At 65.9% G+C, this 57671-nt stretch carries 41 protein-coding genes and 1 pseudogene (1 of these 42 cut by a window edge); 17 read left to right on the top strand and 25 right to left on the bottom strand.

Annotation, left to right across the window (positions count from 1 at the left end):
- The 3 genes from CXQ88_RS04365 to sufU all read left to right on the top strand — a co-directional run.
- Positions 1–2559 carry the 3' portion of a LuxR C-terminal-related transcriptional regulator gene (locus tag CXQ88_RS04365; protein WP_373637698.1) on the top strand. 45 nt of this gene lie to the left of the window's left edge, so 2559 of the gene's 2604 nt are visible here — the last part of the coding sequence; the start codon falls outside the window, past its left edge; it ends in the stop codon at positions 2557–2559.
- A gap of 479 nt (positions 2560–3038) precedes the next feature.
- Positions 3039–4364, top strand: coding sequence for a SufS family cysteine desulfurase (locus CXQ88_RS04360; RefSeq protein WP_104042936.1), 1326 nt, complete (start codon positions 3039–3041; stop codon positions 4362–4364).
- 25 nt (positions 4365–4389) lie between these two features.
- The gene (sufU, locus tag CXQ88_RS04355; protein ID WP_104042935.1) at positions 4390–4839 is read left to right on the top strand and encodes a Fe-S cluster assembly sulfur transfer protein SufU; all 450 of its coding nucleotides are present in this window, start codon (positions 4390–4392) and stop codon (positions 4837–4839) included.
- Between the two features lie 65 nt (positions 4840–4904).
- On the opposite strand, the gene CXQ88_RS04350 is transcribed toward sufU, so the two are convergent.
- From CXQ88_RS04350 to CXQ88_RS04340, 3 genes are read right to left on the bottom strand one after another with little or no spacing between them, the layout of a single operon-like run.
- The gene (locus tag CXQ88_RS04350) at positions 4905–5123 is read right to left on the bottom strand and encodes an SCO4848 family membrane protein (protein WP_104042934.1); all 219 of its coding nucleotides are present in this window, start codon (positions 5121–5123) and stop codon (positions 4905–4907) included.
- Positions 5124–5126: 3 nt separating this feature from the next.
- Positions 5127–5624 carry a DUF2505 domain-containing protein gene (locus CXQ88_RS04345; RefSeq protein WP_104042933.1) on the bottom strand — a complete coding sequence of 166 codons (498 nt, stop codon included), beginning with the start codon at positions 5622–5624 and terminating at the stop codon, positions 5127–5129.
- Positions 5625–5667: 43 nt separating this feature from the next.
- The gene (locus CXQ88_RS04340) at positions 5668–7176 is read right to left on the bottom strand and encodes an SDR family oxidoreductase (protein ID WP_104042932.1); all 1509 of its coding nucleotides are present in this window, start codon (positions 7174–7176) and stop codon (positions 5668–5670) included.
- Positions 7177–7383: 207 nt separating this feature from the next.
- Between CXQ88_RS04340 and mfd the strand changes: the two genes are divergently transcribed.
- Together mfd and CXQ88_RS04330 are read left to right on the top strand one after the other, a co-directional pair.
- The gene (gene mfd / locus CXQ88_RS04335; protein WP_104042931.1) at positions 7384–11067 is read left to right on the top strand and encodes a transcription-repair coupling factor; all 3684 of its coding nucleotides are present in this window, start codon (positions 7384–7386) and stop codon (positions 11065–11067) included.
- A gap of 6 nt (positions 11068–11073) precedes the next feature.
- Complete coding sequence (locus CXQ88_RS04330) at positions 11074–11886, top strand: metal-dependent hydrolase (protein WP_104042930.1); 813 nt, start codon at positions 11074–11076, stop codon at positions 11884–11886.
- Between the two features lie 170 nt (positions 11887–12056).
- On the opposite strand, the gene CXQ88_RS04325 is transcribed toward CXQ88_RS04330, so the two are convergent.
- The 6 genes from CXQ88_RS04325 to nirB form a co-directional block, all read right to left on the bottom strand.
- A complete protein-coding gene (locus CXQ88_RS04325; protein ID WP_104042929.1) occupies positions 12057–12320 on the bottom strand; it encodes a hypothetical protein in 264 nt (87 codons plus the stop codon).
- Positions 12321–12370: 50 nt separating this feature from the next.
- Positions 12371–13087: a deoxyribose-phosphate aldolase gene (deoC, locus tag CXQ88_RS04320; protein ID WP_104042928.1), complete on the bottom strand. Its 717-nt coding sequence runs from the start codon at positions 13085–13087 to the stop codon at positions 12371–12373.
- Positions 13088–13198: 111 nt separating this feature from the next.
- Positions 13199–14056: an FAD-dependent oxidoreductase gene (locus tag CXQ88_RS04315; RefSeq protein ID WP_104043065.1), complete on the bottom strand. Its 858-nt coding sequence runs from the start codon at positions 14054–14056 to the stop codon at positions 13199–13201.
- 201 nt (positions 14057–14257) lie between these two features.
- On the bottom strand, positions 14258–15406 hold the full coding sequence (locus CXQ88_RS04310) for a uroporphyrinogen-III synthase (RefSeq protein WP_104042927.1): 1149 nt from the start codon (positions 15404–15406) through the stop codon (positions 14258–14260).
- Between the two features lie 14 nt (positions 15407–15420).
- A complete protein-coding gene (gene cobA, locus CXQ88_RS04305; protein ID WP_104042926.1) occupies positions 15421–16455 on the bottom strand; it encodes a uroporphyrinogen-III C-methyltransferase in 1035 nt (344 codons plus the stop codon).
- A 2-nt stretch (positions 16456–16457) separates the two neighbouring features.
- A complete protein-coding gene (gene nirB / locus CXQ88_RS04300; protein ID WP_104042925.1) occupies positions 16458–19103 on the bottom strand; it encodes a nitrite reductase large subunit NirB in 2646 nt (881 codons plus the stop codon).
- 271 nt (positions 19104–19374) lie between these two features.
- On the opposite strand from nirB, the gene nirD reads away from it, so the two are divergent.
- On the top strand, positions 19375–19761 hold the full coding sequence (gene nirD, locus CXQ88_RS04295) for a nitrite reductase small subunit NirD (protein ID WP_104042924.1): 387 nt from the start codon (positions 19375–19377) through the stop codon (positions 19759–19761).
- A gap of 26 nt (positions 19762–19787) precedes the next feature.
- Here the strand turns inward: nirD and CXQ88_RS04290 are convergent, their stop codons facing one another.
- Together CXQ88_RS04290 and CXQ88_RS04285 are read right to left on the bottom strand one after the other, a co-directional pair.
- Positions 19788–21539 (bottom strand): phospho-sugar mutase, encoded by a 1752-nt coding sequence (locus CXQ88_RS04290; RefSeq protein ID WP_104042923.1) that lies wholly within the window; start codon positions 21537–21539, stop codon positions 19788–19790.
- An 81-nt stretch (positions 21540–21620) separates the two neighbouring features.
- Positions 21621–22439 (bottom strand): purine-nucleoside phosphorylase, encoded by an 819-nt coding sequence (locus CXQ88_RS04285; RefSeq protein ID WP_104042922.1) that lies wholly within the window; start codon positions 22437–22439, stop codon positions 21621–21623.
- A gap of 105 nt (positions 22440–22544) precedes the next feature.
- Here CXQ88_RS04285 and CXQ88_RS04280 point away from each other — a divergent pair, with 105 nt between their 5' ends.
- The gene (locus tag CXQ88_RS04280) at positions 22545–23960 is read left to right on the top strand and encodes an NAD(P)H-quinone dehydrogenase (protein ID WP_104043064.1); all 1416 of its coding nucleotides are present in this window, start codon (positions 22545–22547) and stop codon (positions 23958–23960) included.
- Between the two features lie 81 nt (positions 23961–24041).
- On the top strand, positions 24042–24227 hold the full coding sequence (locus CXQ88_RS04275) for a PspC domain-containing protein (RefSeq protein WP_104042921.1): 186 nt from the start codon (positions 24042–24044) through the stop codon (positions 24225–24227).
- A 32-nt stretch (positions 24228–24259) separates the two neighbouring features.
- Here CXQ88_RS04275 and CXQ88_RS04270 read toward each other — a convergent pair whose 3' ends face one another.
- From CXQ88_RS04270 to CXQ88_RS04260, 3 genes are read right to left on the bottom strand one after another with little or no spacing between them, the layout of a single operon-like run.
- Positions 24260–25822 carry an FAD-dependent oxidoreductase gene (locus CXQ88_RS04270; protein WP_104042920.1) on the bottom strand — a complete coding sequence of 521 codons (1563 nt, stop codon included), beginning with the start codon at positions 25820–25822 and terminating at the stop codon, positions 24260–24262.
- Positions 25819–28071, bottom strand: a complete 2253-nt coding sequence (locus CXQ88_RS04265; RefSeq protein WP_104042919.1) for a molybdopterin oxidoreductase family protein — start codon at positions 28069–28071, stop codon at positions 25819–25821. Before CXQ88_RS04265 ends, CXQ88_RS04270 begins: the two co-directional genes overlap by 4 nt.
- Position 28072: 1 nt before the next feature.
- Entirely contained in the window at positions 28073–29545 is a 1473-nt protein-coding gene (locus CXQ88_RS04260) for an MFS transporter (protein ID WP_104042918.1), read from the bottom strand.
- Between the two features lie 277 nt (positions 29546–29822).
- Here CXQ88_RS04260 and CXQ88_RS04255 point away from each other — a divergent pair, with 277 nt between their 5' ends.
- Positions 29823–31235 (top strand): MFS transporter, encoded by a 1413-nt coding sequence (locus CXQ88_RS04255; protein WP_104042917.1) that lies wholly within the window; start codon positions 29823–29825, stop codon positions 31233–31235.
- Positions 31236–31295: 60 nt separating this feature from the next.
- On the opposite strand, the gene CXQ88_RS04250 is transcribed toward CXQ88_RS04255, so the two are convergent.
- The 6 genes from CXQ88_RS04250 to CXQ88_RS04225 form a co-directional block, all read right to left on the bottom strand.
- Entirely contained in the window at positions 31296–32033 is a 738-nt protein-coding gene (locus CXQ88_RS04250; protein ID WP_104042916.1) for a glutamine amidotransferase, read from the bottom strand.
- A gap of 48 nt (positions 32034–32081) precedes the next feature.
- Positions 32082–32522 (bottom strand): YybH family protein, encoded by a 441-nt coding sequence (locus CXQ88_RS04245; protein ID WP_104042915.1) that lies wholly within the window; start codon positions 32520–32522, stop codon positions 32082–32084.
- Positions 32523–32540: 18 nt separating this feature from the next.
- Positions 32541–34355 (bottom strand): acetyl/propionyl/methylcrotonyl-CoA carboxylase subunit alpha, encoded by a 1815-nt coding sequence (locus CXQ88_RS04240; protein ID WP_104042914.1) that lies wholly within the window; start codon positions 34353–34355, stop codon positions 32541–32543.
- Between the two features lie 130 nt (positions 34356–34485).
- Positions 34486–35130, bottom strand: a complete 645-nt coding sequence (locus CXQ88_RS04235) for a Maf family protein (RefSeq protein WP_104042913.1) — start codon at positions 35128–35130, stop codon at positions 34486–34488.
- Between the two features lie 28 nt (positions 35131–35158).
- On the bottom strand, positions 35159–37681 hold the full coding sequence (locus CXQ88_RS04230) for an MMPL family transporter (protein ID WP_104042912.1): 2523 nt from the start codon (positions 37679–37681) through the stop codon (positions 35159–35161).
- A 17-nt stretch (positions 37682–37698) separates the two neighbouring features.
- Positions 37699–38388 (bottom strand): TetR/AcrR family transcriptional regulator, encoded by a 690-nt coding sequence (locus tag CXQ88_RS04225; protein WP_104042911.1) that lies wholly within the window; start codon positions 38386–38388, stop codon positions 37699–37701.
- 174 nt (positions 38389–38562) lie between these two features.
- Here CXQ88_RS04225 and CXQ88_RS04220 point away from each other — a divergent pair, with 174 nt between their 5' ends.
- Entirely contained in the window at positions 38563–39117 is a 555-nt protein-coding gene (locus tag CXQ88_RS04220; protein ID WP_104042910.1) for a hypothetical protein, read from the top strand.
- A gap of 79 nt (positions 39118–39196) precedes the next feature.
- Here the strand turns inward: CXQ88_RS04220 and CXQ88_RS04215 are convergent, their stop codons facing one another.
- A complete protein-coding gene (locus tag CXQ88_RS04215; protein WP_104042909.1) occupies positions 39197–40636 on the bottom strand; it encodes a dicarboxylate/amino acid:cation symporter in 1440 nt (479 codons plus the stop codon).
- 172 nt (positions 40637–40808) lie between these two features.
- On the bottom strand, positions 40809–41393 hold the full coding sequence (locus CXQ88_RS04210) for a helix-turn-helix domain-containing protein (RefSeq protein ID WP_104043063.1): 585 nt from the start codon (positions 41391–41393) through the stop codon (positions 40809–40811).
- A 120-nt stretch (positions 41394–41513) separates the two neighbouring features.
- Here CXQ88_RS04210 and CXQ88_RS04205 point away from each other — a divergent pair, with 120 nt between their 5' ends.
- Positions 41514–42578 (top strand): NAD(P)/FAD-dependent oxidoreductase, encoded by a 1065-nt coding sequence (locus tag CXQ88_RS04205; RefSeq protein ID WP_104042908.1) that lies wholly within the window; start codon positions 41514–41516, stop codon positions 42576–42578.
- Positions 42579–42637: 59 nt separating this feature from the next.
- Here the strand turns inward: CXQ88_RS04205 and CXQ88_RS04200 are convergent, their stop codons facing one another.
- Genes CXQ88_RS04200 through CXQ88_RS04190 form a run of 3 tightly spaced genes read right to left on the bottom strand, consistent with a single transcriptional unit; the run spans position 42638 to position 46173 of the window.
- Positions 42638–44326: a DUF885 domain-containing protein gene (locus CXQ88_RS04200; RefSeq protein ID WP_104042907.1), complete on the bottom strand. Its 1689-nt coding sequence runs from the start codon at positions 44324–44326 to the stop codon at positions 42638–42640.
- A gap of 39 nt (positions 44327–44365) precedes the next feature.
- Entirely contained in the window at positions 44366–44593 is a 228-nt protein-coding gene (locus CXQ88_RS04195; RefSeq protein ID WP_258061679.1) for an acyl-CoA carboxylase subunit epsilon, read from the bottom strand.
- A complete protein-coding gene (locus CXQ88_RS04190) occupies positions 44590–46173 on the bottom strand; it encodes an acyl-CoA carboxylase subunit beta (protein ID WP_104042906.1) in 1584 nt (527 codons plus the stop codon). Before CXQ88_RS04190 ends, CXQ88_RS04195 begins: the two co-directional genes overlap by 4 nt.
- Positions 46174–46395: 222 nt before the next feature.
- Here CXQ88_RS04190 and CXQ88_RS04185 point away from each other — a divergent pair, with 222 nt between their 5' ends.
- From CXQ88_RS04185 to CXQ88_RS04160, 6 genes and pseudogenes are all read left to right on the top strand, one after another.
- A complete protein-coding gene (locus tag CXQ88_RS04185; protein ID WP_104042905.1) occupies positions 46396–47283 on the top strand; it encodes an SDR family oxidoreductase in 888 nt (295 codons plus the stop codon).
- 35 nt (positions 47284–47318) lie between these two features.
- Positions 47319–48227 (top strand): biotin--[acetyl-CoA-carboxylase] ligase, encoded by a 909-nt coding sequence (locus tag CXQ88_RS04180; protein WP_104042904.1) that lies wholly within the window; start codon positions 47319–47321, stop codon positions 48225–48227.
- On the top strand, positions 48220–48819 hold the full coding sequence (locus tag CXQ88_RS04175; RefSeq protein WP_104042903.1) for a PH domain-containing protein: 600 nt from the start codon (positions 48220–48222) through the stop codon (positions 48817–48819). The genes CXQ88_RS04180 and CXQ88_RS04175 overlap by 8 nt, the downstream gene beginning before the upstream one ends.
- A complete protein-coding gene (locus CXQ88_RS04170; protein WP_104042902.1) occupies positions 48809–49936 on the top strand; it encodes an adenylate/guanylate cyclase domain-containing protein in 1128 nt (375 codons plus the stop codon). Before CXQ88_RS04175 ends, CXQ88_RS04170 begins: the two co-directional genes overlap by 11 nt.
- 307 nt (positions 49937–50243) lie before the next feature.
- Entirely contained in the window at positions 50244–56396 is a 6153-nt protein-coding gene (locus CXQ88_RS04165) for an Ig-like domain-containing protein (protein ID WP_104043061.1), read from the top strand.
- Positions 56397–56553: 157 nt separating this feature from the next.
- Positions 56554–57671 (top strand): annotated as a pseudogene (locus CXQ88_RS04160) (Ig-like domain-containing protein); the annotation flags it as partial.

Below are 57671 nucleotides of genomic sequence, written 5' to 3'. Positions count from 1 at the left end.
GTATTTGTGATGGCCGGACCCGGAATCGGCAAGACGTCCCTGACAGAGGCGATCGCAGAGCGGCTTTCCGGGGATCTGAACATCCTGCAGATTCATGGGAGCTCGGCATTGGCCGCTGTGCCTTTCGGCGTCCTGACTCCCTATACCGGTGAGCTGACCGCCGAAGAGTCGGTTTCGCCCGTGGCGGTATTGCGTTCCATGTGGACGTACTTCGAGAAGCTGAAGGCAGTCCGGGGCGCCCCTGTCCTTCTGGTAGTGGATGATGCCCACCACTTGGACGACGCCTCGGCCGGGGTCGTGGCGGACCTGATCTCCGCAGGTTGGGCAACAGTGGTGGCCGCTGCCAGGCCACGGCCGGGACTGCCGCAGCCGCTGGACCAGCTCTGGTACGACGGCCTTGCCGAGCGGGTGGACCTTCGGCCCCTCAACCGGGAACAGATTGAAGAAGTTCTGGCCCATGTCCTCGATGGAACGGTGCCGGCCGCCACAGTCGATTCGGTCTGGATTGCGTCAGGCGGTAATCCCCGCATTCTCGACGCCCTGCTGCACGACGCAGCCGAAAGCGGTGTCCTGGCCAAGCGGAACGGCATCTGGATGTTGCTCGGGCCCGTGCCCGCCGATGGCGCCCAGCTCACGGCAGTGGTGACCAAGGACCACATCCGGCGCGGGCCGGAGGAGCAGGAAGCCCTGAAGCTCATCGCGCTTGCCGGTCCGGTGGGCCGCAAGGTGATCGAGGACATCAGCGGAGCCGCCGTGGTCCGGTCGCTCCTTGACCAACAGATGATTATCGAGACTTCCGGAGTCCCGGCCGAACTTTCCATGTGGAATGCCCTCTTCGCCAACGCCATCCGAAGCACGATCTCCGTGTCGCGCAGCCTGCAGCTGCTGGAGAAGATCCGGGCCCGCCAGAACGGCACGGTGTTGCGTGGGGATGGCATGCTTCGGTCAGTGGAGTGGGCTTTTGAGTGTGGACTGCGTGTATCGGACCCGGAAATGCTCGACGCCGCCCGGGAGGCCCTGAGGCGGTTCCGCAACTTAAGCGCCCGCACCATAGCCGCCAAGATCCAGGATCCTGCGCTGCTGCCATTGGCCCAAGCCGTCCAGGCACGGGCCCTTTACAACGAGGGCGCCTACAGCGAGGCTGCCCACCTGCTTGATAGCTGTTGGCTTCAGCTTTCCGATGACCCCGACGGTCCTGCAGTCCTCCTGCTCCGGGCGGCAGCCCACCAGGCCACCGGCCAGTCGTTAAATGCCTTGGCCGAGGGCACGCGGAAACGTCTCCAGGATCATGCCGGAGGGGGGTATCAACCCCAGAACCAGCTCCTGCGGGTCATGCGCTTCCTGCAACTCGGTGCAGCTGTGGATGCCGGGGCGCTCGCCACTGAGGTCCACGAGATCCGGAGCAGTGCCTCAGCAGAGCCCGGAGGCGAATCGGTCAGGGTGCTTGGTGAAGCATTGCTGGCCCATGCCCTTGCTGCCGCCGGCCGCGCCGGCGAGGGACTGGATTCGGCCCTCCTGGCCGCCTCGGACCTGCCGCCGCTGGAGGACAGCCTGTTCTTCTTCACCGAGTTCGTGCTGGGACGGCTCGTAACCGACTACCTGGCGATGGGTGAATGGGAATCTGCAGAGCGGGAACTAAACAACTACGCTGCGGGTCATACGCCGGGAGCTGCCACGTTCAACGGAAGCCTGGAGGTGCTCCGGGGCTACTCGCTTCTTCGGCAAGGCCGCATGGAACGGGCGTACCAGGTGCTCCTGCCGGCTGTTGAGGCGTTGAGGTTGAATGATCCGCTGCAGCTGTTCCGCTTCGGGTCCTCCCTGGGCTTTTATGTGGCCGCCAGGCTGGGGGATGCAGCGCAGGCAAAACGGCTTGAACAGGACTTCACCGACGCAATGGCGGGAGGCCCAGCCCACGAGCTGCTGGCCGCAGCATACGGTGCCGCGGCCTCCGAGTATCTGTCCCGGGACGGCAAGGGGCTGGCGACGCTCCATACTCTGGCCACCACGCAGGACGCCACCGCCAGGGCCGGAACCCTGCTCGAAATCCTGGCCATCTGCTGGGACCTGGGTGATCCTTCCGTTATCCCCATGGTGCAGTCAGTCGCGAAGACGGTGGAAGGCCGATGGGCCCAGGCGATGCTGACACTGGCTGCCGGCTGGGAAGCCGCTGACGGGGATGCCCTGATGGGCACGGCGGCCTCACTGGAGGAAGCTGGGCTCGTGAATCTCGCGCGCGAGGCCTATGCACGTGCCAGTACCGTCCTGGAGCAGGCCGGAGAACGCCGGCGGTCCAGGCAGGCGGTGGCGCTCCGTGAGAAGTGCGACCACGAGCTGGGGGAGCGGTTTAGGGAAGGCCGTTTTATTGCTGCCGCTCCCGCCGTCCACCTCACCCGCCGGGAGCAGGACATCGTGGGGCTGGCTGTGCAGGGCCTCACGGACCGCGAAATCGCCCAACGGCTGATGGTCTCTGTACGTACCGTGGAGGGGCATCTGTACCGCACGTACGTAAAGCTGGGTGTGCGCAGCCGCGATGAGCTGGAGTCAGCCCTCCCGAAATAAGTCTTAATTCCCTGTCCAACAAGCCACCGCTGTTGGCTGCCCTTTTAGCCTGCCCAAAAGGGCAGCGCGGGCCCGCGGCCCCTTGGCCCGATTGCCCGTTGGGGCGATGCGGGTACTGCAGGCAGTCCGGGTAGTGCGTCGACGCTGAATTCGAGTACACCCTACTCGTGTGCAGAGTGGTTCCGAAGTATTTACTTAAGGAGGCAAAAGGAACTGGCCGAAAGAAGCCGCAAGAGTTGCCTGCAGCAGAACAACGCTTTTCCGTCCTGACAAATCTTCCGGTCCTTTGGGGCCGGGTTGGACAGGGCCGGCAACGTCAGAGTCTTCTGAGACCGAGGCTCTCCCCCCAGCCGTTGCCGGCCCTCCATTCCGCGGGGCTGAAGCCCGGAGCGGTTGTGGCGGCTGCCCCTCCGGGCGGCCGCCACAACCGTGCTGTGGGACAATTGAGTGTCATCCGTTGGCATCTCAAGGAGTTAGTTTTGGCCGTAGTATCAACGCCAGCCACACTGGAACGCGCCCTGCCGGTTATGGATAACGCCGAAGTGCAGCGCATCCGGAACGACTTCCCGATCCTGGACCAACTGGTCAACGGACGCCCGCTGGTCTATCTGGACTCCGGAGCCACGTCCCAGAATCCGCTGAGTGTCATCGAAGCCGAGCAGGAATTCTATGAGCAGCGCAATGCTGCCGTGCACCGCGGCGCCCACCACCTGGCGGTCGAAGCTACCGAAGCGTTTGAGGACGCCCGGCAGACAGTGGCCGACTTCATCAGCGCCGACTACTCCGAGATCATTTGGACCTCCAACGCAACGGAGGGCCTCAACCTGCTCAGCTATGCGCTGTCCAATGCCGGCCTATGGGCGGCCCATGGACGGGGCGACGCCCGGCTGAAGGACCTGGCATTGAACCCGGGTGATGAGATCGTGGTGACGGAGATGGAGCACCACGCGAACCTCATTCCGTGGCAGGAACTTGCGTTCCGCACCGGGGCAAGCCTTCGCTACATACCCGTTGATGACGCCGGAGGCCTCCGCATGGACGTGGCCGGCGACATCGTCAACGCCCGAACGAGGGTGCTGGCCTTTACCCACGCCTCCAACGTTTTGGGCACCATCAACCCCGTCCGGGAACTTACCGCCCTGGGCCGGAGCGCCGGCGCCCTGGTGGTCCTGGACGCCTGCCAGTCCGCCCCGCATATGCCTTTGGACGTCAAAGAGCTGGACGTTGATTTCGCAGTCTTTTCCGGACACAAGATGCTGGCCCCCACAGGAATCGGGGTGCTCTACGGAAAGCAGGACATCCTGGACATCCTGCCGCCGTTCCTGACCGGTGGGTCAATGATCACCACTGTGACCATGGAGCGCGCTGAGTACCTCCCCGCGCCCCAGCGTTTTGAAGCCGGGACACAGCGGATTTCACAGGCGGTAGCCCTGGCTGCTGCGGCAAACTACCTGACGGAAACAGGGCTGGACCGGGTCCACCGCTGGGAGGCTGAGCTCGGCCAGCGGATGATCACCGGGCTGGAATCCCTTCCGGGGATTCGGGTGCTCGGTCCCGCCGCGGGCCAGGACCGGATAGGGCTTGCCGCGTTTGACGTTGAGGGAGTGCACGCCCATGACGTGGGCCAGTTCCTTGACTCGCGGGGAATCGCCGTGCGTGTTGGGCACCACTGTGCCCAGCCGCTGCACCGCCGGCTGGGGTTGACGGCTACCACCAGGGCAAGCGCGTACCTGTACAACACCACCGACGACGTGGACCAGTTCCTGGATGCCGTCTCCGGCGTGCGGGCCTACTTCCGCGCCTAAGACACCAACACTTTGAAGGTATGACATGAGCCTTGACCACCTGTACCAGCAGATCATCCTTGACCATTCCAAGGCCCGCCACGGCAGCGGACTGGCCGGGACGCAGGCACCGGACGGCGCCACGACGGGGCAGTCGCACCAGCTCAACCCCGTCTGCGGCGACGAAGTAACACTGCGGCTGGCCGTAACAGACGGCAAAGTTGCACAAATCGCCTGGGACGGCGCGGGCTGCTCCATCTCCATGGCGTCCGCCTCCGTCCTCACGGACCTGGCTGAAGGAATGACGGTGGCTGAGCTGCACGAGGTGATCAACAGCTTCCGCGAGGTCCTCCGGTCCCGGGGCAAAATTACCGCAGACCCGGAACTTCTGGGCGATGCGGCAGCGTTTGAGGGGGTCGCCCGCTACGCCGCCCGCGTGAAGTGCGCCATGATCTCCTGGGTGGCGGCGGAGGACGCGCTCAACCAGGCAGCCTGACAGCACAAAGAAGTCCGGGCCTCCTTCCCGCAGGAAGGAGGCCCGGACTTCTTAGTGAAACCTGGTTAAAACAGCGCCATGATGCCGATGATGGCGGTGGCCGCCCCCAGCACCATGGAGATGCTCACGAGCACCACGTGAACGGTCAGGAACTTCGTGGCCTTGCCGGCTGCGTCGCGGGCCCGGGGATCCTTCATGACCCGGCGCAGGAACTGCGGCCAGACCACCAGGGACCAAGCGCCGGCGATGATCAGGACCAGCGCGGCGAAGACGGGCAGCTCCACGAATTAGTGGCTTTCCAGCCAGGCCTGGGCCTGCTTGGCCTGCAGGTTCAGTGCCTTGGCAACCATGGGCTCGGCGGCGTCGGCGATTTTCCCGCCGAGGAACGGAACCGAGGACTTGACGGCACCCTCGAGCTCAACACGCGTGCCGCCGTCGGCAGCCACCAGCCGCTGCACCGCGGTGACGTCCACGGGAGCGCCGGCAACCTTCAGCGAGATGTTGCTCTGGCGGGAGCCGTCCGCCGCGGGGGCGTCCCAGCTTTCCACCTGCGTCACCTTCAGGTGCTCACCCACAAACTTGCGGGCGAACTCGGGGAGCCGCGTGGTGGGAAGGGTCCGTACAGATGTGGCGCTGAACGCGCCGGCAACGTCGCCGTCAACGGTAAAGGATTCGAGGCTGCCGCCTACCAGTTGGCTGACGTGGCGCTGGAAATCCTCGTTCACCAGGACAGCTGCAACGCTGGGGACGGAGTGCGGAAGGGTGGTGGTTGCGCTCAGGGCCATGGGTCCTCCTGGGACGTGGGGAACGGATTAAGCTCCAAACATCCTACGGGGTCCTGGCTGTCCGCTCCGCATCCACCAACTTCCGCGCCGCTCCGGTGATGTTCCTTGCCATGGCCGGAAAGATCAGGCTGTGGAACGGAAGGACCGCCAACCAGTACAGCCGCCCGCTGAGGCCTTTGGGGAAGAAGATGGCCCGCTGCCGGTACCGGCTGCCGTTGGCGTCCGGTTCCACGGACAGCTCAAGCCAGGCCCGGCCCGGTGCCCGCATCTCGGCGCGAAGCCGCAGCAGTTTGCCGTGTTCAATCCGTTCCACCCGCCACCAGTCCACCACTTCGCCGGTGGCCAGGGTATGCGGATGCCTGCGTCCGCGCAGCAGGCCAGCGCCGCCCGTCAGCTTGTCCAGCCAGCCGCGGACCTGCCAGGCCAGGGGCAGGGAGTACCAGCCGTTCCGCCCGCCGATGCCCTCGATGACGGTCCACACGTGGGCGGGATCAACGTTGCCGTGAAAGGTCCTTTCGTCGATGTAGACCTTGTGCCCGGCCCAATCGGGATCGCTGGGCAGGGGATCGGCAGCCACGCCGGCATTGGCCCAGGTGGTCTCCACCTGGCCGTCCCGCTCCTTGCCGAGGGCCAGGGCGACGGCGGTGCGGTAGGCGGTAAGGCCGCCGTCGGGCTGGGGGACGTACCGGTCGATGTCGTGCTCGTTGGACACTGCGTCGTGCTGGAGGGACTGGACCAGGGGCACGGCCATGGACAGCGGGATGGGTGTGGTCAGGGCAACCCACATGCCGGCGAGTTTCGGCGCGGGGACGGGCAGGGCCAGCACCACCCGGTAGGGCAGCCCGGCTTCGGCGGCGTACTCCTTCATCATCCCGGCGTACGTGAGCACCTGGCGGCAGCCGACGTCGAACGTGCGGTTGATCGCGCCGTCCAGGGAAGCCGCGGACACCAGGTAGTAGAGGACATCCCGCACCGCGATGGCCTCGATACGGTTGCGGACCCAGCTGGGCGCCGGCATCAGCGGCAACGTCTCGGAAAGGTGCCGGATCATCTCGAACGAGGCCGAACCGGAGCCGATCACCACGCCCGCCTGGAACACGATGGCGTCCACCGGACTGTCGAGGAACACTTTGCCTACGGCCTCGCGGGAGCGCATGTGGGTGGACAGTTCCACGCCGTGGGGGTGGAGGCCGCCCAGGTAGATGATCCGGCCCACGTCCGCCGCCGCAGCAGCATCAGCGGCCGCCCGCGCCATCGCTTGTTCCTTGGCTTCGAAACCCGCCCCGGCCGCCATCGAGTGCACGAGGTAGTAAAAGACGTCGACGCCGGCAAGCGCCGCCCGCAACGCGCCGCCGTCGTCCAGGCTGCTTTCCACGACCTCCACCTGGTCCCGCCATGGCACACCGGCGATCTTCGCGGGGGAGCGAACCAGGACTTTGACGGTGTGGCCCTCCTCCAGGAGCTTTGGCACCAGCCGGCCGCCGATGTAGCCTGTGGCCCCGGTGACCAGGACAGTCTTGGGTGAGCGCTGGGTGTTGCTGGTTCCGGTCATGCTGTCTCCTCTTCGTTCTTAAGCTGTTCGGAGCCGCAGCGCGCCTGGACGGCCGCCCTGTCTGACTGATGGGCGTTGCCAGCCTAGCTGCACCCACCCAACCCGTCATGTCGCTGCGGAGGGGTAGGCTGGGATCACCCGGGATTCGAAGCGAATTTCGGGTTTTCGCGTTGCGCTTTTTCGCTGAACACCACAGGAGCTTCTGCCATGAGCCTTCCCGGCCCGTCCACTGCCGGCCATTCCAGCGCGGGCCCGTCGCTGGATGGACTGCGCCGAGCCCTCGCTCCGGACCAGACCTTCGCCCGCGTCCGGGCCGAGGCTGCCCGCGGCTTCGACGTCCGGGGCCAGGACTACCAGATCAGTGCGCCAGCCGGGCTGCGGCCGGTACTTCTTGCCGAAATGGCGGATGGAATATCGGCCGTTGTCACGGCAGGGGGAGCGTCCGACGGCGCTAGGCCGGCAGTGGTGCTGGCAGTCACCGCTACCGGCCGCGAGGCAGAGGACCTGACGGCCGCACTGCGGGCCTACCTCCCAGCGGACGCCGTGGCTGAGTTTCCCAGCTGGGAAACCCTCCCGCACGAACGGCTCTCCCCGCGCTCGGACACCGTGGGCCGCCGACTCTCAGTGCTGCGCCGGCTTGCGCACCCGGAAAGCTCGACGGCGGGTCCCCTCCGTGTAGTGGTGGCGCCCGTCCGCGCCGTGGTCCAGCCAGTGGTGGCCGGCCTGGGCGAGCTGGTTCCGGTTACGCTCAAGGTGGGCCAGGAGATGCCCTTCACCGACGTGGTGCGGAGCCTGGCGGACGCCGCTTACGCCCGCGTGGACATGGTGACGCACCGCGGTGAGTTCGCTGTCCGCGGCGGCATCATCGACGTTTTTCCCCCTACCGAGGATCACCCCATCCGGGTTGAATTCTTCGGCGATGAGGTGGACCAGATGCGCTGGTTCGCCGTTGCCGACCAGCGCTCGCTGTCCTCACCCGGGCTCCACCACCCCACTGAACTGCACGCCCCGCCGTGCCGGGAAATCCTGATCACACCGTCCGTGATGTCCCGTGCGGCCACCCTGAAGTCCCAGCTTCCGGCCGCGGCGGACATGCTGGAGAAGATCGCCGGCGGCATCGCCGTGGAGGGGATGGAATCCCTGGCGCCGGTGCTGGTGGATGCCATGGTCCCGTTTGTGGACCAGCTGCCTGCGGGGTCCATTTCGGTGATCATCGAGCCGGAGAAGGTCCGTACCCGCGCCCACGACCTGGCCGCCACCAACGAAGAGTTCCTGGAAGCGGCCTGGTCCACGGCCTCCGACGGCGGGACGGCACCGCTGGACCTCAGCTCGCAGGCAAGCGCTGCGCTCCACTCAGCCAGCTTCCGTTCGCTGACCGAAACGCGGACTTCATCCCTGGAGCATGGCGTGTCCTGGTGGTCCATCACCTCACTGGCACAGGACGAGGACCTTCTGCCCGACGTGGACGTGCTCAACCTGCACGCACGTGAACCCCGCGGCTACCAGGGCGACGTGGCCGAAATGATGGACTTCATCGGTTCCCGCGTCCGGGACCAGTGGCGGATCGTTGTGGCCACGGAGGGTCCCGGGCCGGCACAGCGCCTCGCTGAACTCTTCCACGACAGCGACATTCCCTGCGCCAGGGTGGACAGCCTGGACCACGAGCCCCAGGCGGGCATCATCGAGGTGACCACTGCCGCCGTCGGACGCGGTTTTGTCCTGGACGGCCTCAAGCTCGGCCTGCTCACCGAAGCCGACCTGCTGGGCCGGACGTCCGCCGGATCCACGAAGGACATGCGCCGCATGCCGTCCAAGCGCCGCAACGCGGTGGACCCGCTGCAGCTGGTGGCGGGGGACCACGTGGTGCATGAACAGCACGGCATCGGACGCTTTGTGGAGCTGATCCAGCGCAAGGTGGCCGGCGGCGGCGACGGTGTCCGCGAGTACCTCGTATTGGAATATGCGCCGTCCAAGCGCGGCGCGCCGGGGGACCGGCTGTTTGTGCCTACCGACCAGCTGGACCAAGTGACGCGTTATGTCGGCGGCGACACGCCCGTCCTGAGCAAAATGGGTGGCGCGGACTGGGCCAGCACCAAGTCCAAGGCGCGCAAAGCGGTCAAGGAGATCGCCGGCGAGCTGATCCGCCTGTACTCGGCCCGGATGGCCTCGCGCGGACACGCGTTCGGGCCGGACACCCCGTGGCAGCGCGAACTCGAGGAAGCCTTCCCGTACGTGGAGACGCCGGACCAGCTGACCACCATTAACGAGGTGAAGGCGGACATGGAGCGCGAGATCCCCATGGATCGGCTGGTCTCCGGCGATGTTGGCTACGGCAAAACGGAGATCGCCGTGCGCGCGGCCTTCAAGGCGGTGCAGGACGGCAAACAGGTGGCCGTGCTGGTGCCCACCACCCTGCTGGCCCAGCAGCACTACGAAACATTCACGGAGCGGTTCTCCGGCTTCCCCTTGAGGGTCAAGGCCCTGTCCCGATTCCAGGGGAGCAAGGAAACCAAAGAGACCGTGGAGGGCGTAAAGAGCGGCTCAGTGGACGTCGTCATCGGTACCCACCGGCTGCTTTCCAAGGACTTTGAGTTCAAGGACCTGGGCCTGGTAGTTGTGGACGAGGAGCAGCGCTTCGGGGTGGAGCATAAGGAAGCGCTCAAGAAAATGCGCACCAACGTGGACGTGCTGGCCATGAGCGCCACCCCCATTCCGCGGACGCTGGAGATGTCCCTTACCGGCATCCGCGAAACGTCCACCCTGGCCACGCCGCCGGAGGAGCGCCACCCGGTCCTGACGTACGTTGGCCCCTACACGGACAAGCAGACCTCGGCTGCCATCCGGCGCGAACTGATGCGCGAAGGCCAGGTGTTCCTGGTCCACAACCGGGTGTCCACCATCGAGCGCACCGCCGCCAAGATCCGTGAACTGGTACCGGAAGCCCGGGTTGAGGTGGCCCACGGCCAGATGTCCGAGAGCCGCCTGGAGCAGATCATCGTGGACTTCTGGGAGAAGCGGTTTGACGTGCTGGTGTGCACCACCATCATCGAAACCGGCCTGGACATCTCCAACGCCAACACCCTGATCGTGGACGGAGCGGACAAGTATGGCCTGTCCCAGTTGCACCAGCTCCGCGGCCGTGTGGGCCGCGGCCGTGAGCGTGCCTACGCCTACTTCCTCTACCCGTCAGAGAAACCGCTGGGTGAGGTGGCGCTGGAACGGTTGAAGGCCGTGGCCACGCACAACGAGCTTGGCGCGGGCATGCAGCTGGCCATGAAAGACCTGGAGATCCGCGGTGCCGGCAACCTGCTGGGCGGCGAACAGTCAGGCCATATCCAGGGCGTCGGCTTCGACCTCTACATCCGCCTGGTGGGAGAGGCGGTGGCAGACTTCCGCGGCGAGGCCGAAGAGAAGGCAGCTGAGATGAAGATCGAACTGCCGGTCAACGCACACCTTCCGCACGACTATGTGCCGGGGGAGCGGCTGCGCCTGGAGGCCTACCGCAAGCTGGCGGCCGCGCTGACCAACGAGGCCATCGACGAAGTCCTGGCCGAGCTCGTGGACAGGTACGGCGAGCCGCCGCTGCCGGCCCAGAACCTGGTGTCAGTGGCGCGTTTCCGGGTGGGTGCCCGGGAAGCTGGTCTGTCTGATGTGGCGCTGCAGGGCAACTTCATCAAGTTCTCGCCCGCCACACTTCCGGAGTCCAAGGTTATGCGCTTGAACCGGATGTACCCAGGGTCCCAGTCCAAGCCTGCCCTTGATGCCGTGCTGATCCCCAAGCCGAAGACAGCAAAGATCGGCGGCCGGGACCTGCAGGACGCGGAAATCCTGGAATGGGCCAACGGCGTCATCCGGAACATCTTCTCGGACCAGCCACTGGCGGTGAGTTAGGACTTGATGGGGGGACACCACGCCGCGTCAGGAGCCGCGGCGTGGGTAGCAATCGCCTCAACGGGGTCGTACACACTGGGCTGGTACCCGCTGGACGCCACTGGGATCCTGATCGGCGGGATGGCGACGGCGGGAACAGCCCTGGTGTGCGACTGGGACCACCGGCACAGCACGGTGGCGAATTCCCTGCCGCCGCTGTCCAACGTGATCGCCGTCGGGATTGAAAATGCCAGCGGTGGGCACCGGCAGGGCACCCACTCCGTGCTCGGGGCGGCATTCTTTGTGCTGTTGGCCACGCTGGCCGGGCAGGTCCAGGTGCAGACGGACTGGGGACTGCTGTCGGTGGGCGCCGGGCTGCTGTGTATGTTCATGATCAACATCGCGGCCAAGGCCTTGAAGCTGTTCCCCAAGGCGGGCTTCATCAGCAACTGGATTTTCGCGCTCACCATGGCCGGGCTGGTCACCTGGTTCGCGCCGGACCAGTGGACCTGGCTCCCCGTATCGATGCTGACCGGCGTGGTGGTACACATCGTGGGGGACCTGATCACCACGGGAGGCGTGCCCCTGCTGTGGCCTATCGTCATCCGGCCGCCCAAGCTCATGCGCAAGGTACCGCTGTTGCGCCAGGTCTGGCGGCCTAACGGTGCGCTGTCCCTGCCTTTGCTTGGGCGTGCAGGATCAAAACGTGAATGGCTGCTGTTGATCCCGGTAAGTGCCTACGCGATGGTGGGGCTGTGCGTGGCGGGCTGGTCCTTGGCCGAGGGCCAATGGCCCAGGGTGGCGGCCGTTGCCGAGGCCTGGACCCGGATCTGGTTCTGATACCCGGCTCTGGTACTCACGCCCGGCTCTGGTTCTCAAGAGCCGGATCCTTGGACAGCAAGAGACCCCCTGGACGGTGTCCAGGGGGTCTCTTCGCATTTGGTTCAAACTGAGTAGCGGCAAGTGTCATTATGAGCCGTCCAAACGACACTTAGTGCTGCCTGCTTGGGCTAGTGCTCGCCGGCGGAGTCCGAGCGGCCGAGGATGGTCTGCGGGATCCAGTACGCCAGGGCGAACAGCACCAGGCAGGCGGCCATCGGCCACGGGTTGCCCAGCGTCAGGAAGGACAGCGAGTAGATGGAGCCGAGGAACAGGGCCATGCAGACCACAAAGAGAAAAATGCTCGTGCCGAGCTTGTTCTCGTTCTGGGGCGTCTGCACATTGCCCTGCTCAGACGCCGAGCCCTGGTTGGAAGCCGTGATACTGCTGGACATTCGTTCCTCCTTGGCCCGCGGGCCTCAATCTGTGGCGCCTCCGATTGCCGTCAGTACGAGGATGAACCCTGTTCACCCTTGACGATGGCAATGCCGGAGCTGGCACCAATACGTGTTGCACCTGCTGCAATCATAGCCTGCGCGTCTTCGAGGGACCGCACCCCGCCGGAGGCCTTCACACCAACGCCGGGGCCCACCGTCTTCCGCATCAGGGCGATATCCTCCGCCGTGGCACCTCCGCCGTTGAAGCCTGTTGAGGTCTTGACGAAATCGGCGCCCGCTTCCACAGCGGCCTCACAGGCGAGGACCTTACGGGCATCATCCAGCAGCGCTGTTTCGATGATGACCTTAAGGATGGCGCCACCGGCGTGGACAGCCTCCGCCACGGCAGTGATGTCCTCAACCAGCGCACCCTTGTCCCCGGCACGGGCGGCCGCGATGTTGATGACCATGTCCACCTCGTCGGCGCCGTCCAGCACCGCACCGCGGGATTCAAAGGCCTTGACGTCAGTGGGTGTGGCACCGAGCGGGAAGCCCACCACGGAACACGTCAGGACGCCGGAACCTTTGAGGGCCTTCTTGACGGTCTTCACCCAAATGGGGTTAACGCACACCGACTTGAAGTGGTATTCCACGGCTTCGGCGCAGACCTTGAGGACGTCAGCTTCTCCCGCCTCGGGCTTCAGCAGGGTGTGGTCGATGAAGGATGCGATGTTGCCGGATCCGGCGGCTGCAGTTTGAACGGAAGGGGTGGCTTCGTTGCTCATGATGGTCCTCTCCAGGGGCCCGTGGGCCGGGCGCTGTAACGCCCATGACTCGTTTCGGGAACCATCTTGCCACAGCCGGAGCGGCATACAGGGGCAGGCAGCAAGCCGCGGTCAGGCAGCCGCCGGCAAGGCAGCAGGAGCAGAAGCGGTCAGCAGCTGGGTGGCGCAGGCGCCCGCCGCGGAAGCGGCCGCAACCAGCAGACCCAACCGGACGCCGTCGAACGCTGCGGCGTCACCGATGGCCCAGATTCCCTGGACCGACGTCCGGAAGTCCTCGCTGATGACTATCCCGCCGGTGGCCGCCGTCCGCAGTCCGGCGCTGGCGGCAAGTCCGTCCCGGGACACCCGCTCTTCGGCAAGGACCACCAGGTCGCCGTACATGCTGCTTCCGTCCTCGAAGATCACACCGGACGCGGCGAAGCCTGACGTTGATGCACCGGGCATCACGGCGGCCGGCCTGGCGGTGGTGCGGATGGGGCGTACACCCCTGGCCCGGAGCACTGCTTCCGCCTGGCCCGCTGCAGCGCCGGTGCCCACCAGGATCCCCAGCGGACGCCTGCCAAGTTCCCTCGTGACTTCGTTGACGGCCTCACCGACGCGGGCGGCGTCGTCGATGGTGGAGTAGCTCAGGCACCGGCCGGCGCCCTCCACCGGGCTGGCCACCGGTGCCGATCCGGTGGCGATGACCAGTTGGTCGTAGCTGAACTCCATGCCGTCCGCCGTCGCGACAGTCCGGTTTTCCGCGTCGATGTGGCTGGCCGGCTGGCCGAAGCGGACAGAGACCTGGGGGAGCATCGCCAGCTCCAGCAGTTCTGCCGGGGTGTCGTCCCGGTTGCTCAGTACGGTGATGGTGCCGGTGAACCGGGCGCGGTCAAGCTGACTGACGAGCGCCTGGGCAGCTGCGCCTGCCCCTGCGATGACGATGCGGGTGGCGGGAGCCGTGGACGTGGAGGGTGCCGGAGCGGACATGTGCTGGCCCTTTCGCTGGCGGCCGGGAAACGGCCGGAACTTCGTGATGAACCCAGCGTAGGCCCGCACTTTTTCCGGGGTGTTTCCCCGCAGTTGCCGTTTACAGGGCCTGCGTTCGCCAGTGTTTACCGGCCGGTAACAGAACCAGTGACATGGCTCTCATTCCTCCGCCCGTGGACACATTCGGCACCGACCACACCGCTATACCCGGATGCGGTAGCCCCGTTTCACCACGGTCTCCACCAGCCGTCCGTCGGGCAGTGAGGAGCGGAGCCGGCTGACAGTCATGTCCAGGGCGTGCACCGATCCGCGAAGTTCCAGCAGGTCCGACAGCGACTCGCGGGACAGGACCGCGCCGCCGGCACCCAGCAGGGCGCGGAGCAGCAGCAGCGGGGCGGGCGCGAGTTCCACAACCTGGCCGTCGATACGGAGGCTGCGCCCGCGCAGTTCGATGTTGCCGCTCCGGGTGTCCAGCCGCCGGACGTGGTTCAGGGCGAGGTGCTCGCACACCAGCCTGATGAGCGCGCCCATACGGAACCGTTCCGGAACCAGGGGCGTCACGCCGGCGTCGAGCAGGGGCTGTGCCGTGACGGGACCCACCACCGCGGTGGTGACGTTGGTCTTCAGGCTTTCGATCAGCTGTTTGTAGACGCCCATCTCATGGGCGGTGCTCCACATGGCGTCGACGGCGGGCGCGCTGGTGAAGGTCAGGACGTCCAGGTTTCCGCTGCACGCGGCCTCGATAAGGCGGGGAAGCCTGTCCGCGCCGTCGGGCTTCACCCAGCGGTAAGGCGTAACCGTCAGGACGGTGGCGCCGGACATCCTCAGGCGCTCCAGCTGGCGGACGTCGGTGTAGCCGTGCAGCTGCACGGCAACGGTCTTGCCCCGGACGCCCTCGGCGAGCAGCATGTCCACCAGCGTGGCAGTGGTTTCGTCGCTGCTGATTCCGACGTCGGCAAGCCCGGCCGCGCGGACGGCACCGCGCGCTTTGGGGCCCCGGACGAACATCCGGCAGGCACCCAGGGTTTCCAGCAGTTCATCGCCGATCCCGAAGGAGTCCGCGGCTTCACACCAGCGGCGCATTCCGTAGGCGGTGGTGGCGATGCAGAGGTCCGGCTTGGCCGCGATGATCGCCCGGGTGTCATCGATGAGGCTCATGTCCTCCTGCACGGGAGCGATTTTCAGAGCGGGCGCGTGCAGCACCTCCGCACCGCGGCGTTCCAGGGCCTCGATCAGGTCCTGGGACCGCCGGTGCGACGTGACGCCGATGCGGAAACCCTCCAGCGGGGCTTCGGTGGCGTCGGGCGCTTCTTCAACCTGTGGAGTTTCGGCCGGTGCAAGTGCAGTCATGGAGGTCAATCCTTTCACGAGCCCAGCAGCGAGGCCGCCAGCCTGTCCAGGTCGGCGGCGGCCTCAGCGTGCCCGCGGTTGGCTTCCGCCACCCGAACCACCTCGCCGATAACGAGGACAGCCGGGTTGCTGCAGCCGGCAGCTGCGGTGGTGATGGTGCCAAGGTCCGCGATGGTGGTGCGCTGCCCGGGCAGGTAGCCGCGCTCAACGACGGCCATGGGCATGTCTGCGCGCATCCCGGCCCTGCGGAGTCCGGCCGCGAGCTGATGGAGGGTGCCGATGCCCATCAGGACAACAATGGTCCCGCCCAAACCGGCCAGGTGGTGGTGCTCCTTTTCGGTCAGGGGTGCGTGCCCGGAGACCACGGTGAACATGTGGCTGACTTCGCGGTGCGTGACCGGGATACCGGCTGCCGCTGGAACGGAGATGGCGCTGGTGACGCCGGAGATGACGCGGACCGGCACCCCGGCTGCCACGCAGGAGGCAACTTCCTCGCCGCCACGGCCAAACACGTACGGATCGCCGCCCTTGAGCCGGACCACATTGTTGCCTGCGAGGGCACTTTCCACCATCAGCTTCTCGATGTCGCCCTGGCTCACCTTGTGGTGGCCGGGCTTCTTGCCCACGTCCACCAGTTCAGCGGAGGTCAGGGACGCCAGGTCCTGGCACGGCGCCAGGCGGTCATAAAACACGACGTCGGCGTCCCGGAGAGCCTTGACTGCGCCGACGGTGAGCAGCTGGGTGGTTCCCGGGCCGCCACCCACAAGGGTGACGTGGCCGGCGGGTCCGGCCGCCGGCTCGGCGGCCACGGGGATGCCGGCCGCGCGGCACCGGTCCAGCAGGGATTCCCAGCCGGGCTGGCCGTCGTCGACCGCGGCAACAAGGAAGGGACGTTCGGGCAGCGGCCCGTCGTGGCCGGTACCCTGGGGGGTGCTGAGGCGGGAGACGACGGCGCCGGCGGCCCCGTAGCGGCGGACCGCCTGGCGTGCGGCGTGGTCCGAGCCGGTGACCAGGACCTCGCGGCCGGTGAGATCAATGCTGAGCTGCATGCCTATACCTCGTTCTCGGTCAGCAGTTCGGGCGTGGAGGACCTCACCGGGATGGACGCGCCGATCAGGACTTTCCCCTTTTCTTCCTGGGTAGCGGGGCGCATCTGGCCACGCTCGTCCGGGACAAAGGTAATTGAGTCGTCCTTCTGGTCCGGCGCGTTGACGAAGGAGCGGAACCGGCGCAGGCGCTCGGGGTCCTTGAGGGTGTCCGCCCATTCGTCCTGGTAGGTGTCCACGTGCTTGGCCATGGCCGCCTCAAGGTCCGCGGCGATGCCCAGGGTGTCCTTGACCACCACGTCCTCAACGTGCTTGATGCCGCCGTCGAGCTCTTCCTGCCAGCGCGCGGTGCGCTGCAGGCGGTCGGCCGTGCGGATGTAGTACATGAAGTAGCGGTCGATGTATTTGATCAGCGTTTCGTCATCGAGGTCCTTGGCCAGCAGCTGGGCGTGGGCGGGGGTGGCACCGCCGTTGCCACCGACGTACAGGTTCCAGCCGTCGGCCGTGGCGATCACGCCAACATCCTTGCCGCGGGCCTCTGCGCACTCGCGGGCGCAGCCGGAAACGCCCATCTTGAGTTTGTGCGGGCTGCGGAGGCCGCGGTAACGGAGCTCAAGCTGGATGGCCATGGCCACCGAGTCCTGGACACCGAAGCGGCACCAGGTAGACCCGACGCAGGACTTCACCGTGCGCAGGCTCTTGCCGTACGCCTGGCCGGATTCGAAGCCGGCGTCCACGAGTTCCTTCCAAATTTCGGGAAGCTCCTCCAGGCGAGCGCCGAACATGTCGATGCGCTGGCCGCCGGTGATCTTGGTGTACAGGTTGTACTTCTCGGCCACGGCTGCGATGACGCCAAGCTTCTTCGGAGTGATCTCGCCGCCGGCGATGCGGGGGACCACCGAGTAGGTGCCGTCCTTCTGCATGTTGGCCAGGGCGCGGTCGTTGGTGTCCTGCAGGGTGCCGCGGCCGGCGTCCAAAACGTAGGCGCTGTTTTGGCTGGCCAGGATGTTGGCGATGGTGGGCTTGCAGATGTCGCAGCCGGAGCCGGTGCCGTACTTGGCCATGATCTCTTCGAAGGAAGTGAGTTCCAGGACGCGGATGGCGTCGAACAGTTCCTGGCGGGACAATTCGATGTGCTCGCAGAGGGCCTTGGAGACCTCGACGCCGGACTTGGTGAGTTCGGTTTCCAGCAGCTTCTTGAGCATCGGGACGCAGGAGCCGCACTGGGTGCCGGCGCGGGTGCAGCCTTTCAGCTCACCCAGTTCCTGGACCGGGGCGTTGCCCTCGCAGGCGCCGCAGCCGTTGATGGCGTCGCGGATGCTGCCGGCGGTCACGTTGTTGCAGGAGCAGAGGGTGGCGTCGTCCGGCAGTTCGGTTTCGGGGGCTTCACCGCCGCCGGCCGCGGTGAGGTAGGCGCCGGGTTCCGCGCTGAGTTCGCGGCCCAGGAGCGGGCGAAGGCTGGTGTAAGGGGTGGCGTCGCCCACGAAGATGCCGCCGAGCAGTGTCTTGGCGTCGTCCGTGGTGACGATCTTTTGGTATACGCCGCGGGCCGGGTCAGCGTAGACGATTTCGAGTGCGTGCTCGGTCTTTGCGAACGCGTCACCAAAGCTGGCGACGTCGACACCGGAGAGCTTGAGCTTGGTGGCGGTGTCGAAGCCAGGGAAGGTCGCCTCGCCGCCGTGGAGGCGGTCGGCGACGATCTCTGCCATGGTGTTGGCGGGGGCAACCAGGCCCAGGCACATGCCGCCGAAGTTGGCCACTTCACCGATGGCCCAGATTCCTTCGACCTCGGTGGCGCAGTAGTCGTTGATGACCACGCCGCCGCGCTGGCCCAGCGAGAAGATCTGCTCCTCGCCCTCTGCAGCGCGGAAGAGTTCGTCGCGGGGCCGGACACCGATCGCGACGATTACAAGGTCAGCATCGATGATGCGGCCGTCAGCCATGAGGACGCCGGTGACCTGGCCGTCGTCGTCGGACAGTACTTCCGAGGGGAAGACGCCGCCGTGTACTTTGAAGCCCTTTGACTTAATGAGCCGGCCCATTGCCTGGCCGGCTCCTTCATCCAGCTGTGTGGCCATCAGCCACTGCGAGCCGTCGATGACAATCGGGTTGGCGCCCAGCTGCTCTGTGCCTGCGGCCGATTCGAGCCCAAGGAGGCCGCCGCCGATGGTCACGGCGTTGACCTTGCGTCCCAGCTTCTCGGTGAGCTCGGCGATGGCCTTGTTGATGGCCCAGACGTCTTCGAGCGTGCGGTAGACATGCGTGTGCTCGGCGCCGGGGATGGGAAGGCGGGCGGCATTCGAACCCGTGGCAACCACGAGTTCGTCGTACTCGAAGACGCTTCCGGCCGCGGTTTCCACCGTCTTGGCTTCCTTGTTGATTTTGACAACGCGCTCACCGGTCTTCAGCGACATGGCTTCGTGGTCCCACATGGACGCCTCACCCAGGGTGAGGTCGTAGTCCATTTCGGTCAGGGCCTTGGAGAGGGCCACGCGGTCGTAGGGGAGGTGGGCTTCCTCAGTGAGGACCGTGACATGCCAGCCTTCGAGGCCACGGGCATGCATTGCGTCCGCAAAACGGTGGGCCGCCGGGCCGCCGCCGGCGACGACGATGCGGCGCGGAGTCTCTGTGCTGGAAGTCTGTTCGGTCACTGTGGGCCTTTCGCATGGGCGGCAGACGGTTCTCTGCAGCCTTTTCAGTCGAGCTGTCCATCCAGACTAGGGAGCCGCAGTTTCGCTTCAGTTTCCCGATTGTTTCGTCAACTTAACTTCTGCATCACGAACGCGTTTCCGGCTGCGTGAGGTGTCTTTTACGCGCCGGACACATTCACTGCACCCCTTTGAAACACCCGCGGCCTAGCGTGGAACACGGCTGCAGAGGCGGCCAAACGCATGAACTATAGGCACAGGGAGAGGAGCCGACATGACGGCAACACTGGAACTTGGGGCACTCGCAGCCGGCATCGATGCGGCCGTATCCGGCATCACCGCCGGCTGGCACCGCGTTTGCCGTGTGGATGATCTGGAACCTGCATGGGGCGAAGCAGCCCTCGTCGCGGGACGCCAGGTCGCGCTCTTCCGCACCGGCCCCGGCGAAGTTTTCGCTGTGGCCCACGAGGACCCGGCTACCGGAGCACACGTTATGGCCCGGGGGATCCTCGGATCGCGGGGCGCCCGTCCCACCATCGCTTCCCCACTGCACAAAGAGGTCTATGACCTGGAAACCGGCGAGTGCTTCAGCACCCCGGGGCTGCGCCTTGCGACGTTCAGCATCCGCATTCTCGATGGCTTCGTTGAGATCGAGCTCTAGCGGCCTTTAGCCCCGAGGCCTGCGGGCTAAAGCCCCAGTGCCTCGCTGACGTCCTGCAGCACCTCGTCAAGGGCCGCCCGCGCTGCCTGCCGGGCTTCCGGCAGTTCCGCGGCGGTGCCTACGTGGTGGATGACTTCGAGGTAGCACTTGAGCTTGGGCTCGGTGCCGCTGGGCCGGATGATCACCCGGGTGAGGTCCCGTGTGAGGTAGACGAGCCCGTCGGTGGGAGGAAGCAGTTCGCTGCCCTCGGCCAGGTCCGTGAAAACCTCCACCGCGGATGACCCGAAGGATTCCGGCGGGGTGACCCGGAGCCGGTTCATCATGGCGTCCAGGAGGCCCAGGTCCGCCACCCGGATGCTGAGCTGGTCGCTGGCGTGCAGTCCGTGCTGCAGGTACAGCTCGTCCAGGGTGTCAAAGACAGTCTTACCGTCAGCCTTTGCCGCGGCAGCGAGTTCAGCGATCAGTACCGCTGCGGAGATCCCGTCCTTGTCCTTCACCACCTCGGGCGCCACGCAGTAGCCCAGGGCTTCCTCGTAGCCGTACAGCAGACCAGGCACCCGGGAAATCCACTTGAACCCGGTCAGTGTCTCCTCGTGCGCGTAGCCGGCGGCCGTGGCAATCCGTGCCAGGAGCCGCGAGGACACGATCGAATTCGCGAACACGCCCTGGCTGCCGCTGGCGCCGTCGTTCCCGTCTACTGCCGCCAGCCGCGCTGCGATGTGGGCACCCAGGAGCGCGCCGACCTCGTCACCGCGGAGCATTCGCCAGGCGCCGGTTTCCGGATCCTTGGCCGCAACTGCCGCCCGGTCGGCGTCGGGATCATTGGCGATGACAATGTCAGCATCCAGCCGTTCAGCCGTTTCCAGGGCCAGGTCCAGTGCTCCGGGTTCCTCCGGGTTCGGGAAGCTGACGGTGGGAAAGTCCGGGTCCGGTTCAGCCTGCTCAGCCACGAGGGTGACGTCAGTGAACCCGGCAGCCTTCAGCACGTTCTGCGCGGTTTCGCCGCCCACGCCATGCATCGGGGTGAGGACGATGCGCAGGTTCCGGGCGGGGAAGCGCTCCGGCAGGGCCAGCGCTGCTGTGGCCTGCTCGTAGCCCGCGGCCAGGGAACTGTCGAGCACTGTCCAGCCGTCGGGGGCAAGAACAATAGACTCCAATGGGCCGACGGCGTAGATGCGGGCCGCGATCTCGGCGTCGTAAGGCGCCACGATCTGCGCGCCATTGCCGCTTGCCGGAACGGCATGGCGGCCCAGGTAAACCTTGTAACCGTTGTCCTGCGGCGGATTGTGGCTGGCGGTAACCATCACGCCGGCGTCGCATTCCAGCGCCCGCACAGCGTAAGCCAGCAGGGGAGTGGGCAGCGCCGCCGGCATGAGGAAGGTTTCTATCCCGGCTGCCGTGAAGATGGCGGCGGTTTCTTCCGCGAAGATGTCCGAGTTGTACCGGGCGTCATAGCCGACGACGGCGCGCGGCCGGGTTACCGGTGACGCCTGACCCACTGCCTGGAGCAGGAAGTCCGCCAGCCCTGCGGCGGCCCGGCGCACCACCACCCGGTTCATCCGGTTGGGTCCAGGACCCAGGGCCGCACGCAGGCCCGCCGTGCCGAACTGCAGTGTCCCGCGGAAGCTGTCTTCGAGTTCCTGCCGGGCTGCCGGCGCGCCCTCTTCAACAAGCCGGACAAGTTCCAGGAGCGAAGCCGAAGTCTGGGGGTCCGGGTCTTGGGCGGCCCATTCGCGGGCCTCGTTGAGCAGGCGGAAATCGGCAGCGGAAGACGTCATGGGCCTAACGCTATCGTCATTGGGCACCGGACTCGTGCCGCCCGCCGCGGAAACAGCAAATAGATCCGCCCGGGGTGGACGTCAGAGGCGGGCGATGATTTCGGCGAGCAGTTTGGAAATCCGGGGACCTGCGGCCTGTCCTGACTCGATGACTTCCTGGTGGCTGAGCGGGTGGGGGCTGATGCCCGCGGCAAGGTTGGTGACCAGTGAGATGCCGAATACTTCCATCCCGGCGTGGCGCCCGGCGATGGCTTCGAGGGCGGTGGACATGCCCACCAGGTCGGCACCAATGCGCTTGGCGTACTGCACCTCTGCGGGCGTCTCATAGTGCGGGCCGGGGAACTGGGCGTAGACACCCTCGTCCAGGGTTGCGTCCACCTCCCGGGCGAGTCCGCGGATCCGGGCTGAATACAGGTCTGTCAGGTCAACGAACGTGGCGCCCTCCAGCGGTGAGGCGGCGGTGAGGTTGATGTGATCGCTGATCAGTACCGGCGTGCCGGGTGCCCAGTTTTCGTTGAGCCCGCCGCAGCCGTTGGTGAGGACCAGGGTGCTGCAGCCTGCTGCCGCCGCCGTCCTGATGCCGTGGACTACGCTGCGGACGCCCTTGCCCTCGTAGTAGTGGGTGCGGGCGCCCAGGACCAGGGCGCGCTTGCCCTCCTTGGTGAGCACCGAGCGGATGGTTCCCACGTGCCCAACAACCGCAGGAGCGTGGAAGCCGGGAACTTCTTCAGCGGACAGGGTGGCGGTGGTTTCACCGATGAGGTCGGCTGCCTCGCCCCAGCCGGAGCCCAGGACCAAGGCGACGTCGTGGCTGTCCACGCCCGTCTCCTCGGCGATGTACTCGGCGGCGGCACGTGCGGCGGCGAAGGGATCGGTCTTCAGGAAGTCTGTTGTACTCACTGGTACAAGTTATCGTGCCGCTCCGGCTGCGCCCACCCCACGGGCGGTTTCGTGAGAGACCGTTTTCTTTGGCGGTAAGGGGAGGATGCAGGAGAATGATTGATTGTGACTACGCATCCAGACTTCAGCTCACCCCGGATCGCAATCCTGGGAGGTGGTCCCGGCGGATACGAAGCTGCCATGGTGGCCGCCTCGCTCGGAGCGCAGGTCACGATCATCGAACGGGCGGGGCTGGGCGGCTCAGCAGTGCTGACCGACGTCGTACCCTCCAAGACTCTGATTGCCACGGCGGACCTGATGACCCGCGTCGCCGAGGCGGGGGAGCTGGGAGTGAAGTTCGACGTCGACGGCGGCGACTTTGTACCCGTGATGCGTGCGGACCTCAAGCACATCAATGACCGCCTCCTCAACCTGGCGCGCAGCCAGTCCAAGGACATCCACGACGGCCTGGCCAACCAGGGCGTCCGCATCCTGAGCGGATCGGGCCGGCTCGTGGACGACCACACCATCGAGGTCCTCACGGCCGAGGGTACGGAAACCGTGGAGGCGGATACCATCCTGCTGGCAGTGGGCGCCCATCCGCGCGAGCTTGCCACGGCCCGCCCGGACGGCGAGCGGATCCTCAACTGGACGCAGATTTACGACCTCGATGAACTGCCCGAGGACCTGATTGTTGTGGGTTCCGGTGTGACCGGAGCCGAGTTCGCCTCTGCCTACAACGGCCTGGGTTCCAAGGTGACGCTGATTTCCAGCCGCGACCGCGTGCTTCCGGGCTCCGACGTGGATGCAGCAGTGGTCCTGGAGGAAGTGTTCGAGCGCCGCGGCGTCCGGGTCCTGTCCCGCTCAAGGGCCGAGACCGTGGAGAGGACCGACGACGGCGTGGTGGTAACCCTCAGTGACGGCTCCAAGGTCACCGGCAGCCACTGCCTCCTCTGCCTGGGCTCGATCCCCAGCACTGCAGGCCTTGGCTTGGAAGAAGCCGGGGTGGCCGTCAGCGAAAGCGGCCACATCAAGGTGGACAGGGTCTCGCGCACCAGCGCTCCCAACATTTACGCAGCCGGTGACTGCACCGGGGTGCTGCCGCTGGCCTCAGTGGCCGCCATGCAGGGCCGCATCGCAGTGGCCCACTTCATGGGCGACAGCGTCACCCCGCTCAAGCTGCACCAGGTGGCATCCAACATCTTCACCTCGCCCGAAATCGCCAATGTTGGCGTCTCCGAGGCTGAGATCGACTCCGGCAAGTACCAGGGCGACGTGGTCAAGCTTTCGCTGCGCAGCAACGCCCGTGCCAAAATGCGCAACCACAAGGACGGCTTCGTGAAGATCTTCGCCCGGAAGGGCTCGGGAACGGTTATCGGCGGTGTGGTGGTAGGACCGAACGCCTCCGAGCTGATCTTCCCCATCTCCATCGCAGTAAAGCAGAAACTGCACGTGGATGACGTCGCCAGCACCTTCACCGTGTACCCGTCATTGACCGGATCCATTTCTGAGGCGGCACGCCGGCTGCACGTGCACCTGTAGCTTCGGCGGTTGCCCCAGCCCGTCGGTGGTGGGCTTGCCGAAACCAGGCTCAACGGCCGCATATTCGTGTAGCGTGGCGGCATGACAACAGCCCTGGTCCGTCCCCGCAACGGCAAAATTATCGGCGGTGTTTGCGCAGCCCTGGCCTCCCGGTTCGGGCTCCCGAAATTCCTGGTCCGGCTGGGCTTCGTGATCTTCGGCCTGGTGGGGATCGGCGAACTGGTCTACATCGCGCTCTGGATCATGATCCCGAAAGCACCGGCGTAAGCACAGGCTCTACCGGGTGCCATGGCCCGGGCTCAACTTCCGGCGGGAACCGCCTGGAAGTGTTTTTCGATCAGTCCCTTGATGTCCTCGTGGCAGCCGCCGCAGCCGGTGCCGGCCCGGGTTGCCTTGGACACTTCGGCCACGGTTGAGCAGCCTTCCTCCACAGCGCCCGCGATTGCGGCTCCGCTGACACCCGCACACCGGCAAACCGTCCCCTCCGAGGCGGCAGAAGTGCCCGGGAGCTGGTCCGGCCCGTCGAGGCGCAGCAGCAGCGACCGGTCGGCGGGCAGTTCGTCACCGCGCTCAAACAGCCCCACCAGCTCTGCCGCAGTACGGGGCATGCCCACAGCCACGAGGCCCTCCAGCACGCCGCCGCGGGTGGTCATCTTCACGTAGCGCCCATGTTCAGGGTCTGCCCACTGTGCGATCTGCAGGCGCGGGCGGCCGTTGACTGCACCCGCGGTGAGGACTTCCTCGTCCCAGGGTTCAGCAGCGTTGTCCCCGGCCACTGCCATGTTCATGCCCCGGGCCTTCAGGACAACGACGCTGGCCTGCTCGGGCGGCAATTCGGGCAACAGGTCGGCTTCACCGGTCGCCTCGGCCGCCAACAGGGTCAGGTATTCCGCGAGCCACTCCGCCTGCCGCCACCCAGGTCCGACAAGCCCGGACGGGCCTTTGGCGTTCCGGCACTGCGCGCAGTCAGGATCGGGGCAACGGACCTCGGCGCAGTCGCCAATGGCAAAGATGTGCGGCTCATGGTGGGCCCGGAGCCGGTGGTCCACCAGGATTCCTGTAGACGTAGAGAGGCCGCAGCCCTCGGCGAGTTCCGTGCGGGGACGGACACCGCACGAGAGGACCAGGAGGTCGCCGTCGATCGCCGACCCGTCCTCCAGCAGCAGGGCCGAGAACCCGCCGTCGGGCGCATTGTGCTCGACTCCTGTAGACCGCGCATTGCCCGCCATCCGCACGCCGCAGCGCCTCAGGCTCGCAGCCAGGACCGCACCGCCCCCGCGGTCGATGTTTTGGCCGAGCGGGTGGGGCCCGTTGTGGACCACTGTCACGGTGGCGCCTTCTTCCGCCGCGGCCAGGGCCGTCTCCAGCCCCAGGACACCGCCCCCCAGGACCACTACCCGTTTGCCGCCCTCCACTGCGTGGCGCAGCACCTCCGCATCACGGAGGTCCCGCAGCGCGGTAACACCCGCCGGGAGGACCGGCGCGGCGGGGTCCGGGTTGATGCCGGTCAGGTTGGGAATCACCGGGCGGGACCCCGTGGCGAAGACCAGGCGGTCGTAATGGGCAACCCCGCCGTCGGTCAGGAGGACCTGCTGGCGTGCGCGGTCCACCCGGCGGACGCGGACGCCAAGCCGGACATCCACACCGTCAGCGGCCAGGTCGCCGGCGTCGGAAAGTGCCAGGGCATCGGCGGTGGTCCGCCCTACGCCTAGGTCGGCAACCAGTACGCGGTTGTACGCAGCTTCCGCTTCCGCGCCCACCACAGTGAGGTTCAGGTGGCCACTGCGGACAGCAGGCAGGAGCTCATCAACCAGCCGCGCCGCCACCGGCCCGAACCCTACAATGACAACTTGCTCGCTCATGAGGCCTCCGTCGTTTGAAGCACGCTGGTTGAAACCGGTGCGGCAGCCGGCCGTACCCACACCTTGTTGAACTTGAACTCCGGCATTCCCGAGATGGGGTCCGTGGCCGCCTCAGTGAGGCGGTTGGCGCTCTCGAGTTCGGGGAAGTGGAAGGGCAGGAAGACCGTGTCAGGGCGGATGGCGGTGCTCAATTCAGCCCGGCACAGCACCTCGCCGCGCTCATTCGCCACCGAGACGAAGGCGCCCTCGGTGATGCCCATTGACGCCGCGGCCGCCGGGTGGAGCTGCAGCTTCGCTTCGGGCCGGGCCTCCAGCAGCTCTGATACCCGGCGGGTCTGCGCACCGGACTGGTAGTGCTCCAGGAGGCGGCCGGTAATGAGGGTCATGGTTTTCGCGGTCAGACCAGTGCCGTCCCCAAAGGGGTTAGCGCTGGGAGTACGACGGCGGCGCGGCGTCACCGGGGTCATCACGGCTTTGCCGTCGGCATGGGCGAACCTGTCCCGGAACAGCCGCGGGGTTCCTTTGCTGCCGGCGGGGTAGGGCCAGTAGGCGGCTTCGCCACGGTCCAGCATGGCGTAGTCGATGCCGGAGTAGTCGGCAAGTCCGCCGGCAGAGGCCAGCCGGAGTTCCTCAAACACGGTTTCCGGGTCCTCGCTGTAGGTGGACGGGGCGTCGAGGGCCTCAGCCAGCCGTGCCATAATCCAGAGCTCGCTGCGGGCTCCCGCCGGCGGTGTCAGGGCCCTGCGGCGGCGCAACACGCGGCCTTCGAGGTTTGTGAGCGTGCCTTCCTCCTCGGCCCATTGGAGAACGGGAAGAATGAGGTCTGCTTCAGCCGCAGTCTCGGACATAAAGAAATCGCAGACCACCAGGAAGTCCAGGCTGCGCAGGCCGTTGATGACCGCGTTTGCGTCGGGCGAGGCCACGGCGATGTTCGAGGCGTGGACAAAAAGGCAACGGACGCCGTCGGGCTTTCCCAGTGACTGCAGCAGCTGGACGGCCGGCAGGCCCGGCCCGGGAATAAGGGCCTCCGGGACGCCCCACACGCCGGCAACGTGTGCGCGGGCAGCGGGATCGGTGATTTTCCGGTAGCCGGGGAGCTGATCGGCCTTCTGGCCGTGCTCCCGGCCGCCTTGGCCGTTGCCCTGGCCGGTGAGGGTGCCGTAGCCGCTGCGGGCCGAACCCGGCAGTCCGAGCAGAAGGCTGAGGTTGATGGCTGCCGTGGCGGTATCGGTGCCGTCCACATGCTGTTCTACGCCACGGCCCGTGAGGATATAGCTGCCGCCCTGGCGTGCGCCTTCGGCGAGCCGGCGGGCGGTTTCCCGGATCAGTTCGGCCGGGACACCGGTGATGGACTGCACCCGCTCAGGCCAGAAGGAGTTCACGCTGCGGACCACGGCGGTGTAGCCCGAGGTGCGTTCCCCGATGTAGGTGGTGTCCACCAGGTTTTCGTGGATGACCACATGGGAGATGCCCAACAGGAGGGCAAGGTCGGTGCCCGGCAGGGGCTGGAGGTGGAAGCCGCCTCCGTCAGCCGTAAAAGCAGCCGTGGCTGAGCGGCGGGGATCAACCACAATCAGCCCGCCGGCGTCGCGCGTTCCCTTCAGGTGCTGCACGAAGGGCGGCATGGTTTCGGCCACGTTGGAACCCAGCATCAGGATGGCGCTGGCGGTGTCCAGGGCTTCGAGCGGGAACGGCAGGCCGCGATCGACGCCGAAGGCCCGCATTCCTGCAGCCGCAGCTGAGGACATGCAGAACCGGCCGTTGTAATCGATCCGGGAGGTTCCCAGGGCAAGCCGGGCGAACTTGCCCAACATGTACGCCTTCTCGTTGGTGAGGCCGCCGCCGCCGAACACGCCCACTGCGTCCCGCCCATAGCGGGACCGCGCGTCCTTCACGGCGGAGGCGGCCAGGTCGAGGGCCTGGTCCCAGCTGATGGGGCGGTGGACGCCGTCGGCGCCCTTCCGGAGGGGTTCGGTGACCCGGCCCGGGTGGTTCAGGAGCGAGGCAGACGTCCAGCCTTTGCGGCAGAGGCCGCCGCGGTTGGTGGGAAAGTCCCGGCCGCTCACCTCGACGGGCGCACCGGGGGGCGCACTGAGTGGGGCCTCGAGGTCGGGGCGCGCTGCTGCCGGTGGTGCGGGCACGGGGACTGGCCCCGGCTGGGAAGCCGGGGCCAGTTCCGCTGGAGACGTGAGCGTCATGGCGCACTGCAGGGCGCAGTAAGGGCAGTGCGTGTCGGCGCTTTTGGTCATGTTAGACGTGTCCCATCGCATTTCGGTTGGCATTGCGGATGTAGAAGGCCCAGCAGACAACGAGCATCAGGATGTATGCCCCAACGAAGCCGTAGAAGGCGGGTGTGTACGATCCGCTGGCGGTGTTGGAGGCGTTTAATACCTGCGGGATCACAAACCCGCCGTAGGCGCCGATGGCGGAGATCAGGCCGAGCGCCGAGGACGCGAGGCGCTGGGTTGCCACCGTGCTTGCCCCGTTCCGGGCGGCCCGGCTGGAGGTGGCGAAGATGACCGGGATCATCCGGTAGGTGGCGCCGTTTCCAAAGCCGCTGGCGGTGAAGAGCATCAGGAAGAGGACCAGGAAGAGCCAGAAGTTCTTCAGCGGCAGGGTCCAGATCATGGTGAGCGTGATGACGGCCATGGACGCGAAGGCGGCCACGGTCATCCGGGCGCCGCCCATGCGGTCGGCCATTCGTCCGCCGTACGGGCGTGCCAGGGAGCCCACCAGCGGTCCGAGGAAGGCCAGCGAGAGTGCCACCGTGCCTACTCCGATGGAGGAGAAGGCGGGGAAGTAGTCCTTGATCAGCTTGGGGAACACGCCGGCGAAGCCGATGAAGGAGCCGAAGGTGCCGATGTACAGCAGGGCCATGATCCACAGATGCGGTTCCTTCAGGGCGGCCACGGAACCGGCGATGTCACCCTTGGCGCTGGTGAGGTTGTCCATGAACTTCCAGGCGCCAAAGGCCGCGACCAGGATGAACGGCACCCACATCCAACCGGCCATGGGCAGGTTGACCGTGCCGACGGCGAGCAGGGTAATCACAATCGGGACAGCGAGTTGTGCGACGGCGGCACCCATGTTGCCGCCAGCGGCGTTCAGGCCCAGCGCCCAGCCCTTTTCACGGGCCGGGTAGAAGAAGGTGATGTTGGCCATGGAACTGGCGAAGTTTCCCCCACCGAAGCCCGCGAGGGCCGCCACGAGCAGCATGACACTGAAGGGGGTTTCCGGGTTGGAAACGCACAGGGCCAGGCCGATCGAGGGAATCAGGAGCAGCAGGGCGGACACGATGGTCCAGTTGCGGCCGCCGAAGCGGGGAACCATAAAGGTGTAGGGGATGCGCAGGGTTGCACCCACCAGACTGGGCATGGAGATCAGCCAGAAGATTTCGGAAGTGGAGAAGTTGAAGCCGGCGGCGGGCAGCTGGACCACCACGATGGACCAGAGCTGCCATACAACGAAACCGAGGAACTCGGCGAAAATTGACCAGTTAAGGTTGCGGCGGGCGATGGAGCGGCCGGCGGATTCCCACTGTTCCTTGTTCTCGGCATCCCAGTTGGCAATCCAGCGGCCGGGGCGGAATTCAAGGACGGGGGCGTCTGTGGTGCGGGTAGAGCCGGGCTGTGCGCTGGCGGATGCGGCGGATCCGGGCCTTGCGGGTTCGTCCAGATCCAGGGAATTGCCGGGGCCGGCATCAGCGGTGCGGTCAACAGTCACGGGGTACCTCCTTTGGGGGGATGTTGTTCCTCAAAGGTAGGGAAGCCGCGTTTCGCGGACCGACGATGTTTGTTAACGCGCTGTGACATTTGCCTATCGGTGGCCGTTGAGGGACGTGAGGCACAGGCTTGGGGCCACTACATGAGACGTACAGCACATGTCCGGATAGTGGACCTTTCGTCCATTGACTGGACCGCGGGAACTAATATCGAACTCTAACTATTTTGAGCCGGGCCTTTACGCACGGTCTGGTCGGTTCTCATGAAAGCGTTTACCTATGTCATCCACCGATACCTCCACGGTGCCAGGATCCCCGCAGCCGGTGAACTCACGCGGCCGCGTGATCGTCGCCAGCCTGATCGGCACCACGGTCGAGTTTTACGACTTCTACGTCTATGCCACTGCGGCCGTACTGGTTTTCCCGCAGCTGTTCTTCCCCAACCAGAACGAAACCACCCAGCTGCTGAGCTCCTTTGCCGTTTTTGGTGTGGCATTTGTGGCCCGGCCCCTGGGCTCGATTGTCTTTGGCCACTTCGGCGACAAGTTCGGCCGCAAGGGCACCCTGGTGGCATCCCTGCTGACCATGGGTATTGCCACGTTCCTGATCGGTTGCCTGCCCACCGCGCTGGTACCCGGCTGGGGCTTCTGGGCTCCTGCCCTGCTGGTGGTTATGCGTTTCGCCCAGGGCCTGGCCCTGGGTGGCGAATGGAGTGGCGCTGCGCTGCTGGCTACGGAGAACGCCCCGGCCAACAAGCGCGCCATCTATGGCACCTTCCCCCAGTTGGGTGCCCCCATCGGCTTCATCATCGCCAACGTGATCTTCCTGGTCTTCAGCTACGCACTGTCCCCGGCTGACTTCCAGTCCTGGGGCTGGCGCGTGCCGTTCCTGCTCAGCGCCGTTATGGTCATCATCGGTCTCTACGTCCGCCTGAAACTGATCGAAACCCCTGCCTTCACAAAGGTGATTGAGTCCAACGAAGTGGCCAAGCTGCCCCTGGGCCGGGTATTCAAGACCAGCTGGCGCCAGCTGATCCTCGGTACGTTCATCATGCTTGCCACCTACGTGCTCTTCTACCTGATGACCACGTTCACCCTGACCTACGGCACACGCCCCGCCAGCCTGGACGCCGCCCGGGCCGCAGCCGAAAAGGCCGGAAAGCCGATGACTGAGGCCGCCGCGGCAGCCTTCGTTCCCGGCCTCGGCTTCACCCGCAACGACTTCCTCTGGATGCTGATTGCCGGCGTCGTCTTCTTCGGCATCTTCACCCTTGTCTCCGGACCGCTGGCTGAAAAGTACGGGCGCCGCAAGATGCTGCTTGCGGTTACCTGCGGCATCTTCGTCTTCGGCCTGCTCTTTGTCCCGCTGTTCAGCGGCGGCTTCGTTGGCACCATGGCCCTGCTGGTCATCGGCTTCTCCCTGATGGGCCTGACCTTCGGGCCGATGGGTGCGTTGCTGCCGGAGCTGTTCCCCACGAACGTCCGCTACACCGGGTCGGCCGTGAGCTACAACTTCTCCAGCATCCTGGGCGCAGCGGTGGCTCCGTTCATCGCCGTCGCCCTGTGGGAGCTGGCGGACGGCAGCCCGGTACTGGTGGGTGTCTACCTGACCGCCATGTCGGTTCTGACCCTCATCGCCCTGTTTGTCAGCAAGGAAACCCGCGACGTGGACTACGAGAACAACGTGGCCTGATAACGCCGCCGCGCTAACAAGCGGAATGCCCGGCTGGTCTGCGGACCGGCCGGGCATTTTCTATGTGCCCGAGGCGTAGCGGGCCACAAAGTTCTTCAGGATGTTCATTGGTTCGGTGACCGTGAACTGCCGGGCGTCGTCCATGAGCTGCTCCGCCGATTCTGGCGGGAAGTAACCGGCATGGCGGTAGATGTCGATGCGGGTGCAGAGGCCCTCGGCGTCGAGCTCGGGGTGGAACTGGGTGGCGTAGAGGTTCTTGCGGATGCGGAACATCTGGACGGGACACGCGGCGGACCCCGCCAGCAGCACGGCGTGCGCTGGCAGGACAGTGCAGGCTTCCTTGTGCCCGGTGAAGGCGGTAAACGTCCTGGGCACGCCGCTGAGCACGGGATCCTGCAGGCCGGCGTCCGTCAGCTGAATATCGGCGGCGCCGAGTGGTTCGCCAAAGGTCCTGTCGATCACGGCGCCCTGGTGCGTCCCAAGCGTCCCGACGCCGTAGCAGGCACCGAGGAACGGGAAGTCCCGGGCCACCAGCTGGTCCAAGAGGTTGGACAGCTCGCGCTCAACGCGGTGCTGCGTGGGAGTCTTGTGTTCGGGCGGGTCGCTGGACGTGTACGGGCTGCCGCCCACGATCACGCCCGAGTAGCTGTCAAGGTCCAGGTCGGGCAGGGGAGCGGCCTCCAGCCGGATGCGTTGGAGCTCGGGGGGTTCCAGTCCGCCGTACCGGAGATAAGCGGCATACTCGTCCTCGGCGGCTGCGTCTTCGGCCCTTGAGGCCAGGAGCAGGAAAGGCTTCATCCGCTTAGTGTGCCTTTTCCGGCGGAGCCTGTCAGCTTGCCAGGCCTGTCAGCTGGCGGCGGGCTGGCTCAGGGAACGGCGGGACTGCGGCCGGGCAGCCGGGTCGGCGTGGCGGTGCAGGAGCTTCCAGTACCCTTCTTCCCGGCGGAAGACGCTGGTCACGCGGAGCGCGAACTCCTCGGCCACTGCGGCGCCGTCCAGCCGCGCGCGGAAGTGTTCCGTCTCTACCAGGAAGGCAGTGTCACGGGCGGTGTAGGAGGTGATGGTGTCGAATCCGAGCATTTCACCGTCCTGGAACTGCCGGGCCGCCTGGTCCAGCCGGGCTTCCACCTGCGCCCAGCCGCGGGCGATGCCGCCGAACGGGTTCGCCAGCGTGACGTCGTCAAGGCGGGAGTACAGCTCCTTGATGGGTCCGGGGTCGCCGCGGGTGATTTCGGGGACGGCGAGGTGGTAGCGGTCCACTTCTTCTTCAAAGCTGGGTGCGAGCATGGGGGCCTCCGGCGCTTGCTAGTCTTCGATGGTGGCGATGACGGCGCCGGCTGACACCGTTTCGCCGGGTGCGGCGGTCAGGCCGGTGATGGTTCCGGAGCGGTGCGCGGTCAGCGGCTGCTCCATCTTCATTGCCTCAAGGACCACTACGAGGTCACCCTCCGCCACAACATCGCCGTTGGCCACCGCCACCTTGACGATGGTGCCCTGCATGGGGGAAGTCAGCGCGTTGCCGGTGGCTGCTGCCGTGCCCCCCGAGCGGGAGCGCTTCTTCGACTTGCCAGGCTTGGCCGCGGCGCCGGCGGTGCCGGTTCCCACCGAACCGAGTGAGGCGGGCAGTACTACCTCGAGGCGTTTGCCGCCAACTTCAACCACCACGCGCTGCCGTTCCTCGGCGTCAGCCTCGGTCCCGGCGCCGCCGTCAGGGGTCCAGGCCGGAAGGTTGTTGACGAATTCGGTCTCGATCCAGCGGGTGTGGACACGGAAGGGGCCCTCCGCCGGCGCGAATGCGGGGTCCGAAACTACGGCGAGGTCGAACGGGATCACCGTCGGAATGCCTTCAACCACCATCTCCTCCAGGGCGCGGCGGGCCCGCTGCAGGGCCTGCGGCCGGCTGGCTCCCGTCACGATCAGCTTGGAAAGCATGGAATCGAAGTTGCCGCTGATCACATCGCCCTCCTCCACGCCGGAGTCGATGCGGACGCCGGGGCCCGTAGGGTTCTTCAGGACCCGGAGCGTGCCCGGGGCCGGCAGGAAGTTCCGTCCCGGGTCTTCGCCGGTGATGCGGAATTCGAAGGAGTGCCCGCGTACCTCGGGATCGTCGTAGCCAAGTTCCTCGCCGCGGGCCAGCCGGAACTGCTCGCGCACCAGGTCGATACCGGTGACTTCCTCGGAAACGCAGTGCTCCACCTGCAGGCGGGTGTTCACTTCAAGGAAGGAGATGGTGCCGTCCTGGCCCACCAGGAATTCGCAGGTGCCGGCGCCAAGGTAGCCGGCCTCCTTCAGGATGGCTTTGGAGGAGTCGTAAAGGCGGCGGTTCTGTTCCTCGGTAAGGAACGGTGCCGGGGCTTCCTCCACAAGCTTCTGGTTGCGGCGCTGCAGTGAGCAGTCACGCGTGGAGACCACCACCACGTTGCCGTGGGCGTCCGCCAGGCACTGGGTCTCGACGTGGCGGGGTGCGTCCAGGAAACGCTCGATGAAGCACTCGCCGCGGCCGAAGGCGGCGGTGGCTTCGCGGACAGCGGATTCAAAGAGTTCGGGAATCTCGTCGCGGCTGCGGGCAACCTTGATGCCGCGCCCGCCGCCGCCGAAGGCCGCCTTGATGGCCACGGGGAGCCCGTACTGGTCCACGAAGTCAAGGATCTCCTCGGCGGACTGGACGGGGTCGGCGGTGCCGGGGACCTGGGGTGCGCCCACCTTCTCGGCAATGTGCCGGGCCTGGACTTTGTCGCCCAAGGCGGAGATGGCCGCGGGGGAGGGCCCGATCCAGGTGATGCCGGCCTCGATCACGCGGGCAGCGAACTGGGCATTCTCGGCCAGGAACCCGTAGCCGGGGTGGATGGCGTCGGCGCCTGACTGGCGGGCGGCGTCGATGATCTTGTCCATCACGAGGTAGGACTCGGCGGCGGTGCTGCCGCCCAGCGCGTAGGCCTCGTCAGCAAGGCGGACGTGCAGGGCGTCACGGTCTGCGTCCGCGTAGACAGCAACGGAGGCGATGCCTTCATCACGGGCGGCGCGGATGATGCGCACCGCGATTTCACCGCGGTTGGCGATCAGCACCTTTGTGAGGGTCGACTGCGTGGGACGTGCGGACTGCTCCAAATTTGCTGACAAGGCGTCTCCTTCTTTCCTTCAGGGAGCCTAGCGCGGTTTTGAGGGTTCCGCCGATATTACTTGCGGATTCCGCGTGTAAACAGCCCATGCTTTGTAGGGAAGCTACAAGACGACCTGAAATCGCGTACCTTTACGCCGCAGGCCACAAGTCGGTGATGCGCACCTGCGCCTGGGCCAGCAAACCGCGGAGTGTGGAGACGGACAGGCCGACGACGGCGTGCGGGTCGCCGTCGACCTTCCGGATAAAAGCCCCACCCAGCCCGTCGATGGTGAAGGACCCGGCGCAGTGCAGCGGCTCGCCGGTGGCGATGTAGGCGTCAATCTCCGCCGCATCCATCTCAAGGAAGGAAACCTCCGCCGATGCCACCGTCCCGAGGGTTGCGCCCGTGCCCGGGTCAGCGCCGTCGTCGGGTTCCGTGTCCCTGCAGTCCACCAGCCAATGTCCCGTGTGCAGCACGCCGGCGTTGCCGCTCATCCGCAGCATCCGCTCGCGGGCGACGGCGGCGGTGTACGGTTTGCCGTGCGCCTCGCCGTCGAACTCGAAGACGGAGTCGCACCCAAGTACCAGCGCCCCTTCCGCTTCCGGCAATGCCGCCACCGCCTCCGCTTTGGCCCGGGCCAGTAGCAGGGCGGTATCGTGCGGGTCCGTGACACCGTAGCGTGCCTGGACGGCATCCTCGTCAACGTCAGACACCAGGACCGAATGCCGGATGCCGGCCTCTGCGAGGAGTTTGGTGCGGGCGGGGGACTGGGAAGCGAGAATCAGGCGGACCACGGCCCCAGCCTAGTTGATCAGCGCCGGCCTAGTGGACCAGTGCCCCTGGCGCCGGTGCTGCCTCGGGCTTGCTGAGTTTGGCGCCTTCCACGTCGACGTCCGGCAGGATCCGGTCCAGCCAGCGGGGGAGCCACCAGGACTTTTCGCCGAGCAGGTACATCACGGCCGGAACGATGGTCATGCGCACCACAAACGCATCCAGCAGGACACCGAACGCCATCGCGAAGCCGAGGGGCCGCACCATGGTGAGGTGGCTGAAGATGAAGCCGGCGAAGACGCTGACCATGATGATCGCCGCGGCCGTCACCACGGCGGCAGCGTGGCGGAAGCCCACCCGGACCGCCTGCTTGGCCGAGGAACCGTGCATGTACGCCTCGCGCATTCCGGAGGCGATGAACACCTGGTAATCCATGGCCAGGCCGAACAGCACACCGATCAGGATGATCGGCAGGAAGCTGAGGACAGCACCGGGGTTGGCGACGTCGAACACGCCACCCAGCCAGCCCCACTGGTACACGGCCACCACGGCGCCGAACGCCGCGGCGAGGGAGAGCAGGAAGCCGCCGGTTGCAAGGAGCGGCACCACGATGGAGCGGAACACCAGCATCAGCAGGATCAGGGAAAGTCCGACGACGATCGCCAGGTAGGGCGGCAGGGCGTCACCGAGCTTCGTGGAGACGTCCACGTTGCCGGCGGTCTGGCCCGTGAGACCCATCGCGACGCCGTATTCCGAGTGGATGTCGTCGTTGAGGCCCCGGAGTTCCGAGACCACCTGCACGGTGCTGGCGCTGGCCGGGCCTTCCTTGGGGATGACCTGGAATACGGCGGTCCGGCGGTCCTCGCTGAGGGCAACGGGCACGGCGGCCACCACGTTGTCCACCGCGCGGAGTTTGTCAGCGACGTCGTACTGCAGCGTCTGTGCCTGGGCCTCGTCAAGGTTTGCGGGGAATTCACCCACGGCCACGATGGGGCCGGTGACGCCTTCGCCGAAGCTCCGGGCGGTCAGGTCGTAGGCCTGGTAGGCCTCGGAGTCCACCGGTTCGGAGCCGCCGTCGGGCAGGGCAAGCTGCAGTTGGGTGGCGGGCAGCGCGAGGGTGCCCAGGAGGAGTACGCCGGCCAGGAGTGCCAGCACGGGGTGCCGGGTGACTAGGCCGCCCCAGCCGTGGGTGCTGCGCTCGCGGTCCTGGGCTTCGTCGGTTGCTTCGTGGCCGGGCTCGGCGTTGTGGGCCTCGGCTTTGGCCCAGGCGCGGCGGGAGATGATGCGCCGGCCGATCAGGGACAGCATGGCGGGGGTGAGCGTGATGGCCACGAGGACTGCTGCGGCCACGGTTCCGGCCGCGGCCAGGCCCATCACGGCGAGGAAGGGCAGGCCCGGGACTACCAGTGCGGCCAGGGCGATGATCACGGTAAGGCCGGCGAAAACCACCGCGTTGCCGGAGGTGCCGGTGGCGCGGGCCACCGATTCTTCCTGGTCCATGCCTGCCAGGAGTTGGGTCCGGTGCCGGTTGACGATGAACAGGGAGTAGTCGATGCCCACGGCCAGGCCGAGCATAAGGGCGAGCATGGGGGAGATGGAGCTCATGTCGAAGAGGCCGGAGAGGGCGAAAGTGACGCCCACGCCCACGCCGACACCGATCACTGCCATGAGCAGCGGCAGCCCGGCGGCGATGAGCGTCCCCAGCATGATGATGAGGACCAGGGCCGCGACGGCGATGCCGATGATCTCGGCTGCACCGAAGAGTTCGGAGATGTCCTCGGTGATTTCCTTGCTGGCATAGGCGGTGACGCCGGCTGCGGAGGTCTCATGGGCGATGTCCTGGACCTGCTGGCGGACCGCGGGGCTCAAGCCGTTGATGGAGGTGCTGAACTGTACCTGTGCGACGGCGGCGCGGCCGTCTTCGGAGACGAAACGGATGGCCGAGGAAGCCTCCGCCTGGCGCTTGCCCAGTTCCAGCTTGGCCTTGCCGGCTTCGAGTTCCCGGGTGCCGGCGTCGAGCCTTGCCTGGCCTTCGGCGAGTGCTGCCTGTTGCTGGCCAAGCTGTGCCTCAATGAGGGCGGTTGGAGCACCGGCCGCTGCGAGCTGCTGTTCGGCGGCTGCGAGCTGGGCTTTGCCGGCCTCGAGCTCGGTGCGGGACGCATCCAGCTGTGCCTGGCCCGCGGCAAGCTGCTGCTCGCCTTCGGTGATGGACTGCCCGGCCTGGTCCACCTGTGCCTGGGTGGCGAACGGATCCACGGTGCCACGGACATCCGGCACGGACTCAAGCTTTTTCAGAGCGTCAGTGACGGCGCCGCGGCTCTCGGCCGTGAAGCCGCCGTCGGGCGCTTCAAACACGATCGTGGCGGTGCCCCCGGAAGCTGAAGGAAGTTCTGCCTTCAGCTTGTCCGCGATGCGCTGCGTTTCAGTTCCGGGGATCTGGAAGTTGTTGGACAGCGTGCCATGAAAGGCGGCAGCCGAGCCGCCCACGGCCACCAGGGCAGCCAGCCACAGCGAGATGACCAGCCAGCGCCGGCGGTAGGAGAACTTGCCCAGGCGGTATAGGAGCAGTGCCATGAAGGAAACCGATCTGATCAGGAGGAACGGGAGTCGGAAGATGAAGAAGAAGGCGGCTGGACTGTAGCGAAGCCGGAGCCAAGGAGCGCCATGGCGTCGATGAGCAGCTGACGGAGTTCGGCGAGGGAAGCCGGCGAGAGGTCCGCGCCGCGGCGGGCAAACCAGACTTCCATGGCCGCCTTGCCACAGGAGATCACGGAGCCGGCGAAGGCGCGGAGGTAGAGCTCGTCCGCAGCGCCGGGCGTTCCCGCCGCGCGTTCCCGGGCAACCGTAGTGATCTGTTCCCGGCAGTGGTCCCAGGCTTCCAGTTCCGAGTGGGACATCAGGCTGCTCTGCTGGGTGAGGCTGAATAGCTCCGCCAGAGGCGCCACGGTCATGGGGTCCGCGAGGGCCATCAGGGCCGCCTGCGCTGACTGCAGGATCGGTTCGTCAGCCGGCCGGAGTCGAAACTGCTGGATCGCGTTGTCGAGGAAGCCGTGTGTAACGGACGCGAGGGCGGCATCCGTGCTGCCGAAGTAGTTGAAGAAGGTGCGCCGCGAAATTCCTGCAGCATCCGCGATGTCCTCCACAGTGAAGCTTCCCGGGCCTCGGCTGCGCAGCAGCGACAGGGCAGCCTCCGTGATTGCCTGGCGGGTCGCTGCCTTGTTCAGCTCACGGCGGGAAGGGCTGGCCGACGCAGGTGCTGTTGGCTCGATGGAGGTTGTCACGCTCTTACACTATGTGCAACTTTGCACCCTGGGCAAGTTTCAGGACGCCCACTTTCACAGGAAGATGAAAGGTTCCGAACAGCTCTTCCAGAACCTGCGCCGCGATGCTGGGGATGCCTCCGAAGAGGCGAACCATCACCAGCCGTCACCGACGGCGGATCCAGGAGACAAGAGATGTCACGCACAAAGAAAATGACCCTCGCCCTGTCAGCCACGGCGCTGGCCCTTGGCGCCGGGATCGGAGTTGCCGGCATGGCCTCCGCCACCAGCACGCCCACTCCCAACCCCAGTGCCAGCTCCAGCGCCTCCGCAGACGCGGGCACCGGGCACGGCGGCGGGATGGGCAAGCATGGCGGCCGCGGTGGGGAGCGGGGCGTCGCCCAGGCATCGGCGCTCGCGGCAAAGCTCGGGGTGGAGGAAGCCAAGGTAACTGAAGCGCTGCAGGCTTTCCGCGAGGCGAACAAGCCGGCGACCCCGCCCACGGACGGTACGAAGCCGGATGCCGCCACCCGTGATGCTGCTCTGGCCAAATCCCTTGCTGCATCGCTGGGCGTCGAGGAGTCCAAGGTCACCACTGCGCTGGCGGAGCTCCGCACCGAGAAGCAGGCAGAGAAGGCTGCTGCCCTGAAGACGCGGCTGGATCAGGCGGTGACGGACGGAAAGCTGACCCAGGCTGAGGCTGACGCAGTCACTAAGGCCGTGGAAAACGGCGTCGTCGGCGGCCACTGACCCCTCCTGCCCACGCAAAAAGAAGTCCCCGGGAAAACTCCCGGGGACTTCTTTTTGCAGCAGGGGTGAGCAGCGACCCTTAGGCCTTCACGTCCGCCAGTTCACGCGTTGTGGTGTCCGTGGAGGTTCCGTCGGACGGAGCGTCAGCGGCGTCCACAGTATCGTCAACAAACGGGGTGCCGTTGCGGGGTGCGTTGTACAGGGCCTCGTCCAGGATGCCCTGGCGCTTGGCGACGATGGTGGGGACGAGTGCCTGGCCCGCAACGTTCACAGCCGTGCGGCCCATGTCCAGGATGGGGTCAATGGCCAGGAGCAGGCCGACGCCGGCAAGCGGCAGGCCCAGCGTGGACAGCGTCAGCGTGAGCATAACGACGGCGCCGGTGGTGCCGGCGGTTGCCGCGGAGCCCAGGACGGATACCAGTGCGATCAGCAGGTACTGGCTGAAGTCGAGCTGGATGCCGAAGAACTGTGCCACGAAGATGGCCGAGATGGCGGGGTAGATGGCAGCGCAGCCGTCCATCTTGGTGGTGGCGCCCAGCGGCACGGCGAAGGAAGCGTAGCCGCGGGGCACGCCCAGGCTGCGTTCGGTAACCCGCTGGGTCAGGGGCAGGGTGCCCACCGAGGAGCGGGAAACGAAGGCCAGCTGGACGGCGGGCCAGACGCCGGAGAAGTACTGCCTGACCGACAGTCCGTGTGTGCGGACCAGGATGGGGTAGACCGCGAAGAGCACGAGGGCCAGGCCAACGTAGATGGCGAAGGTGAACTTGCCCAGCGAGCCGATGGTGTCCCAGCCGTAGACAGCGACGGCGTTGCCGATGAGGCCCACGGTACCCAGCGGCGCGATGCGGATGATCCACCAGAGGACCTTCTGGATGACGGCCAGCGCAGAGGCGTTCAGGTTCAGGAAGGGCTCGGCAGCCTTGCCCACCTTGAGCGCGGCAACACCTACGGCGATGGCGATCACCAGGATCTGGAGCACGTTGAAGCTGACGGAGGTGGTGACGGCGCCGGATTCGGCGACGGTGGAACTGGCGCCCAGTCCGAGGAAGTTCTTCGGGAACAGGCCGACGAGGAAGGACCACCAGTCACCGGACTTACCGGAGTACTGGGCTTCTTCGGTGATGCCAGTGTTGGCGCCGGGCTGCAGGAGGACGCCCAGGCCGATGCCGATCAGCACGGAGATCAGGGAGGTAATGGCGAACCACAGCAGCGTGTTCCAAGCCAGCTTGGCGGCGTTGGACACCTGGCGCAGGTTGGAGATGGAGCTGACGACGGCGGTGAAGATCAGGGGTACGACGGCGGTCTGCAACAGCGATACGTAGCTGGAGCCGATGGTCTGGAGTGTGGCTCCGAGGCCGTTGGGGCTGGCTTTTGTGCTGCCGGTGTATTTGGCCAGCAGGCCTAGGCCCAGCCCTACGATGAGGGCGGCGATGATCTGGAAGCCGAACGAACCAGCCCATTTGGGCAGCTGGAAGCCGGTCCTTCCTGCGGATTCTGGGGTGCGGGTTGATGTGCTCACCCGAATACGCTAGAGCCCACCCCTTATCACGGCTAACCGATGTTGAGAAATGTTACGGCGCCACTTGAATACGAAGAATGCGGAAACCCGATAAACCGGCGTCTTTCGGCGTCTTTGTTAAGTTATTCCCGCGGCCCATGTGCTTAACCTCTCGCTTCCTCGGACTTTTCTGCTAGGTAATCCTGGGCCGCGCGCGCACGTGCATCCGTTCACCCTGCTGCCCGAACAGGCTGATGAACTCGACGGGCCTGCCGTCCGCGCTTGCGAACCAGTGCGGCGTCCGGGTGTCGAATTCCGCCGCTTCACCCGGGCGGAGTTCAAAGTCCTTCTCGCCCAGCACCAAACGCAGCCGTCCGTTGAGGATGTAGAGCCATTCATAACCCTCGTGGACGCGCGGATCGGGCTCAGCCCCACGGGCGTCACCGGCCAACACCATCTTGAAGGCCTGCAGTCCGCCCGGGCGGCGCGTGAGCGGAACGGCCGTCATGCCGGCATGGGTGATTGGCTGCAGGTGAATTCTCGGATCCCCTGTGGGCGGGGCACCCACCAGATCATCGAGCGGCACACCGTACAACCCCGCGAGGGGCAGCAGGATTTCCAGGTTCGGCCTGCGCTGGCCGGATTCCAGGCGGGAAAGGGTGCTCACCGAGACTCCGGAAGCGGACGACACCTCCCCGAGGGTGAGGTTTCGCTCAGTGCGGAGTGCCCGAAGCCGGGGGCCGACAGCCCCGAGAACACCGTCCAGATCATGTGCCATGCTGTTCATTTTGCCATATCAGCAAGAACAGTTGCCAGCCGGACGTGATGCGGAGGACGCTTGTATCGCCGCCCGGGGACCTGTGCGGCGACTTACGGGACGCGACGAAGGACAATCAGTATGGACACCAAACGGTATGACGTTGTGATCGTTGGCGGCGGCGCCGCAGGACTTAGTGCGGCCACAACACTGGCCCGGGCGTTGCGCTCGGTGCTGGTCATTGATTCTGGAACTCCACGCAATGCCCCGGCGGCAGGCGTGCAGGGGTACCTTTCGAGGGATGGAGTGCACCCTTCGGAACTTTTATCCATGGGACGCCGCGAGGTGCTTTCCTACGGCGGGACAGTGGTTGAAGGCGAAGCCGTTTCGGCACGGCGAACCCCGGACGGATTCGAGGTGATTGTCGGCAATGGCCACCGGTTCTCAGGCCGACGCCTCCTGGTCACCACCGGCTTGACAGACGAACTGCCTCCCATCGATGGGCTGCGGGAGCAATGGGGAAAGGGTATTGTGCACTGCCCCTATTGCCATGGCTGGGAAATCCGCGGGCAAAGCATTGGCGTGCTGGGTACAGGTCCCTTGTCGGTCCATCAGGCGCTGCTGTTCAGGCAATGGTCCGGCGACATCACTCTTTTCCTCAACGACACCGTGGAGCCCACTGACGAGGAATGGGACAAGCTCGCTGCCCGGTCCGTGGCGGTGGTTGCCGGACCGGTCGCATCCGTTGACGCCGTCGGGGGTGTCCTCACAGGACTGACGCTCCGCCAGGGAACCTCGTTCGACATAACCGCGCTCGCTGTCGGCACTCGGATGGAGGCCAGGTCCGCCCTTCTGGAATCGCTCGGGTTGACTTCCCAGGTGCACCCGTCGGGAGCGGGTCGGTTTATCGGGACTGACGCCATGGGGACGACAGATGTCCCCGGCGTTTATGCGGCGGGCAACGTCTCCAATCTGATGGCCCAGGTGATCACCGCGGCCGCCGAAGGTGGCATGGCCGGCGCAAAAATCAACGCAGACCTCATCGAAGAGGAAACCCGGTGGGCCGTCGAGGGGCATTTCGGCCCCTTCTCAGCCGCCTCGGAAGCGGCAGTCTCCAGGGTGGTGATGGGTCAGCGACGCCATGGCCTTGATGATGAGGCGAAGGCCGCCGGTATCAGCCCTGCTGTGACAGTGGAAAAGGGATGAGCACGGAGGGGAAACCCGACGGTACTGGGTCACCACCCCTGAACGAATCCGTGGGCAGATCAATCACTGAGCAATGCGCGCCTCAGGGTGTCGAGTCCTACGGAGCCCACGTTCAAAGCGCGGGTGTGGAACTCCTTCAGGTCGAACCCGGGGCGGGCTTCGAGTTCTGCGCGGATCTGCTCCCAGAGGCGCTGGCCCACTTTGTAGGAGGGGGCCTGGCCCGGCCAGCCGAGGTAGCGGGTGAACTCGAAGTTGAGCTGTCCCTCGCTGATGGGCAGGTTCTGTTTGAGGAATTCGTAGCCCTTGTCCGGGTCCCAGGTGCCGGAGCCCCAGCGTTCGGGGACCCGGAGTTCGAGGTGAACGCCAATGTCGAAGACCACGCGGGCGGCGCGCATACGCTGCATATCCAGCATGCCCATGTGGTCGCCCGGATCATCCAGGTAGCCAAGTTCCTGCATCAGGTTCTCGGCGTAAAGGGCCCAGCCTTCGCCGTGGCCGGACGTCCAGCAAACGTTTCGGCGCCACTTATTCAGCAGTTCGCGGCGGTAGGTGGCAGTGGCCACCTGGAGGTGGTGGCCCGGGACGCCCTCGTGGAAGACGGTGGTGGTTTCGGCCCAGGTGGTGAACGTGTCCTCACCGGCCGGGACGGACCACCACATCCGGCCGGGGCGGCTGAAGTCGTCGGAGGGGCCGGTGTAGTAGATGCCGCCCTCATCCGTGGGGGCGATGAGGCACTCTAGCTTCCGCATGACATCCGGGATTTCGAAATGGACGCCGGCAAGTTCGGTAACCGCTTTGTCCGAGAGTTCCTGCATCCACTCCCGCAATGCCTCTTTGCTTTTCAGCCGGCGTGCGGGGTCGTTGTTCAGGATGTCCTTGGCTTCGGCGATGGTGGCACCGGCCTTGATGGTGTGCGCCACCTGTTCCTGCTCGGCAATCAGACGGTCGAGTTCCTCCACGCCCCAGGCGTAGGTTTCCTCCAGGTCAACGGTCGCGCCGAGGAAGGAACGAGAGGCCAGCGCATAGCGGGCGCGGCCCACGGCGTCCTTCTCTGGCGCGGCGGGCAGCAGCTCGGTCCGGAGGAATTCTGCCAGTTCGGCGTAGGAACGTCGGGCGGCGGCAGCCCCGGCGTCGAGCTCTTCCTGAACCGCCGCCGGCAAGGGCCCGGAGGCCGTGGAGGCTCCTGCCGAAAGCTTCGCGAAGAAGCCGTCCTGGGCGGCATACTTTGTGGCCTGCTCAATAACGATGCTCACCTGCCGTGCAGCCGCAACCCGGCCGGCGTCCCGGGCAAGCCGCAGGGATTCCATGTAGCCGCGGATCGCCCCTGGAACGTTTGATGCGCGGCCGGCAATGTGCTGCCAGTCCTGTTCCGTCTCCATGGGCATGAGGTCGAAAATGGAGCGGATGTTCTGGGCGGGGGAGTCGATGTTGTTCAGGTCCGCGTAGTCCCAGCCGGACGCGTGGATCAGCAGCTGAAGGCCAAGCCGCTCCTGCATGGCGTCGAGGGTGACGGCGTCGACGTCGTCCTCGGGCTCGAGTCCCTCAAGTTCCGTGAGGGCCTTTCGGGCAGCCTCGGCGAGTTCCGCGAGGCCGGCCGGCGAGAAGTCCTGAAATTCGGTCTCGTGTCCGGGCACGCCAAGGGTGGTGGCGAGGGACGGGTTGAGCCGGATAAGCGTGTCCGTGTAGTTGTCCGCGACGGCGTCGATGCGGGTTATCGGGCGGGCGGCAGGAACAGTGTCTGTAGTCACACTCCGAGACTAACCCCCCGGATTGCGAACGGTGGGGATTCAGCCGCGGCTTCGCTTCCAGGCCCCCGGTCCGGGGGTGGGTGCCAGCCGCAGCTGCTGCCGGCGCACCCACTGGCGCACCGATGGCTTGTTGGCGAGGGCCGGTTCGGCACCTCCCAGGGAGAGGACGACGGCGGTGAGTGCGGCCAGTTCCTCGGCCGTCGGCTGGCCTTTGACAACAGAGAGCAGCGGCGCGGTGGGTGCGCTGGTTTCGTGGGGGAGCGTCACAGCGGGATGTTCCCATGCTTCTTGGTGGGAAGGCTGGCGCGTTTGTCGCGGAGCGCGCGGAGGCCCTTGATGATTTGGGTCCTGGTTTCGGAGGGGGCGATGACGGCGTCCACGTAGCCGAGTTGGGCGGCCTGGTACGGGTTCAGCAGCTCTTCTTCGTACTGCTGAATGACCTCGGCCCGCCGCGCTTCGACGTCGCCGCCGGCTTCGGCCACTGCGGACAGGTCGCGGCGGTACAGGATGTTGACTGCGCCCTGCGCGCCCATAACGCCGATCTGCGCCGTGGGCCAGGCGAGGTTCAGGTCCGCGCCCAGCTTCTTTGAACCCATCACGATGTAGGCCCCGCCGTATGCCTTGCGGGTGATCACGGTGAGTTTGGGAACGGTGGCCTCGGCGTAGGCGTACAGGAGCTTGGCGCCGCGGCGGATGATGCCCTGGAATTCCTGGTCCTTGCCGGGCAGGAAGCCGGGAACGTCGACCAGGGTGAGAATGGGGATATTGAAGGCGTCGCAGTGGCGGACAAAGCGGGCTGCCTTTTCCGACGCGGCGATGTCCAGGGTGCCGGCGAACTGCAGGGGCTGGTTGGCCACGATGCCCACCGTGTGACCCTCCACCCGGCCGTAGCCGATCATGACGTTGGGGGCATACAGGGCTTGCATTTCGAGGAAGTGGCCGTCGTCCACGATCTGCTCTACGACGCTGCGCATGTCGTAGGGCTGGTTCGCCGAATCCGGGATCAGCGTGTCCAGGGCGAGGTCGTCGTCGGAGACCTCCAGCTCCTGCTGGTGCTCCAGCACGGGGGCCTCGGAGAGGTTGTTGGAGGGCAGGAAGTCCAGCAGTTCGCGGACGAACTCGATGGCGTCGGCTTCGTCGGAGGCCAAATACGTGGACGTGCCGGTAGTGGCGTTATGCTGGCGGGCGCCGCCCAGGGTTTCCATGTCCACATCCTCGCCGGTGACAGTCTTGATGACGTCGGGGCCGGTGATGAACATGTGGGAGGTCTTGTCCACCATCACCACGTAGTCGGTGAGCGCGGGGGAGTAGGCGGCGCCGCCGGCGGAGGGGCCCATGATGAGGGAAATCTGCGGCACCACACCGGAGGCATGGACGTTGTTGCGGAAAATGTCCGCGAACATGGCCAGCGACGCAACGCCTTCCTGGATGCGGGCTCCGCCGCCGTCGAGGATGCCGACCACGGGGCAGCCGTTGCGCAGCGCGAATTCCTGGACCTTGACGATTTTTTCGCCGTTGACTTGGCTGAGGGAGCCGCCGTACACAGAGAAGTCCTGGCTGTAGACGGCTACGGGGCGCCCGTCCACGGTGCCGTAACCGGAGACCAGGCCGTCACCCAGGGGCTTCTTCTTCTCCATGCCGAAGGCGGTGGAGCGGTGCACTGCCAGGGCGTCGAATTCCACGAAGGAGTCTTCATCCAGCAGGAGGGCGATGCGCTCCCGGGCGGTGTTCTTGCCGCGGGCGTGCTGTTTTTCGATTGCTTCGGGGCCGGAGGGCTGTTCGGCACGGGCCTGGCGGTCGCGGAAATCGGCGATCTTTCCCGCTGTCGTTGTCAGATCGTGGCTCATCAAATATCTCCGGCTCTGTAGCAGATTGGTCCTGTGGCGCTGTCCTTGCTGGCAGGTCCGATGCGGGAGTTAAGTAGCATCCACACAAAAAACGAACCCTGCTGGCTAGTCTAATGACGCTTCTGGCGCCCGCCGCTGTAGAAAACCTACAATTTTCTGCCGTGCCGCAACCGGCAGCAGTATGTTACTCGCCAGTAACATAACTGGGCTACAGTGGGTTTTATGACTTTGAGTAATGATGCTTCGGGATCCCCGGCAAGCCCCTACCGGCCCACTGGCTCCCTCCGTGGCCGCACCGTACTGATGTCCGGCGGAAGCCGCGGGATCGGGCTGGCAATTGCCGTCCGGGCAGCGGAGGACGGCGCCAATATTGTGCTGATGGCCAAGACCGGGGAGCCGCATCCGAAGCTGGAAGGCACGGTGTACACCGCCGCCGAACAGTTGGTGGCGGCCGGTGGCCAGGCACTTCCGCTGGTTGGCGATGTCCGGCGTGATGAGGACGTGGAGCGCGCTGTCTCAGCAGCAGTTGAGCGCTTCGGGGGCATCGACGTCGTTATCAACAATGCCTCTGCCATTGACCTGTCCCGAACCGACACCGTGGACATGAAAAAGTACGACCTGATGCAGGATATCAACGTCCGCGGGACATTCCTGCTGTCAAAGCTGGCGCTGCCCTCGCTTCGCGCCTCCGCCGGCGGGCACATCCTCACCCTCTCACCGCCGCTGAACCTCGATCCGCACTGGGCCGGGAAGCACCTGGCCTACACCATGGCGAAGTACGGGATGAGCCTGACAACCCTGGGGTTGGCGGAAGAACTGAAAGCGGACGGGATCAGCGTCAACTCGCTGTGGCCGTGCACCCTGATCGACACCGCAGCCATCCGCAGCATGCCCCACGGCGAACAAATGGTCCAGGCAGCGCGCGGCCCGCAAATCATGGCTGATGCCGCGCACGCCATACTCACCGGGGCAAACCTTCACGCCGGCGTCGCTGTCAGCGGCAACTTTTACACGGACGAGGAAGTCCTCGCTGCAGCCGGTGTTGCCGACTTCAGTCCCTACAGCCTGGGGGCTCCCGAGGACCGGCTGGTGCCGGACATCTTCCTGTAGGCGGGACCTCCTACCCATGTCGGTAGGATTTAGCTATGGATGACGCACATACCCCCGGTACGCCCTTGGACCGGAGGGACCTGGCGGACCAGAACTTTCTGTCCGCCACCGGCATCCCGCGGCTGGAGGTGGTGGATTCCACCGGGTCCACCAACGCCGACCTCCTCCGGTCCGTCACGGTGGAGCCCGCTGCCTGGCCGGACCTGTCCGTGCTCACCGCCGAGTACCAGACAGCTGCCAGGGGACGGCTGGACAGGCACTGGGAAGCGCCGCCGCTGAGCTCCATCCTGGTCTCGGTTGTCCTGCGTCCGGCCAACGCCGAAGGGCGCCCGCTGCCCACACAAAGCTATTCGTGGTTGTCCCTGATTGCCGCGCTGGCGTTGCGCGAAACCCTGCTGGAAACCGCCGGACTTCCGGCGGAGCTGAAGTGGCCCAACGACGTCCTGGTACGCGGGAAGAAGATCGCGGGCATCCTGGCCCAGCTGGGCCCCATGGTGGACGGCTCTGTGCCGCCTGTCATCCTGGGAACCGGCCTGAACGTTACCCTCGATGCAGCGGAGCTGCCTGTTCCCACCGCCACGTCGGTGGTGCTGGAAGGGACCCGGACGGCGGACCGGACCGTGCTTCTGAAGAGCTACCTTTCGAAGTTCGCCGTGCTGTACCGCAGCTTCTGCAATGCCGACGGCGATCCGGCGGCAGGGATGGCGGGCGGCGCGTCGCTGCACAAGCGGGTTGAGGCTGTCATGGTCACCCTGGGCAAGCAGGTGCGGGCGCAGCTTCCGGGGGACCACGAGATCATCGGCCACGCGTCCCGCCTGGACGAGTACGGGTCGTTGCTGGTGGTGGACCGCGACTCCCGCGAGCACGTGGTCACCGCCGGGGACGTAGTGCACCTGCGACCGTGGACCTCCCCGGACGCCTCCGGCCAAGGCGGTTATGCGTAAAGACCTTTTCCCGGGCGAGCAGGTGATTGTCTCCACTCGCCCGCAGCCGAGGAAGCTCGCAGGCGCCATGGTCGCCTTTATTCTTTCGCCGGCGATTGCGGCCTACTGCTCCGCCTGGGTGATCCGCGGAGAAGCCGGGCGTGCTTTTCCCGCTCTTTCGGGCCGTTGGACTCCCTGGCTGGTGATGGGGTGTGTCCTCGCGGCCGCTTCGGTGTGGCTGGGCTTCTGCCTGCCAAGGCTGCTGCGCTGGCACAGTACCCGCTATACCCTGACCAGCAGGCGGCTGGTGGCCAGGTCTGGAATGTGGAAGCGGAGGGACCAGCAGGCGCACCTGGCTTCGGTCCGCAACCTGACTGTCCATGAGTCGGTCCTGCAACGTCTCTTCCGCTCCGGGAATATATCCTTGGAAATCGGATACCAGGGAGTGGTCACGTTCCCTGATGTGCCGGAAGTAGCCAGGTTCCGGGACTTCATCCTCGACGCCATCGGGGACCTGCCGGACGAGCACGACGCCCAGCCGGGCGGAACAACGGATTACCCCGCCGGAGCTTTGCCGTGGGACAAGAGAGAAGGTGGACCAGATGAACGATGAGCACCAGCAGGAAAGTGTCGAGTCCATCACGCCGCCCGCTCCGGCCGCCGACGCCCATCCCGCCACCGGCACCATGTCCGCCGAACGGCTGGCGATGAAAGCACTGGAAGCCCGGCTGCTGGGCGGGGAACGCAAGCTCCGCCGTCGTGAAGTCGCCGCCGGCGCAGGGTTGTCCCTGCTGTCCGCGCGCAAACTTTGGCGTGCCCTCGGGTTCCCCAACTTCGGTGACGAGGACGTTGCCTTCACCGAGCGCGACCAGGCGGCCCTCTCCACCGTGGTGGACCTGGTCCGGTCCGGAAAGCTGACTGAGGAAGCCGCCATCTCCGTCACCCGCTCCATCGGCCAGATGACGGACCGCATGGTGGTCTGGCAGATCGAAGCCCTGGTGGAAGACATGGTTCACGAACAGGGCGTTACAGATGCCGTCGCCCGCAAGCGCCTGGTGAATGAGCTCCCGGCGCTGGTGGACGCGCTGGAGGAAATGCTGGTCTACTCCTGGCGCCGTCAGCTCAACGCCGGTATCCAGCGGCTCGCGGTCCGCGCCGAGGCCGGACTGCAGGCCAGCGAAGAAGGCCGCGAAGGCGACGAGGACGACGCCCCGCTGCCCCTGGCGCGCGCCGTCGGCTTCGCGGACCTTGTCTCCTACACCAGCCTGTCCCGGCGCATGAATGAAAAAACGCTGGCCCGGCTGGTCCAGCGTTTCGAAAACAAGTGTGCGGAAATCATCTCCGTTGGCGGCGGGCGCCTGGTCAAGACCGTGGGTGACGAAGTCCTCTACATTGCGGAGACCCCGGCTGCAGGCGCCGAAATTTCTTTGGCGCTGGCCCAGGCCTTCACCGAAGACGAGATCCTGCCGGAAGCCAGGGTGGCGATGGTCTGGGGCAGGATCCTGTCCCGGCTCGGCGATATATACGGCCCCACTGTTAACCTCGCCGCCCGGCTGACTACGCTGGCCGACCCGGGAACGGTGCTGGTGGACTCCATGACGGCCTCCGCGCTGGAGCACGACGAAAGGTTTGTCGTGCTGCCGCAGCCTCCGGAAAATGTCCGCGGCTTTGGTGAGATCCGCCCGGTACGCCTCACCCGCGGGCTCGGCAAGGGGCTTGTCCTCGACTAGCAGGTTCATTTTCCGCGCTGGCCAACAGTCCTCGCGGGGTTTGTCCATTTGATGGTCTATCGCTGTATAGTCGGTCCCGTTGCTGATGCCGGCGGCTGTGGGGAGGGCTCCCCATCGCAGCCGGAAAGGACAATGGATAAGCTTGCCATTGGACATCCGGCCCTGCCGGATTCCGTTCGGGCGCCCCGCCGGGCGCCCAATGCCAGGTCTCATTTCGCTCCACAGGGGCGACGCTTCAATCAAGGCACGGGGCGAAAGCCCCGGGCAGCAGCTGCCGCGCGCAGCGCTAATCAGGGGAATCAACGCTGTGACAAGTCTGCTGGGGAAGCTTGGGCTGAAGAGGCGCTATAAGAAGTTTGTTGGTGGTACGGCGTTTGGTGCTGCTGTGGTTGTGGTGGTGACGGGTGCTGTGTTGTATCCGGGGTTTAAGACCACTGAGGTGGAGTTGAATGACGGTGGCGTGTGGGTGGTGTCGAAGTCCAGGAATGCTGTGGGGCGGTTGAATTATCCGTCGCGGGTGCTGGATGGTGCGGTGACGCCGGCGTCGACGACGTTTGAGATTTTGCAGGATGCCGGTGAGGTGTTTGTTGATGATGAGTCTGGTTCGACGTTGAATCAGGTGTCGCCGGCGAATATGCGTTTGGGTGGGGATAAGCAGTTGCCGGGGGCTGCTGATGTGAGTTTCGGGTCGGCCGTGATTTCGGTGACGGACGCGGCGTCGGGGAAGGTGTGGGCGGTGTCGCCGTCCACGGTGAACGGTTTTGATGAGGAAGCCAGCGAGCCGGTGCTCGTGGGGTCCGAGGGTACGGTGTCAGCGGTGGGGGAGGATGACCGGATTTATTCGGCTGATCCGAAGTCGGGTGTGGTGACGGTTACCGGTGTTGATGCCAATGGTGCGGTGGTGTCCTCGGAGTCCGAGACCTGGGGTGAGTTGAAGGGGTCGGGGGACCTGCAGGTCACGGTGGTGGGGGACAGGCCGGTTTTTTTGGATGCGGCGGCGGGGAAGTTGTTCCTGCCGGGCGGGAAGCGCCTGCAGTTGGACAATGCCCGGGAGGCGAAGCTGCAGCAGGGCGGTCCGGGCAGTGACTTTGTCGCTGTCTCCACGCAGAAGGCGTTGTTGAAGCAGCCGCTGGATGGCGGCACCGCGAAGACGGTGACGTTCGATGGTGAGGGTGTGCCGGCTGCCCCGGTGCAGGTGGGCGGGTGTGTGCATGCGGCGTGGTCGGGTGCGAACAAGTATGTCCGGGATTGCGTCAATGATGTTGATGATAAGAATGTGGATGTGCCCAAGGCGAGTGCGTCGCCGTCGTATGTTTTCCGGGTGAACCGGGACCTGGTGGTCCTGAACGACGTGAACTCCGGCAACGTGTGGCTGGTCAACCAGAACATGCAGCTCGTGAACAACTGGGACGACGTCATCCCGCCGCAGCAGACCTCGGACGACGCCGACAAGGACTCAGCGGACGAGGTACAGCAGACCGTCCTTCCGGACCGCACCAAACCCAACAGCCCGCCCGTTGCCAAACCGGACACCTTCGGGGTGCGCGCCGGAAAGACCACCATTCTCCCCGTGCTGGACAACGACTCCGACCCCGACGGGGACATCCTGACCGTTCGAACCCCTGGGCCCCCCCAGTCCGGCCTGCTCTCGCCCATCTACGGCGCCACCGGTTTCCAGGTCGGCATCGGCGCTGACGAGACGGGCTCTGAGGCCTTCAAGTACACGGTCGACGACGGCCGCGGCCTCTCCGGCTCCGCCGACGTCACGCTCAACATCATCCCTCCGGGGGAGAACTCCGCCCCGCGGCAGAAGCCCAACCGCAACACCACATTGGTGGTGCAGGCGGGCAAGGTGGTCAGCCAGAACATCCTTTCCGACTGGATCGATCCCGACGGCGATGACCTCTTCGTCGTCGGCGCGTCCAGCAACGACCCCCGCGACCAGGTTAAGATCCGTCCCGACGGGCTGCTCAGCTTCCAGGACTCCGGGTCCGAACCCGGACGCAAGACCGTCACGGTCACTGTTTCGGACGGCCGATCCACGACTGAGGGCAAGGTCACCGTCGACGTGCGGCCGGCGGGCGCCCTCCCGCCGATTGCCAACGCGGACCACCTGGTGGCTGTTGCCGGGGTGGACATAGTGATCGCTCCGCTGAAGAACGATTCCGACCCGCAGGGCGGCGCGCTGCGGCTTGCCCAGATCACCCCGGACGGCAACTCCACAGCCGTTATGGGCGCCGACCAGCAAACGTTTACGTTCAACTCCGCCGCCCAGGGCGCCCACTACGTCACCTACCTCGTCACCAACGGACCAGCCAGCGCCCAGCAGTTGGTGCGCATCGACGTCGTGCCTGGTGGTGGCGACGCCGCCCCGGTGGCGGTCCGCGACACCGCCCTGCTGCCCAGCGGCGGCAGCGTGCTGGTGGACGTCCTCGGAAACGACTCCGACCCCTCCGGCGGTGTGCTGGTGGTCCAGTCGGTAACAGCCGCGGACGGGCTTCCGCTCAGCGTCGCGGTCCTGGACCACTCCGTTGTGCGGATCACCGACCTACGTGCCCAGGGCCAGCTCACCGTCAGGTACACGATCTCCAACGGCAAGTCCTCCGCCACCGGCGAAATTTCGGTGCTGCTGGTCCCTGCCCCCGCCAAGCTGCAGGCGCCGCAAGCCAAGCCCGATGAGGCTACCGTCCGCGCCGGGGACGTTGTTACCATCCCCGTGCTGGAAAATGACACGGACCCCAACGGCGGCAAGCTAACCCTGGAACCCGCGTTGGCACAATCACCCGACGCCGCAGACGGCCGTATCTTCACCTCCGGGCAAAACGTGCGTTTCATCGCCAGCGACGTGCCCAAAACGGTGTACGCAATCTATAAGGTCACCAACGGCTCCGGGCAATCCGACTCCCAGCAGGTGACCATCCGGATCCGCGCCCGGGACGACCAACTCAACACCCGGCCGGAGCCAAAAAACCTGACCGCCCGTGTTGTGGCAGGCATGACGGTCCGCATTCCCGTGCCGTTGGACGGCGTCGACACCGACGGCGACTCCGTGCAGTTGACCGGCGTGGATAAAGCCCCGGCGATGGGAACGGCGGTAGTCAGGGACGGCTACCTCCAATTCACGGCCGCAGGCAACGCAGCCGGCACGGACACTTTCACCTACCGGGTCCGGGACCGCATCGGCGCCGAGAACACAGGCACGGTGATCGTTGGCATAGCGCCGCAGGAGACCAACAACCAGAAACCGATCGCCATCGACGACGCCGTCGACGTCCGTCCCGGACGGAAGATCGCCGTCGACGCGCTCACCAACGATTCGGACCCTGACGGCGACCCGATCGCTTTGGTATCCAACGGCTTCGAAGCCCGCCCCGAACTCGCCGTTGAAGCAGCTGACGGCGGCAAGGTACTGCTCACGGCGCCCGCCGCTGCCGGCAACGAAAGCGTCAGCTACAAGATCCAGGATGACAAAAAAGCCCAGGCCAGCGCAGTGCTCCGGGTCCGGGTGAGCCCAGACGCTGCATTGAAGATTCCGCTCGCCAAGGATGACGTGGTCACCCAGGCGGAGACGCTGGGCAAGTCCGCGGTGGACGTTCCGGTGCTGAAGAACGACGCCGATCCCGACGGCGTCGCCTCCGAGCTGAAGATCAGCCTGCCTGACGGCAACCCCAACGCACGCGTCACCGGTGGCGGCACCGTCCAGGTGACGCTCGCGCCGGAGGACCAGCTGGTGCCGTACAGCGTCACCGATGTTGACGGCCAAAGCGCGACGGCGGTCATCTGGGTTCCCGGGCAGGGTGAACAGCACCCCACCCTTGCAAGGACCGACGTCGTCGAAATCATGTCCGGCAAAGAGGTCACACTGGACCTGAACGAATACGTCCGCGTCCGGGAGGGCCGTACGCCGCGGATCACCCAGGTGGACAAGGTCCGCGTCCAGGGTGCGGAGCCGGACAACATGGTGGGCGGAAGCGGCAGCGCCCTGCGCTATGCAGCGCTCAAGGACTACGTGGGCCCGGGCTCTGTCACGTTCGAAGTGACCGACGGTGCCGGCCCCGAGGACCCGCAGGGCCTCAAGTCCACCCTCAGCATCATCACCAAGGTCATCCCGGACCCGAACGCCAACCACCAGCCAACATTCAGCGGTGCCACCCTCGAGGTGCCAAAGGGTGATTCCGCCACCCTGGAACTGGGAAACCTTGCCAAGGACGTCGACTCCGGCGACCAGGAAAAGCTCAAGTTCGAACTCGACGGCGCCCTGCCCGACGGCTTCAATGCCAGCGTGGACAACGCAACCCTGAAGGTGACCCCCAACTCGGCCAGAGACGCAGGCTGGAAGGGCAGCATCCCGCTCAAGGTCACCGACGGCAGGTCCGAACCGGTTCGAGCCACGGTTACGGCCACCGTCGTTGCCTCCAGCCGGCCGATGCCCGTGGCCAACGAGGACGTGGTGGACAAAGCCGACGCCGGTGCATCCGAGACCGTCAACGTGCTCGCGAATGACTTCAACCCGTTCCCGGAGACGCCGTTGCGGATCACTTCCGCAACAGTGGAAACCGGCTCCGCCGCCGGGCAGCCGGCAGTTTCGGGCGGCTCCATAGCCGTCACCCCGGCCAGCGGTTTCAAGGGCGTGATGGTGGTGCGCTACACCGTTATGGACAAGACCGACGACATCTCCCGCCAGACGGACGGACGGATCCGGATCACCGTCCGCGACCGGCCCGACGCGCCGTCCGCGCCCACGGCAACGGACGTCCGGAGCCGGACCGCCGTGCTCAAGTGGACACCGCCGTCGGACAACGGCGCGGCCATCACCAAGTACACCGTGCGCTCCGGCAACGGGTTCAGCCAGGACTGCGCCACCACCACCTGCACATTGACCGGGCTGACCAATGACGTCAAGTATGTCTTCACCGTCACCGCAACCAACGAAGTCCGCGAATCCGATCCCTCGCCGGCATCCAACGAAATCCGGCCGGATGAAAAACCCTCACCTCCGGACGCCCCCACGGTCAAGGCCGGCGACAAGAACATGGAGATCGACTGGCCCGCAGCCAAGACCGAGGGCTCGCCGGTAAAGAACTACAACCTGGAAATCTCCCCTCCGCCAGCCAACGGGATAGCGGTCAAAAACGGCGTGACCGGACTGAGCTACACCTGGCCGGGACTGACCAATGGGGTGCGCTACAAAGTGCGTGCCCAGGCCGTCAACGAGCTCGGCCCTTCCGACTGGGGTCAATACTCTGCCGAGGACAACCCGGCCGGCGTCCCGGCTGCTCCGCCGGCGCCGACGTCGTCGGTGGCATCCTCCGTGGGAACCTCCAACCAGCTCAAGGTTGACTGGAACGAGCCAAACACCAACGGCGATGCCATCAGGAACTACCACGTCACCATGAGCGGCGGTGGCGGCGCGGCCCAGACACAGGTGGTGGCCGGCACCGTCCGGACTGCCAACTTCACCGCCAGCAACTCCGAGGCGTCATACACCTTTACAGTGCAGGCCGAGAACAAGGCCGGCAAAGGTGCAGTCAGCGCGGCATCGGCTCCGCGGCGGGCCACAGGCAAGCTCGCCCAGGTCTCGGGTGTGTCCGCAACCGAAGCCAATACCGGCGGTGCCGGCCGTTCCGTCACCATCAACTTCCGGGAGCTCACCGCAGCGGAACGCAACGGCTCAACGTATGCCGAGGTCAGCTACACCTACCGCGCCAGCACGGGCCAGGCAGGGCCCATCAAGCCGGGGCAAACCGTGGGCGGCTTCACCAACGGCGACGCCACCTCGATCACAGTGGTGGCCACTTCCACCGTGGCGCCGAGCTCCGACGCCAGCGCCCCGGCAACCGTGAATCCCTACGGCGCGCCCGGCAGACCGTCGGCCTCCGGGGCGGACGGTGCCGAGAACCAGAAAAACCTGACTTTGAGCTGGGCCTCGCCCGCCGCCGGAAGCCACGACATCGCCTACACCCAGATCAGGATCGACAACGGCGGCTGGGAACGGGTGGCGCCCTCCGGCAGCCGCACGATCAATACCGGCGGCTTCAGCGAGCGGCACTCGATAGAGGTCCAGACCGTCAACTCGCGCGGCACCGGCGGGCCGGTCGCCTCGGCATCAGCACAGTCAGGCGCGGCCAAGACACGGTGGACCACGCGACTGAACGCCGGGATGTACCGCAGCTGCACGGACCTGCCCGGCGCTACCTCCTACGACAACAGCAGGCCAGGAAACTTCACGTGCGACGGTCAGAGCGGAACGAACCGTCCCTGGATGGGCGCCGCGGACGTCTTCGACATCATGTGCTGGAAGCCGCACGGCACCTACTACAGCGGAGACGGGCAGTGGTACTACATCATGCGGGGCTCTCCCAACCAGACGCGCTGGATCGACTCGGGACACACCACGATTGGCCCGCCCGCGCAGAGCGGCGTACCGCTGTGCACCTTCCCGGTGGGAGCCACACCATAGCCGGGCACGGGCCGGGCCAGGACCCGGCGCCGGGCAGGGCTCCCCACCGCGGGGGTTGGAAGGGTTCGGTAAGCTTGCGCCGGGGAAATGAGGGCTTGGTGCCAGTCTCGCGAACGGGCCGCCATAAGGCCACACAATCTGGGGGAAAAATTTCGCTGTGACAAGTCTGCTGGGGAAGCTTGGGCTGAAGAGGCGCTACAAGAAGTTTGTTGGTGGTACGGCGTTTGGTGCTGCTGTGGTTGTGGTGGTGACGGGTGCTGTGTTGTATCCGGGGTTTAAGACCACTGAGGTGGAGTTGAATGACGGTGGCGTGTGGGTGGTGTCGAAGTCCAGGAATGCTGTGGGGCGGTTGAATTATCCGTCGCGGGTGCTGGATGGTGCGGTGACGCCGGCGTCGACGACGTTTGAGATTTTGCAGGATGCCGGTGAGGTGTTTGTTGATGATGAGTCTGGTTCGACGTTGAATCAGGTGTCGCCGGCGAATATGCGTTTGGGTGGGGATAAGCAGTTGCCGGGGGCTGCTGATGTGAGTTTCGGGTCGGCCGTGATTTCGGTGACGGACGCGGCGTCGGGGAAGGTGTGGGCGGTGTCGCCGTCCACGGTGAACGGTTTTGATGAGGAAGCCAGCGAGCCGGTGCTCGTGGGGTCCGAGGGTACGGTGTCAGCGGTGGGGGAGGATGACCGGATTTATTCGGCTGATCCGAAGTCGGGTGTGGTGACGGTTACCGGTGTTGATGCCAATGGTGCGGTGGTGTCCTCGGAGTCCGAGACCTGGGGTGAGTTGAAGGGGTCGGGGGACCTGCAGGTCACGGTGGTGGGGGACAGGCCGGTTTTTTTGGATGCGGCGGCGGGGAAGTTGTTCCTGCCGGGCGGGAAGCGCCTGCAGTTGGACAATGCCCGGGAGGCGAAGCTGCAGCAGGGCGGTCCGGGCAGTGACTTTGTCGCTGTCTCCACGCAGAAGGCGTTGTTGAAGCAGCCGCTGGATGGCGGCACCGCGAAGACGGTGACGTTCGATGGTGAGGGTGTGCCGGCTGCCCCGGTGCAGGTGGGCGGGTGTGTGCATGCGGCGTGGTCGGGTGCGAACAAGTATGTCCGGGATTGCGTCAATGATGTTGATGATAAGAATGTGGATGTGCCCAAGGCGAGTGCGTCGCCGTCGTATGTTTTCCGGGTGAACCGGGACCTGGTGGTCCTGAACGACGTGAACTCCGGCAACGTGTGGCTGGTCAACCAGAACATGCAGCTCGTGAACAACTGGGACGACGTCATCCCGCC

Origin of the sequence: Arthrobacter sp. ZGTC412 (assembly GCF_002929215.1) — a bacterium.
In the GTDB taxonomy this organism is placed as follows: Bacteria; Actinomycetota; Actinomycetes; order Actinomycetales; family Micrococcaceae; genus Arthrobacter.
The sequence above is the reverse complement of the archived record's forward strand: the minus strand, read 5'-3'. Positions and strand labels throughout refer to the sequence as shown.

Coding starts and splice junctions, on each gene's coding strand:
- CXQ88_RS04245 (WP_104042915.1), bottom strand. CDS start 32,522: ATGCTCGCACCCAGCTTTGAAGAAGAAGTGGACCGCTACCACCTCGCC.
- CXQ88_RS04275 (WP_104042921.1), top strand. CDS start 24,042: ATGACAACAGCCCTGGTCCGTCCCCGCAACGGCAAAATTATCGGCGGT.
- CXQ88_RS04175 (WP_104042903.1), top strand. CDS start 48,220: ATGCGTAAAGACCTTTTCCCGGGCGAGCAGGTGATTGTCTCCACTCGC.
- CXQ88_RS04340 (WP_104042932.1), bottom strand. CDS start 7,176: ATGACCGGAACCAGCAACACCCAGCGCTCACCCAAGACTGTCCTGGTC.
- CXQ88_RS04290 (WP_104042923.1), bottom strand. CDS start 21,539: ATGACGTCTTCCGCTGCCGATTTCCGCCTGCTCAACGAGGCCCGCGAA.
- nirD (WP_104042924.1), top strand. CDS start 19,375: ATGACGGCAACACTGGAACTTGGGGCACTCGCAGCCGGCATCGATGCG.
- CXQ88_RS04205 (WP_104042908.1), top strand. CDS start 41,514: ATGGACACCAAACGGTATGACGTTGTGATCGTTGGCGGCGGCGCCGCA.
- deoC (WP_104042928.1), bottom strand. CDS start 13,087: ATGAGCAACGAAGCCACCCCTTCCGTTCAAACTGCAGCCGCCGGATCC.
- CXQ88_RS04250 (WP_104042916.1), bottom strand. CDS start 32,033: ATGAAGCCTTTCCTGCTCCTGGCCTCAAGGGCCGAAGACGCAGCCGCC.
- sufU (WP_104042935.1), top strand. CDS start 4,390: ATGAGCCTTGACCACCTGTACCAGCAGATCATCCTTGACCATTCCAAG.
- CXQ88_RS04255 (WP_104042917.1), top strand. CDS start 29,823: ATGTCATCCACCGATACCTCCACGGTGCCAGGATCCCCGCAGCCGGTG.
- CXQ88_RS04170 (WP_104042902.1), top strand. CDS start 48,809: ATGAACGATGAGCACCAGCAGGAAAGTGTCGAGTCCATCACGCCGCCC.
- CXQ88_RS04345 (WP_104042933.1), bottom strand. CDS start 5,624: ATGGCCCTGAGCGCAACCACCACCCTTCCGCACTCCGTCCCCAGCGTT.
- cobA (WP_104042926.1), bottom strand. CDS start 16,455: ATGCAGCTCAGCATTGATCTCACCGGCCGCGAGGTCCTGGTCACCGGC.
- CXQ88_RS04210 (WP_104043063.1), bottom strand. CDS start 41,393: ATGGCACATGATCTGGACGGTGTTCTCGGGGCTGTCGGCCCCCGGCTT.
- CXQ88_RS04180 (WP_104042904.1), top strand. CDS start 47,319: ATGGATGACGCACATACCCCCGGTACGCCCTTGGACCGGAGGGACCTG.
- CXQ88_RS04325 (WP_104042929.1), bottom strand. CDS start 12,320: ATGTCCAGCAGTATCACGGCTTCCAACCAGGGCTCGGCGTCTGAGCAG.
- CXQ88_RS04190 (WP_104042906.1), bottom strand. CDS start 46,173: ATGAGCCACGATCTGACAACGACAGCGGGAAAGATCGCCGATTTCCGC.
- CXQ88_RS04310 (WP_104042927.1), bottom strand. CDS start 15,406: ATGACTGCACTTGCACCGGCCGAAACTCCACAGGTTGAAGAAGCGCCC.
- CXQ88_RS04185 (WP_104042905.1), top strand. CDS start 46,396: ATGACTTTGAGTAATGATGCTTCGGGATCCCCGGCAAGCCCCTACCGG.
- CXQ88_RS04265 (WP_104042919.1), bottom strand. CDS start 28,071: ATGACCAAAAGCGCCGACACGCACTGCCCTTACTGCGCCCTGCAGTGC.
- mfd (WP_104042931.1), top strand. CDS start 7,384: ATGAGCCTTCCCGGCCCGTCCACTGCCGGCCATTCCAGCGCGGGCCCG.
- CXQ88_RS04315 (WP_104043065.1), bottom strand. CDS start 14,056: ATGTCCGCTCCGGCACCCTCCACGTCCACGGCTCCCGCCACCCGCATC.
- CXQ88_RS04220 (WP_104042910.1), top strand. CDS start 38,563: ATGTCACGCACAAAGAAAATGACCCTCGCCCTGTCAGCCACGGCGCTG.
- CXQ88_RS04230 (WP_104042912.1), bottom strand. CDS start 37,681: ATGGCACTGCTCCTATACCGCCTGGGCAAGTTCTCCTACCGCCGGCGC.
- CXQ88_RS04330 (WP_104042930.1), top strand. CDS start 11,074: ATGGGGGGACACCACGCCGCGTCAGGAGCCGCGGCGTGGGTAGCAATC.
- CXQ88_RS04270 (WP_104042920.1), bottom strand. CDS start 25,822: ATGAGCGAGCAAGTTGTCATTGTAGGGTTCGGGCCGGTGGCGGCGCGG.